This window comes from Pedobacter hartonius (assembly GCF_900107535.1).
Taxonomy (GTDB): domain Bacteria; phylum Bacteroidota; class Bacteroidia; order Sphingobacteriales; family Sphingobacteriaceae; genus Pedobacter; species Pedobacter hartonius.
This window is the reverse complement of the sequence record NZ_FNRA01000005.1, coordinates 230,687-288,357: the sequence shown is the minus strand read 5'-3', so window position 1 is coordinate 288,357 and position 57,671 is coordinate 230,687. Positions and strand designations below refer to the sequence as shown.

Below are 57,671 nucleotides of genomic sequence, written 5' to 3'. Positions count from 1 at the left end.
CTTCATCAAACATTCTGGCAGGAAAGTCCAAACCCAAGGGAATGCAGCTTAAATATATCCTGGCTCTGTTTTTTGGACTCATCCATGGCCTTGGTTTTTCCAATTACCTGAATAGCCTCTTAGGCAGAAGCACTAATATTGTGGCAGAACTATTCGCCTTCAATGTGGGGCTGGAATTTGGGCAAATCATCATTGTGATCAGCATCCTGATCTTTTCCTTTATCCTGATCAATATATTCAAGGTCAAAAGATGGGACTGGAATTTTTTCCTGTCTTCTGCGATCTTCGGGATCTCATTTGTCATGGCAGCGGAGCGATGGCCTAACTTGTTCAGTTAGAACAAACCCAACTGCCCTGTATCATCAATATCCACATCATCAGGATTGGTGATCTCCAGTTTAATATCTTTTTTTGGTTTCGCTTCCTTCGTCACTTTACTTTTGGCATCCTCAGATTTCTTTTGTTTAGCAGCCGGTTTTACAACAGGAGCTTCAGGTGCGGGAACAACTTCTTCGGCAGGGACCTCTTCAATAGTATCCTCTGCAGGCTCAGCTTTTTCAATTGCCCTTTCTACAATAATTCCGTCTGCAACCAAAGTCTCGGTTGACATACTGTCTTCCGCAACGGTATCCTCAGTTTCCGCTTCCGCTCCGGAAAAACGTGTTTCAGCAACATCAGCAGTATCTCCTGATTCGACCTCCCCGGTTGCTCTGTTTTCTGCATCACTATCCGCTGTGAAGTCCTCCTCATTCGCTATTTCTCTGTCTTCGGTCTCAGCCGGTTCAGCTCCTCCTCCGGAAACAGGTCCTTCCGTACTTTCATTCATCACCAGCTCTCCTGTATCTTCATCAGGTCCCTGTTCAATTTCTTCGTGGTTACTGATCCTGATCTCCTTTACATCGTGCTGGGTCAGGCGGTTGCCGTTAGCCCTGATGCCTTTCACATCGATGAATTCTGAAAGCACGATATCTATAGTTTCAGGGATCTGGGTTTTACCTTTTAGCACATCTGCCGTAAGCATGGCTGCGGGGTTACTAGTCAGGTAGATAAACTTCGATCCGGTCTCCTCACTGATCAGGCTCTGTTTCTTGCCGATCGCGATAGGTTCAAACACAAAACGCTTGATAAAGTAGTTTTTAGCTTTCCCTTCAAACTGAACAACAGCAAATGCTTTTTCCGGATCAAACTTCTGGATCAGCAGCAGATCGGCATCAAAGTGATTGCTCAGTTCAAAAGAACTCAGTTCGTACCATCCTTCTTTGTGAACCTGCAGGATCTTATCGTCACCGTCAAATTCGCCCAGGTATTTACCTCTGCCATCTACATTCAGTCTCCTCAGCAGGTCATCATACCATATCTTTAGTCCTGATAAGGTAGAAACACCTTTGCTTTTCAGCAGGATCCTTTTCACCGGGTATTTGGAAACAATATTTCCCTGCGATGCCCTGCCCTTAATGGCGATCTCTGCAAAGTCTGCATCAAACTGCAATTTCTTCAGTTTAGTATGCGGTTTGAGCATCACCGTAATGATTTCAGCCTCCCCATTAGGGTTAGGTGTAAAGTATAATATTCTGGAGCCCTTGCTGCCTTTTGTTAAATCATATTCTTTGTCACGGGTAACCCCCATCACAGCAAAACGCTTGATATAGGAAACACCGCTGGCACCGTCTTTATAGATCAGGTTGTAGATGGTGCGTTCGTCGTTCTTTTTAAATACATGCGCATAAATGATTCCCTTCCCGACAAATGTTTTATCGGCAACCTTTGTGATGATACATTTACCATCTTCCCTGAAGACGATGATCTCATCCAGGTCAGAACAATCAGCAACAAATTCGTCCTTTTTGAGTCCAGTTCCGATAAAACCGTCCTCGCGGTTCAGGTAGAGTTTCACATTCGCCAGGGCAACCTTTGAAGCCTCTACCCTGTCGAACAGCCTGATCTCAGTTTTACGTTCCCTGCCTTTTCCGTATTTGTCTTTCAAACGCTGGTACCAGGCAATGGCATAATCGGTAAGGTGTTTCAGGTGGTTTTTTACCACTTTGATCTCATCCGCCAGAGCCTTCATCTGGTCATCCGCTTTTTTAACATCAAAACGGGTGATGCTGCTCATTGGTTTGTCGATCAGTTTCTTGAAATCCTCAGGCAGGATCTCCCGGTACAGTTGTTCCTTGAAAGGAGTGAATAACCTGTTCAGTACGCTCACTACCATCTCAAAATTATTCGAGTTCTCGTAGTCGGCATTTTTATACATCCCCTCCTGGATAAAGATCTTCAGTAAGGAACTAAAGAATATTTTTTCCTGGAGTTCATGCAGTTTTATTTCCAGTTCCTGTTTAAGCAGGTCCTTCGTGTTTTGCGTATTCTCTATGAGAATAGCGTTCACACTTAAAAACTGGGGCTTATCATCTTTAATGATACAGGTATTCGGAGAGATCGATACCTCGCAGGATGTAAATGCATACAGCGCGTCAATGGTCACATCAGGCGAAATCCCTGGTGCCAGCTGAATCACGATCTCTACGTTCGCTGCGGTATTGTCTTCAATTTTTTTGATTTTGATCTTGCCCTTATCATTGGCAGACAAGATGCTGTCTATGACAGACCCGGTAGTTGTACTGTAGGGTATTTCTGTGATGACCAGGGTCTTCTTGTCCTTTTCCGTAATCTTGGCGCGTACACGGACTTTACCCCCGCGCATCCCTTCATTATATGCAGAAAAATCTGCCATACCGCCGGTAAAGAAATCGGGAAGGATATTGGGACGGCTGCCCTGCAGGATCTCAATGGAGGCATCCAGCAGTTCAATAAAATTATGCGGCATCACCTTGGTGGCCAGGCCTACGGCAATACCTTCAGCACCCTGGGCAAGCAGCAGTGGAAACTTCACAGGTAAGGTAAGGGGTTCATTGTTACGGCCGTCATAACTCAGCTGCCAGATCGTGGTATCTGAATTGAAGACCACTTCATTTGCAAACTTTGACAAACGGGCCTCGATATAACGTGGCGCCGCAGCACTGTCACCTGTAACCGGATCTCCCCAGTTACCCTGACAGTCGATGAGCAGGTCTTTTTGTCCAATCTGTACCATGGCATCCCCAATTGAAGCATCACCATGCGGGTGGTACTTCATGGTATTACCGATGACGTTGGCGGCCTTATTAAAACGTCCGTCATCCATCTCTTTCAGCGAGTGCATAATTCTGCGCTGAACAGGTTTAAGGCCGTCGTTAATATGGGGTACTGCCCGGTCTAAAATTACATAAGAGGCATAATCGAGGAACCAGTTTTCGTAAAGCCCGTTGATGGGGATTACGGTATGTTTTGTCTCTTCGTTTATGTTATTATCTAATTCGTCGCTCATTAAGAAAGGATTTGTGTGGTGTAAATATAAGTCATCCCGTTATATTTTCAGAGCACAATTTCCTAACAGTTGTCAATTAGCCTTAATTCGGCAGTTAATCAGGAATCCAACCTCAGGCGGTCTTCTGCAAACACAAATGGCAGGAGGTTTTTTATGCCTTTAACTTTTAATATCTTGCCATCGATGCAATAGAATAAAACTTCAATTTCTTTATCCTGTTTACGTTCAAATTCTGCCATTACCTGCAAACATGAGCCGCAGCAGGTAACCGGCTGTTCGATTTTAAAATGATCTGTATGCGCCGTAACCACCATACTTTCAATCACCGCGTCCGGATAGGCCGCGCCAACAGTAAACAATGCAACGCGCTCTGCACACAGGCCGGAAGGTTAAGCAACATTTTCCTGGTTGCTGCCTGTAACTACCGTACCATTGGCAAGCCTCACTGCTGTAGCTACTGCGAAAGTGGAATAGGGCGAATAGGATGTACTTAGTGCTGCTTCCGCCTTTGTACAGAGCAGCTGATCTGCCTCAGTCAGGTCTGCAAACTGATCGTAAGCTTCATAGGAGACAGAGAAATTTAAGGTCTTTATCATTTATTCTGATTGATGCTTTTGTCTGCAAACACAGCCTTGTGTCCGCATAGGCTCTTTCCACTCATACCTGTTGCTTTTCCAGTCTGAAGACAGGCCTGGATGCCTGCAAAAAGTATAGCGGGGAGACAAAGTTACGGTGTTAATTTATATTATTTTATAAAAGGCGATTTATGTTTCAAATGAGCAGGTAAGATTATCAGTCCCCCCTTATAAACATAGACTTCTGGCTTCACGAAAGTATGTAAGTCCAGGGTGAATCCGATGCAGGTCTGAGGTAAATCCGAGTTTTGGGCCGTAAACACGAACCTAGCTCAGACCTGAATTAGATTTACTTCGGAGTTAGATACCAGCATGAATAACTTGTCAGCTGATTTAACTGTCGTGCCAGAAATATCAGCTTGCCAGGCTTAAGGATGGTTCATAAGCTATAATATCAAACATCTTACAACTTTTTAGAGTATTTAACAAATTTTTAATTTCATTAAACAAAATCCTCCAAATCTTGTAATATACATAGGAAATAGCCGGTGGCATGGTTTTGGTTATTGTCTTAAAAGTGTAAATTTCCCAAAAATCACAACCATTGAATAAATACGTACGCAAAAGTCTAAAGGTCATTTTATGGATAGTTGCCAGCATCATTATGCTGGTTATACTGGTTGCTGTGGCTTTAAATATCCCGGCGGTCCAAAACTTTGTCAAGGACAAAGCGATTAGTTATCTCAAAAATAAAACCCATACCGAAGTCAGCCTTGAAAGTGTAAAGATCGCCCTCCCCAAAGATGTGGTGCTGAATAAATTTTACATGGAGGATAAAAAAGGAGACACGTTATTGTACGCTCAGAAACTATCCGTTGATATCAGTCTGATGAAGCTGCTCAGCAACAAGATAGAAATCAACAACATAGAACTCGAAAAGATCAGGGCGAATGTCACCAGGATTGATCCTGACACGACTTACAACTTCTCGTTCCTGGTAGACGCCTTCATGTCTGAACAGAAAAAACCAGATGAGGAAGTGGATAAAGACAGTACTTCTACCATGAAGTTTTCGATCAGCAAGATCAGCCTGAAAGATATCGGAATTGTGTACCGTGACGATGTGGCAGGAAATGATGTAAGTGTAAAACTGGGAGAATTCCAGACAAACATCAAAGATTTCGACATGGACAATCAGCATTATGTGATTAACAACCTGTCCTTAAAAAACACCACCTTAAAATATTTGCAGCAGAAACCGCTTACCCAACTGACAGCACAGCTGCAAAAAAGTTTAGACACGACAAAAACAGCTTCAGGAAAACTGCCATTAGTGGAAGTACAGGATGTGGCATTGGATAATGTAAAGATCAATTATGATGACATGTTATCTGATACCCGTGCAGATCTGAAGATTACCGGACTTACGTTAACTAAACTGTTTGCCGATCTTACAAAAAGTGATTTTAAACTCGATGATGCCACGCTGAATAAGTCAGATATTCTATTCGCATTTAAACCCGCCGCACCAGTTAAAGGAGCTGCAGCAGATACAGCGGCAGCACCCTCCGCAATGGCGGTTTTAGTCAGCAAGCTGAACCTTGCAGACAACAACATCCAGTTTGATAACCTTGCGGAAAAACCCCTGGCCAAAGGCATGGACTTCAACCACCTGAAGATCAAAGGGCTTGGTTTAGGTGCAGAAAACCTCTCCTATAGCGCCGCGGGCATCAAAGTGAATGTTAAAAACGGAAGTCTGAAAGAAAAAAGCGGCTTTGAGCTCAGCAAATTACAGGGCGACGTGGTCTACAATGACAAGATGGTGAAGCTGAGCAACCTGGTCTTCAAAACCCCTAACACCAATATCGAGAACAATACCCAGCTGAACTACACTTCCCTGGAAGATCTTACAAAACATCCGGAACGTGTAAAGATGTCCCTCCAGGTGAAGAATACTACCCTTGGCCTGAAAGACGCAACCTATTTCAGTAATGCCGTTCCGGCCAGTTACCGGAATGAGAAAATCAAAGTTACAGCCCGCGTAAGCGGTTACCTGAATAACCTTTCTATTCCACAATTGCAGATAAGCGGATTGAAAAGTACCCGTATCGATGTAAGCGGAACAGTGAAAGGCCTGCCGGATGCCAACAAGGCTTATCTTGACCTGAATATTAAACGTTTCTCCATGACGAAGAACGACGTGCTGGTGATTATTCCTAAAAAATCCCTGCCTGCAAACATCACTTTGCCCAACACCATCGCCGCCAATGGCAGGTTTAAAGGCTCCATGACAAACTTTAATACCGGATTCAACATCAATACCGACATGGGCTCAGCAAAATTGCTGGCTACCCTAAAGGGCCCTAAAGGAAAAGAAAGTTATACGGCAGATATTACCCTGAATAATTTTAATGTAGGCCGGTTGATTAAAATGCAGCCACAGCTGGGCAAGATCACGGTTAAAGCAAATGTAAGCGGTACAGGCCTTGACGCCAAAACCGCTGCAGCAAAAGTAAACGGAAAGCTGATCAGTGCTTACTATAATAAATATACTTACCGCAACTTATTGCTTAGCGGAACATATTCTGGTCAGAAACTGAATATCAAAAGCAGCATGGCCGATAGCAATGCCAATTTTAATTTGACGGCCCTGGTAAATATGGCAGGAAAATATCCTTCCGTAAAAGCAGATTTGAACCTGAAACAGGTAGACCTAAAGAACCTTAATTTCAGCCCTACCGAATTCCGGATGGCAGGAGTGGTAAAAGCTGATATTAAAACTGCTGACGCCGACTACCTGAACGGGGATGTAAGCATCCGCGGCCTGCAGCTGGTGAAAGACGGACAGAAGATCAATGTGGATACCATAGACATCCATTCAGAAGCTACAGCTGAACGTAACCTGCTTACCTTAAAATCGGAGTTACTCAGCGCACGTGTTGATGGTAAATACCAGCTGACCAACCTGGCAAGTGCCATGACCAACCAGATCAACAAATACTATAAGTTTGGCGTAGTGACCAAGGTTCCCGATCAGCGGTTCCGCTTCAGCGTAAAGATTTATAATCCAAAATTCATTAAAGATTTCGTCCCTGAACTGACTACCTTCTCCCCTTCCTATATGAACGGGCTGATAGATACGCAGAAGGACAGCTTAAAGATCAATGCCTGGTTCCCGCAGGTGGTTTATGGTGACTATAAAGTAGACAGCACAAGATTAACCGTAGATAATTCAGACAACCGCCTTTTCTACAAACTGCTGGTTGGGCACATCCAAAGCCCCTCTATCGCCTTATACGGCACGGAGCTTAGCGGTATAGTTTCAAATAACCTGTTAAATATCGACCTTATCCTTCGTGACAGAAAACTAAATGACAGATACGTCCTGGGTGGTACATTCAAATCGCTGGGCGAGGATTTCCAGTTCAAGTTTGATCCTAAAAGGATCCTGCTGGATTATGAAAGATGGTCGGTTTCACAGGACAACTATATACAGTTTGGCAAGTCGGGACTCCTGGCAAACCAGTTTAACCTGAGCCAGGGAACACAATTATTAAGTATAAACAGCGTAAATGCCACACCAAATTCTCCGTTAAAAGTAGAGTTTAAGGACTTCAGAATAGAAACCCTGACAAAATTCGCCGAGCAGGACAGTGCACTCGTTGGAGGACTGATCAATGGTACGGTAGATGTGAGCGACCTGATGGCCAGCCCTAAATTTACGGCCAACATGACCATTGACAGGCTGCGTTATCAGAAAGACCAGCTGGGTACGTTGCGCGTGGCAGTAAATAACAATACCCCAAATGCCTACGAAACCAATATCGCATTAACAGGTGTCCATGAATTGAGGATGAATGGTTTTTATTATACCAATAACCCTGAGAACGCACTGGACCTGACGCTGAATATTGACAAAATAGACCTCAAATCTCTCGAAAGTGTATCCATGGGCCAGATCAAAAACGGCTCCGGTACCATCACAGGGGCACTGACAGTAAAAGGTGCGATTGCTGCTCCAAAAGTTTTAGGAGATGTGAAGTTTAACCAGGCAGCCTTTACTGCTACCTATGTGAATTCCTACTTCAGAATGCCAAACGAAACGATCAGTTTTACCCCACAGGGCCTGAACTTCAATAACTTTACCATTATCGATTCGCTGAACAAAAAAGCCACCATCAATGGCGGCATCCTGACGACAGATTACACCAACTTCAAGTTCAATATGGACATCAAAACGGAAACCTTCCGGGTGATGAACTCTACTGCGCTTGACAATGATATGATCTATGGAACGGTCTTTTTAACCAGTAATATCAGGGTTAGAGGAGATTTAAACCAGCCTGATGTGAATATGAACATCAAAGTAGAGAAAGGTACGAAGTTCTTCTTCGCATTACCGGCAGATGATCCTTCGGTGATCGACCAGGAAGGGATCGTGCAGTTTATCGATGCAGATGCCCCTCCGTTTAACGGGCAGAAAGCACTCCATGCTGACAGCATCAGCAAAGCCCCGGTGAAAGGAATCAACCTGACGGCCAAACTGGAGGTAGACCCCGAAGCAGAGTTAAACGTAGTAGTTGACCCTGCAAATGGAGATGCGCTGAAAGTGAAAGGCGATGCCGACCTGACGGCGACGATGGACCCAAGCGGAAAGATCAGCCTGACCGGGCGCTACGAGATCAAAGACGGATCTTATAATCTATCTGTCGGCCCTTTAGGCAAAAAAGAATTTAAACTGGTTGCGGGAAGTACGATCATATGGACCGGCGACCCGATGTCTGCAAATGTGAATTTAACCGCATTATATGAAGTGAATGCAGCACCTATTGACCTGATCAATGAGCCGGATAATATCCCTGCCAAGACTAAATTGCCATTCCAGGTTTACCTGATGATGAAAGGCGAGTTGTTAAAACCTATTATTTCGTTTAAACTCGACCTGCCGGAAAATGAACGCGGAGCTTTAAGCGGTGCAGTTTATACCAAATTGCAAAACGTAAACAGGAATGAGAGTGAACTGAACAAACAGGTATTTGCCCTGCTGGCCTTAGGCAGGTTTATCGCCAACAATCCTTTTGAAAGCCTTGCCGGTGGTGGTGGCGGTGTTTCTACGCTTGCCAGATCAAGTGTAAGCAAATTACTGACAGAACAGCTGAACAATCTTGCATCTGATCTCATCAAGGGCGTGGATATCAACTTCGGTGTCAATTCATCTGAAGATTATTCTACCGGATCATTGCAGCAAAAAACTGACCTTGAAGTAGGAGTGTCAAAAAAACTGCTTAGCGACAGGTTAACGGTAACCGTTGGCAGCAGTTTCGGACTGGAAGGGCCACAGGCCCCCGGACAAAGCTCTACAAATATTGCAGGGAATGTCAATGTGGAATATATGCTTTCTAAAGACGGCAAATATCGCCTGAGAGCTTACCGCCGTAACCAGAATGAGGGAGTCATCGAAGGCCAGATTATCGAAACAGGATTGGGATTTGCCCTGGTAGTGGATTATAATAAGTTTAGGGAGATCTTCCATAAAAGATCAAGAAGAATCAGAGAAAATCAAGAACAGAAGCCTACAAATGAAAAAACTAATTAAACCCAGCTTACTTATCTTCGTATGTTTAGTATGGGCTGCCTGCAGCAATACTAAATATCTGAAACCCGGTCAGAAATTGTACACCGGCGCTGAGGTTGTGATCAATCCTGATTCATCAGCAAAGATTGAAAATCAAAAGGATGTAAAGAGTGACCTTGAGGCTAAAACAAGACCACGGCCTAATAAATCAATTTTGGGTTTAAAGCCAAAATTATATATCTATAACGTTGCAGGTGAGCCCAAAAAACCAAAAGGTTTTAAACACTGGCTGAGAACCAAAGTTGGCGAACCACCGGTATTGCTAACCGAGGTAAAACTTAAAACCAATGATGCGGTAATGACGAGTTTCCTGATCAGTCAGGGTTATCTACAGAATGTAGTTACCGGTGATACCGTAACCAAAGAGAAAACAGGTAAAGCAGTCTATACAGTAAATACTGGAATACGCTATAAAATCAAGAGTATAACTTTTCCCAAAGACACCGGCAACCTGACAAAGGTGATCAATGACAATAAAGCAAACTCAGTGCTCAAAGTTGGCAATTACTATGATCTTGATGCATTCAAAAATGAACGCATCCGGATAGATAACGACCTGAAAGAACAAGGGTACTTCTATTTTAGTCCCGATTACCTGATCCTTCAGGTGGACAGTACGATAGGAAAGAGCCTGGTAGACATTACGATTAAGGTAAAAGATATCGCTCCGGATGCAGGATTGAAACCTTATACCATCAAAAACATCAATATCTATCCAAGTTACTCTCTGCGGAGAGATAGCGTACTGCGGAAACTGACACCAATGGAATATCATGATTTCAACATTTATGATAACCGGAATACGTTTAAACCGAGGATATTTGACCGTCTCGTATTTTTCAAAAAAGATGAGCTGTATAACAGGACAGACCATAACCAGTCGCTCAACAGGATGGTAAATATCAATGCCTTTCAGGACGTGAGAGCAGAGTTTTTACCACTCGACAGTTTCAAAAATGACCAGCTGGACCTGAATATCTATCTTACCCCTTTAAAAAAGAATTCCCTGACCTTTGGTGTAACAGGAACAAGTAAATCCAATAATTTTGTAGGATCAGAAGTTAAAGTTACTCAAACTACCAGAAACTTATTCAGGGGTGCAGAGCAACTGGATGTGAGTGTGAGCGGCGGCTTCGAAACGCAGGTGAGCGGACAACAGACACAGAACCTGAATTCCTACTCCTTCACTGCCGAAGGAAAACTGACATTCCCGCAGTTTATCGTACCTTTTTACAAACCAAGAAGTACAAACGCCTTTATCCCTAAAACCATTGCCTCCGTTTCCTATCAATTGCTGAGCCGCGGTTCATTGTATAAACTCAACTCATTTAAAACAGAATTTGGATACAACTGGAAAGAAAATAAATACAAGGAACATACTTTCAATCCGATTTCTGTCAATTATGTACAGCCAAACCTTCCTGCTGATTCGAATAAACAGAAACGCCTGTTCGACTCTATTCCCGGCCTGCGCTATACCCTGGAAAAACAGTTCATTATTGGAAGTAACTACAGTTTCACCTATACCAACCAGATGGAGGAGAACAGAAGAAATAATATCTATTTCAATGGTAGCATAGAAACCGGTGGAAATGTCTGGGGCGCATTTGTTCCAAAAAATAATACAGGAAGTAAATCTATTTTTAACGTTCCGCTTACACAGTTTGTAAGGCTCGAGACAGATCTCAGGAACTATTACAAGATCAACCGGAATGTTACCTGGGCCAACCGCCTCAATCTGGGATATGGTTATGCTTACGGAAACAGCAGTTCATTGCCTTTCGTCCGTCAGTTTTTTGCAGGAGGAAGTAATGATATCCGCGCATTCCCGGCCAGGGCATTAGGCCCCGGAACATACAAAGTTAATCCCGACCAGTCCTTTGCCGATCAGGGAGGGGATATCAAAGCCATGCTGAATACTGAACTGAGATTTAAACTGGTGAGTATCCTGTACGGTGCTGCTTTTGTTGACGCCGGAAATATCTGGCTGCGCAAAGAGGATATGGGCACACCTGCAACTGCCACTGATGCTGCAATACCCGGAAGACCTGGTTCAGGATTTAAACTGAGGAACGCACTGAGTGAGATGGCGGTTGGAACCGGAGCAGGTCTGCGTGTAGATGCTACCATTTTTGTGATCCGCCTGGACGTTGCCTTCCCGATCAGGAAACCTTACCTTCCTGAAGGAGAACGCTGGGTAATTGATCAGGTAGCCTTCGGGAGCAGCCAATGGAGAAAAGACAATTTAGTTTACAATATCGGGATCGGATATCCCTTCTAATACACAACATGAAAGTAGCACATAAAATAAAGCATTTCTTTATTGCACTGTACCATCTTTTTGTTGCAGCCGGAAAAGGATTCACAGAGGACCGCATTACAAAACTCAGTGCAGCCCTCGCCTATTATACGATATTTTCACTTACGCCACTGATCATTATTATCATTGCCGCAGCCAGTATCTTCTTTAGCAACAAGTTAAATCCGGGCACAGAACTATTCGCCCAGATCAGTGAAATGGTGGGAAAGGACGCCGCAAAACAATTGCAGGGTTTTGTGGAGAATGCCAATCTTACGGGCAAAAGCACCATGGGACTGATTATCGGTGTAGTGACCCTTATTGTGGGTTCAACAGCGATATTCATTGAAATACAGGACAGCATTAACCTGATATGGAAAGTGAAGGCCATCCCAAAGAAAGGATGGAAAAAGATGATCACCAACCGCCTGCTTTCTTTTTCGCTGATCATTTCCATGGGTTTCCTGCTGCTGGTATCCCTTGTGATCAACAGTATTGTAATCGGTATGGGCTCAAAACTGGGCTATTTTCTTACCAACAGTAAATTCGGCCACGCCATACCCCTGGCCAGTGATACTACTACCCTGCTGATCTATATCCTGAATAACGCGATTACGCTTGCTGCTGTAACCGCTGTGTTTATGATCATCTTTAAGGTATTGCCGGATGTAGACCTGAGATGGAAATCTGCAATGATCGGTGCGCTGTTTACGGCACTGCTGTTTAGTCTGGGCAAATATGTGATCGGCATCTATATTGAAAAAGGAAACCCTGGTTCGGCTTTCGGTGCTGCCAGTTCCATTATTGTGATCCTGTTATGGATTTATTACACCTCTATCATTTTATACTTTGGTGCCGAGTTTACGCAGGCTTATGCGGAGAAATATGACGGTGGCATCAGGCCAAGCAAGTATGCCGTACATACCCAGATCACTATTGTGGAAGAGAAAGTAGATGTCCTGCCTCCGCAACACCCTGAAGAAACCAAGGCAGAACCAGCCTAAGCTGATTCTGCAATTTCTACGATATCTTCTGAAACTGCGGCAGTGGCAGCTTCCTGATCGGCAGAAACAAGTTCCTCGATGGTATCTTTTTCTATTCTCAGGTTTCTGATGATATGCTGCTGCCTGTCGGGCGTATTTTTGCCCATATAATATTCCAGCAGGTTTTTTATCGTCTGATCTTTTAATATCACAGGATCCAGACGGATGTCCTTTCCGATAAACAGTCCAAATTCATCAGGTGAGATCTCTCCCAAACCTTTAAACCTTGTGATCTCTGGTTTACTGCCTAATTTGGTGATTGCATTCCGGCGCTCTTCGTCACTGTAACAATAGATGGTTTCCTTTTTATTGCGCACCCTGAAAAGTGGTGTCTGCAGGATGTATACATGTCCTGCCCTTACCAGGTCAGGGAAGAATTGCAGGAAGAAGGTCATCATGAGAAGCCTGATGTGCATTCCGTCAACATCGGCATCGGTAGCGATCACGATATTGTTATAGTGCAGGCCATCCAGTCCGTCTTCAATGTTCAGTGCGTGCTGCAAAAGGTTAAACTCCTCATTCTCATACACCACCTTTTTTGTCAGTTCATAACAGTTCAGCGGCTTACCCTTCAAACTGAATACGGCCTGGCAATCCACATCTCTTGATTTGGTGATGGAGCCGGATGCAGAATCCCCTTCTGTAATAAACAGTGTGGTTTCGTAACGCTTGTCATGCGTGGTATTGAAATGGACCTTGCAGTCCCTCAGTTTCTTGTTGTGCAGTGATGCCTTTTTAGCACGGTCGTTAGCCAGCTTTTTGATACCGGCGATATCTTTACGTTCACGCTCAGACTGCAGGATACGTTTCAGTAGTGCGTCTGCAACATCCGTATGTTTGTGCAGGTAATCATCCAGTTCTTTTTTTACAAAATCATTGATGAAGGTACGGACGGATGGACCCTCAGGCCCCATGTTCTGGGAACCCAGCTTGGTTTTTGTCTGTGACTCAAATACAGGCTCCTGCACACGTACAGAAATTGCGGCGATGATAGAGGCCCTGATATCCGATGCCTCATATTCCTTTTTGTAGAATTCACGGATGGTTTTCACCACCGCTTCCCTGAATGCCGCCTGGTGTGTTCCACCCTGGGTGGTATGCTGTCCGTTCACGAATGAATGGTAATCCTCACCGTACTGCTGTCCGTGTGTCATCGCAATCTCGATATCGTTCCCCTTCAGGTGAATGATCGGATAACGGATATTCTCCACGTCAGCCACTTTATGCAGCAGGTCATAGAGTCCACGTTCAGAGAAATACTTCTGATTGTTGAAATTCACCGTCAGGCCCGTGTTCAGGAACACGTAGTTCCAGATCATGCTTTCTACAAAATCAGGGATATAGTGATAATTTCTAAAGATACTTTCATCAGGATAAAAGGTAATGGCTGTACCATTCCGCTGCGTGGTATCAATAATAGGATGGTCAATGACGATCTCTCCTCTTGAAAATTCTACTTTTTTGGTTTTGCCGTCACGGTATGACTGTACCACAAAGTTGGTAGACAGTGCGTTCACTGCTTTGGTACCCACGCCATTCAGTCCTACAGATTTCTGAAAGGCGTTGCTGTCATACTTACCACCGGTATTGATTTTCGACACACAGTCGATTACTTTTCCCAGGGGAATTCCCCGTCCGTAATCGCGTACATTTACCTTCGAATCAGAAACCGTAATATCGATCGTCCGCCCGGAGCCCATGACAAACTCATCGATAGAGTTATCCATGATCTCCTTCAGCAGCACGTAGATACCGTCATCCTGTGCAGATCCGTCACCTAACTTTCCGATATACATCCCGGGCCGTAACCTGATGTGTTCCTTCCAGTCGAGCGACCGTATACTGTCATCGTTATAAATAGGTTCTGCCATAAAATTTGTATTATCCCCAAATCTACTGAAATATGCGTGTTTACAGATATACAGTTTTCAACAAATACACAATTCAGACAGTAAAAAAGATTTACCATATCAATCATAACCTATTTATTTTATATAATTTAAACATTTAATTCATATCAATGTCAAAACCGATCATAACCGGCCTCCTGTCTTACGGAATGTCCGGAAGAATATTCCACGCACCCTTTTTAGCAACAAATCCGGGTTTCCTCTTCAAAGCTGTTGCAGAGCGCCATGAGAAAAAAGCAGGACTCAAATACCCGGGTCTGAAAAGCTACGGCACTATTGATGAATTATTGAACGATGAGGAAATTGAGCTGGTTGTGGTAAATACCCCCAACTACACTCACTTTGATTTCGCTATGCAGGCCCTTCGGGCAGGAAAACACGTGCTGATTGAAAAACCCGCAGCCGTGACAGCTGCTGAAGCCAATTCTCTGTTTGAGCTTGGCCGTTCGTCTGGTTTAAAGGTGATGGTTTACCATAACCGCAGGTATAACAGCGATTTTCTTTCTGTAAAACAGGTGATAGAGAGCGGCCGGCTGGGGAAGTTAATTGAAATCCATTTCAGGATAGACCGGTACCGTATGGCTATCGGAAATAAACAATTTAAAGAGAGTGCAGCAGTGCCGGGCAATGGATTGATGTATGACCTCGGCTCTCATCTGATTGACGGCGCCATCAGCATTTTAGGCAAGCCGCTGAGTTATGAAAAAACAACTGCAATACACCGGACAGGCTCTGAGGTAGATGACTATTTTCATTTTCACCTGAAATATCCCGATCAGCTGAACGTATACTTAACCTCCGGCCTGCTCATTGCAGAACCGGAATATGGATTTGTGGTGCATGGTACATCGGGCAGCTTTTTAAAGATGCGTACTGATGTGCAGGAAGCCCAGTTGGCGGAAGATATGCTGCCTGTGCATAACGGATTTGGCGCAGAAGCCGAAGGCGGTGAAGGCAAACTGGTACTCATGGATATGGACGGTCAGAAAAGCACAGCATTATTGGCAGCACCCAAAGGCGCCTACAATGAATTGTTCAATGCCGTGTATCAGACGGTGCGTAATGATGTGCAATTTCCGGTTACTGAAGAACAGGTCATCTGGCAGCTGGAAATGCTTGGAAATTGATCCCCTTAATTGTATTTAACATCAAACTTCCCTTCAGCATGTTTTGCCCTGAAAGTAACATGATATTTTTCACCTTTGCTATTATCTAATTTTATTGAGTCAGCAACGCTTCCGTTCACGTCCCGCTGGACAATTGTTGCTGAACCCTTTTTTATTTCAATTGATAATTTTCCTTTTTTCAGCTCTGCGGAGTATACAAGGGAAAAATCACCCTTAGCATTTCTCTGCACCTTAAAATCCTGTTTGCCGTTAAAATCTTCAAAAGAGGCAAAGGTATGGCCGGGTCTGTCTCCCCCGTTCCAGTGTTTTGTATAATTAGGAAACTGGAAAAATGTTAAAAGCACATACAGGTAACTTTGAACAATAATGGTAAGGAGTAAGTTCATGACATGTATTTAAAATCCGGACAGGAACGTCCCGTCTGCTTTGCGAGAGCTAATCACATACCAATTTTAAAAACACGAACAAAACACTGTAAATCAAATATTTAATTTAATAATACGACTGCTGTGCGTTCAAAAATGAACAGTATTTGTTCGCAAATGAACAATTAACCGGAATCTAATTTCCCGGTTGCAGATTGCCCCTCCAAACCGCATCATCATCAAATCCGATGATTCAGCTTAATTTAGACAGCAGGATTGATCATCGAAACGCAATTTGATGTACCTTTCAGCATTATTTAACGCTATATGCAATCAAAAAAACTACTCACCCTTTTTGATCTGTCCATGATCGTGATCAGTTTCGTGATCGGCATGGGCATTTTCCGTACCCCGGTTAGTGTTGCTGCCAATGCACAGATTCCCGAACTGTTCTATCTGGCATGGATCATCGGAGGGATATTCTCCTATTTCGGTGCCCTGATTTATGCTGAGATCGGCTCGAGATTCCCGGTAACGGGTGCTTATTATAAAATATTTTCCACCAGTTATCACCCATCTTTTGCGTTTGCAATCAACTGTATCGTGATAATGACCATTGCCGCATCTATAGCTGGTGTTACGCTGATTGGCTCGGAGTACCTGGCCAATGTAGTGCTGCCAGCGGAAATGCGTACCGATCAGAACAAGCTGATCATTGCTATCACAGGAATACTGGTTCTTTTTGGGGTCAACCTCCTGGGACTAAGAACAAGTTCCAAGGTACAGAACATCATCACATTGATAAAGATTGCACTTGTACTTACACTGATCTGTGCGGTATTTACCGGCGGACAGGTCCAAAGTATTCCCGCTGTTTTTAAAACAGCATCCGGTACTCCACCTGGATGGTGGGATTATGCGAAAACACTGGGTGTTTGTATGATTGCGATTAATTTCTCCTTTACGGGATATTCCCAAACGATCAACCTAGGCGGAGAAGTGAAAGATGCAAAAAAAACGCTGCCAAAAGGGGTTATCCTCGGACTCATCCTCATCATCACACTCTATCTGCTGATCAATTATGCTTATGTAAAAGTGATTGGCTTTGAACAATTGAAAACTGCACAGAGCATTGCCTCGATACTGGCCGGTAAGATCTTTGGCCCGGCAGGTTATACAATCTTATCTGTCATCATCTTCATTTCTGTACTGGGCTTTGTGAACGTCAATCTGCTGAGCATTCCGCGGTCTATGTTTGCGATGGCCGAAGAAAAGGTGATCCCCGGTGTTTTCTCCCGGAAAAACAGCAAAACAGATGTCATGTCGGTCAGCCTGGCCACCTTTGTGGCACTGATCATCGCAACGCTGTTTTTTGCCGAGACATTTGATAAGATCCTGAACTATTCCATCATCCTGGAGTGTATCGGCACGGCAAGCTCTGCAGCAACATTATTCTTCTTAAGGAAGAAAACCGCTGATCTTGATACCAAAAATATTTACACCATAAAATGGTTTCCTTTGATCCCTGTTTTATTCATTTCCTTTACTATTTTTGTAGGTATAAGCATTTACCTGGCCGATCCCGTCACAGCGATAAGCGGCTTGCTGATCCTCGCCGGGTTTATGGTCATATATTTCATTTCCAAACTGTTCAACAAAAAACCATCTACCCTGAATGCCGATTAAAGAGTTGCCGTTAAGAAAGGAATTTGCCTATGCAGCGGGGATGATGGGATGGGGCACGATGACGAATATCATTATAGTCATGCTCCCTTATTTCTACCTGCCGCCTACCAATTCGGGCTTAACACCTCTTGTTCCGCAGCTGCTTGTTTTCGGGGCTTTTAATATCCTTTCCCTTATTGCGGCTTCGGGCAGGTTATTTGACGCTTTTTATGACCCTTTCATTGCATCAATAAGTGACGGGAGCGAAAATCCGGATGGAAGAAGGATACCGATCATGCGTTACGCAATCCTTCCGGCAGTGATTTTCTGCGGGCTGATCTTCCACCCGCTGCAAAAAGCAGAAACAACCGCCAATGCATGGTGGCTTACACTGATGCTGATCTGCTTTTTTATGTCGGTCACCACCTATATCATTCCATATAATGCATTGCTTGCCGAAATGGCACATACCACGGAGAAAAAAGTTAAGCTCTCCACCTTTCAGCAGGTAGGTTTTGTAATGGGTATGATCATGTCTGCCCTGACCAATAACTTTGCTGATCTGATCCAGGAAATTTTTCATGTTCAGGAAAGGATGGAAGCCCTGCAGTATACCATTTATGGGCTGAGTATCTTTTCAGGGATCGCCATGGCCCTGCCTGTTCTTTTTATCAAAGAAAAAAATTACAGCGAAGGCAGGCCAACCCATATTGCGCTGCTCCCGGCAATTAAAAGTACTTTCAGAAACACGAACTTCAAATATTACCTGATCTCCGACTTTTCCTATTACACTGCATTGAGTATCATTTCAAGCGGATTGCTCTATTTTGTGACCGTACTGTTAAAACTTCCGGAATCTAATGGGGGGATGTTCATGGGCATCATGGTAATGCTTTCTCTGCTCTTCTACCCTTTTATCAATTATGGCGCGAAGCGATTCGGACGCAAGGCTCTGGTGATGAGCGCCTTTGGTGTGCTCAGCCTAATCTTCGTGACGATCTATTCTCTCGGCCACCTTCCCTTTCAGCCAAGGGTGCAGATGTTCATCCTGGTTACTTTTGCTTCATTTCCGCTGGCCGCACTGGGTATATTACCAAATGCAATACTGGCCGATATTGCTCAAAAAGATACCGAAGAAACAGGTGAAAACCACGAAGGAATGTTCTTCGCGGTTAAATATCTGTTCGTTAAACTGGGTCAAACGCTGGGAATTGCGATATTTGCCATGCTCACTATTTATGGAAAAGACCCCGGAAATGACTTCGGGCTCCGTTTAAACGGTGTTGTAGGCTTTGTGCTGTGTATCTTCGCCCTGTTGTTTTTCAGCCGTTTTAAAGAAGAGCAATAGTTACAGAACTTATCCGTATCTTTGTATCAAATAAATTAAAATTCATACACATTGTTATTCGAAGATTTAAACCTGATTGAGCCTATTTTAAAAGCGCTGCAAACAGAGGGTTATACTAATCCAACCCCCATACAAGAACAATCTATTCCTACTATATTAACCAGCAGAGACTTATTAGGTTGCGCACAAACCGGAACCGGTAAAACGGCCGCTTTTGCTATTCCTATGCTGCAGCTGCTGAATAAAGAGCATGCAAATACCAAAGGCCCTAAACCAATCAGGGCACTGGTACTCACACCAACACGTGAACTTGCCATTCAGATTGAAGAAAGTTTCAAAGCTTATGGAAAGAACCTGCCCCTGCGTCATCTGGTGATCTTTGGTGGTGTTGGTCAGAAATCACAAACTGATGCTTTACACCGTGGTGTAGATATTTTGATCGCAACTCCGGGCAGATTGCTCGACCTCATGAACCAGGGTTTCATTAACCTCAAGGATGTGGAAATTTTTGTACTGGATGAAGCCGACAGAATGCTGGACATGGGCTTTATCCATGATGTAAAGAAAACGATAGCTAAACTGCCTTCAAAAAGACAGACGCTGTTTTTCTCTGCCACCATGCCGCCTGAAATTCAGAAACTGGCCAATACAATTTTAACTGACCCGCTGAAAGTTGAAGTAACGCCGGTATCATCTACTGCTGAAAAAATTGAGCAATCGATCTATTATGTTGATAAGAATGATAAGAAAAACCTGCTGATCCATATCTTAAAAGATCATACGATCACTACGGCACTGGTTTTCACCCGTACCAAACATGGTGCTGACCGTATTGTAAAAGATCTGATCAAAGTAGGTGTAAAAGCTGAAGCCATACACGGAAATAAATCACAGAATGCGCGCCAGAGGGCTTTAACTAATTTTAAAGCTAAAACTACGCGTATCCTGGTAGCTACTGATATCGCCGCAAGGGGAATTGATGTGGATGAGCTTACACACGTGATCAACTATGAATTACCGAACGTTCCTGAAACGTATGTACACAGGATTGGCCGTACAGGCCGCGCAGGTAACAGCGGGATCTCTTTCTCTTTCTGTGACGGAGAGGAAAAAGAATACCTGGACGATATTGAAAAACTGATTGCAATTAAGATTCCTGTTCAGGAAGATCATCCTTATGCGATGAGCTGGCAAAACCTGCTTTCAGGTGCTGCAGCGGCGAAAGCAAAAGGTAAAGCCAAGCCTGCAAGAGGTGGCCGTCCTGAAAGAACTGAGCATAAACCAAACCTGAGCGGTGCAAGAAAACCAGCCGGTAACGGTGGTGGCGGGAACCGAAGGTTTAACAATTCAAGACCAAAAGCGAAAACAGATTAGCATATCTTTTTAAGCTATAATCCTTTTCAAAGCCCCGGTATTAGACGCCGGGGCTTTTTGTTTTAAGATTATCTGTAGCATAGTGGCTTAAGATACGGTCATTTTTACCACCTTTAGCTTCGGCCCTTCCTGCCGCTGCTACCCGCCGCCGGGAAAGTTTTGCAGTCTCCAGTTCAGGGTGAACAGGAAATACCTGGTCACCTGGTTACTTCGGCTCTCCGTAATGGAGTTATCCGAAATGGTCCTGTTCATATTATTTCCCTGGTTGAGCAGGTCGTTGCCCTGAACTTTAAAACTGCCCTTCCGCCGGAAGAATGTTTTTTCTATATAACCGCCAATGAGCAGCGGATTTCTTCCCGGGATGGCGAATCCCTGATTGATGGTTTTTGAGGTCGTTACACCAGCATTCAGACTGGGCAGGATGAACGTTCTGGCATCTCCGTTGATTACCCAGGTTTGGATGATATTGGAATTGGCCGAGGCCAGTGAATAGACGTTACTGCTGTAATTGTAAGAAGCATCGGCGGTCAGCATCAGCCATTTCTGGTTTATGCGCATTGATAATGCCTGGGTTAAATTGATGCCTTTACCAAAATTCTTAACGTTATCAGCATAAGATACCCGGTGGTTGTAGTTCAGCCCGCCTTTGATCTCAATATTGTATTTTCTCTTTGCAATCGGGAGCGACCAATAGTAATTACTGCCGAAGCTATAGTTTCCGCCCGTGTTCAGGTAACGGGTTTCCTGTTTCAGGCTGTTCAGCGTATCCCGGATCAGAACGGTATTGCTCACCACCTGATCCTGCACTGCTGTAGCCCGCAGCACCAGTTGCAGGGTACTTCCATTACCGGGGCTCACCGAGCGGTAACTTAGATTCACGGTATGGTTAAAGGACGCCTTCAGATCGGGGTTCCCGATGATCACATTCTGGAGATTGCGTGTGTCTGCCACCGGCTGCAATTGGTTAAAGTCGGGCGCGTTGCTGTTTCCGCTATACAACAGGCTGTAGATGGTTTTTGGAGAAGGAATAAAATCAAAACGCGCCACGGGCGAGAGGTTAAAACCTGTCCTGTTAATCTTATCGGCCCTGCCTTCGTATGCCCCTGTCAGCGTGTTGGGCTGCGCTGTGATACCGGCGCTGTAGTTGAGTCTTTTGGCCGTATAACGATAGTTTAACCCTATGGTATGCGTACTGAAGGAAGAGGTATACCTGTTGCTCAGGGAATCTACCTTTTTTAGCCCGGATTCATCATTTAAGCTGGTGACGAGGTCATTGCCTGTATGGGTAAATGAATACAGATAGCTAAAGTCCAGGCTTCTTTTTACCAGTGAGTCTGCCGGGTTACCCAGTGGCTCACTAACCGTGAAGGTGGCGTTCACATTGCGCACGCGGTTCCGCGTATCTACGATTTGGTTTCTGACGGAATCTTTTACCAGCAGGTCGGTTTCAGGATCATAGTAGCCGATCCTGTTATCCTGGTCCTGGATGGATTTACTGACGTTGTTACCGGCGTTAACACCCAGTGATACGGTTCTGCCCGGTTTTTTAAAATGGCGGGCCATCGCAAAATCGGCATTAAAATTCGGGCTGTGCTGCTTGGAGTTATTCCCGTTCAGCAGGTCCTGATGGATTACCCCGGTCTGCTTTGAAAATGTTAATCCATCACTTACCGAATTATTCAGGGCACCGCGGATACTGCCCTGTACAAAATCCCGGCCATTTACAGACTGCAGCCCAAGGTCAAAGTTGTGGTTCGCCCCCTTTGTCTGGCTTTGCGTGGCCGATTCATTATACACCGTACCCAGTGAATTGACGGTCTGGATATAACTCTGCTGGCTCAGTTCCGTCTTGTTGTGCATATAAATATAGTTAGCGCTCAGCGTTAGGTTCTTCCCCACTTTATCACGAAAGTTGAAACCCAATTGATTGGTGTTATTGATCCCTGCTCCGTTATTGGTATTGCTGGTGGTTCCGTTCAGCCCGATCTGCCGGGCTTCGCGCCAGAGGTTAGCGTTTAAGTTCGCAGCATAACGGTCGTTTGTTCCTGCACTCACACCTGCGTTACCAAAAGTTCCCCTGTTGCGTTTGTCTTTCAATACCAGGTTCAGCATTTTGCGGGGCTCCCCGGTCTTCAGTCCGGTAAAATTTGCTTTATCGCCATAGTCATCAATCACCTGCAGCTTATCTACAATACCTGCAGGCAGCTGCGATATAAAATCTTTCACATTGTTTGTAAAGAAGTCCTTCCCGTTTACGCGGAGCTTGGTCATCTCCTTCCCTTCACTTGTTACGTTACCGTCCTTACCGATCTCCACGCCGGGCAATTGCCTGAGCAGATCGTCTACATTATCGCCCTCCCTGACGGTATAGGCGCCGGCATTAAACTCTACAGTATCTTTCGCGAGACGCATGGGGATAACTTTGGCCTTGATCACTACTTCGGCCAGCTGGTTTGATGCATCTTTTAAGGTGAAGGCAGGCAGCACCTGTTCTTTTCCGGCAGCCGGAGGGGCAAAATCTTTACTGGTGGAAAGATAACCCAGGCCACGCACCAGCAGGGAGAGCGGGACTGGTTTTTTCAGATTAAAACTATATCTGCCAAGAGAATCTGTGCTGGTATTGAGGGTATCTTTACCGGCTATCAGCCTTACATTTGCCCCAGGAATGCCCATCTTCAGCGTATCCTGAACTACTCCCCGAAGCCTCAGGCTGGTCTGGGCCCAGGCAACTTCAGTACAAAATAAGCTGAGCAATATGCAGAAAAATAAACGCGTTCCTATGTTCAAAATTTATCGTTAATAGGCAGCAAATATGGTTAAACTTATTTTATTATACAGTTGCATAAAATACAATTGTCTCCTAAGATAGAGAAGATTCTTTTTTCGGGAATGAAAATTATGCCGCATGCGCTGTCCTAAAACAGAGAAAGCCCCCTAACGGGAGCCCTCTCATCTATTATTGGTGTGTATTCTTAACTGTTGGCGTTTATACTTTTCTGATTCTTATAATATGCAGCCAGTGCATCACCTTCATCAGGGGATAGGTAGGATCAAATTCGAACCATTTGGAAGCAAAGTTCGGACTGTTTGGCTTTTTATGGTGGTTGTTCTGAAACAGCTCTCCCATCATCAGGAAATCCAATGGCAGCGAATTTTTGCTGTGGTCATTGTTGTCATGGTTTGAATAGCCGTATTTATGCCCACACCAGTTTACAATGGCACCATGTAAGGGGCCCATCAGAAAATGAACAGGCAGCAGCAGGAACATCCACCATGCGGTAGCAAAGGTTACATAGAACCAGATGTAAAAGCTGATGAATACCAATCTGGTTACCCATGAATCTCCAATCCTGTCGATAATAGGCCATGAAGGATATTTATCACGGAACTGTTCCTCAGGCTCCTCATTATATTTGGCATAGTTGAGGTAGATATTTTTAGTCTGGATCATCATTCCCCATACATCTTTTACAAAATGCGGAGAGTGCGGATCTTTTTCTGTATCAGAAAACGCATGGTGCATCCGGTGAAGGATGGCATATGCCCTGGGGTTGAGGAAGGAAGATCCCTGTGACAAAAAGGTGATGGTATAAAAGAACTTCTCCCAAAATCCATTCATTTTAAACATCTTATGCGAGGCATAACGGTGTAAAAAAAAGGTTTGTGAAAAAAGGGAAAGAAACCAGTGTAAAACAAAAAAGAGGAGAATAATCATAGGTTAAATGTACTAACGAAAAAAAGCACCCGTTCAGATGTTTGATTTGAGGATTAAAGAAACAGGACATGAAACCCTGTGCTTCCGCCGGGAGAGCAGAAATAAAAAAAAAGCATGTGCGCGTTGAAGACACACACATGCAGGATTATATATTATCTTCCGAAATCGTCCGATACACGAACGATGTCTGACTCGTCAGATGGGTTGGAAGGATCAGTGTGCTGCCAGATTTCGGAAACAATTCCCCAATCATCTAATCCTACTAAACGGTGTCTTTCACCTTGTTTTAACTTGATGGTAGTACCCGGAGTTAACTGCTGTACATCGCCCTGTTCATCAGTTTCGCTGGTGATCACGCCTGTTGTACCGCTTACCACACGCCATATTTCCGCACGGCGGTGATGATATTGCCACGAAAGACGTGTGTTCGGCGCTACGATCAGGATCTTAGGACTTAATTTTCCTGAAATCTTCAGCTCCTCCACATTTAATCCGTCAAAGTAAACATTTGCAAATTGTTGCGCCTGCTCTTCATCAATTACAAAAAAACCTCCCCATGGACGGGTCTCATCACGGTTAACTACATTAAAACCTTCAATCTTTAGTCGCTGTGCAACACTGTCGAATATTTCTTTTTTCTGATCTGACATTATATTTAATATTTTGATCTTCAAATATAATCATATCAGCTTAAATACCTTCACCTTAAAGAAATCTATGAAAAAATATCACTCAGGTTACACTAACACTGGAAACAATTAATCTAATTGCCCCTGAATATTTGTATTTTCGCACCCGAACCGGATGGGCCATGTTTAAATATTACCTGGATTATACCATTTGGTATTAAATATAATCTTACTTTTGCAGCTGAAATATCAGGCTGGGAACAGGATTGATCAATTAATTATATAAAAGCATATGTTAAAAAGAGTTGTTATCACAGGGATCGGGGCTTTAACCCCTTTAGGAAATGATGTAAATACATTCTGGGCAAATACCGTAGCTGGTAAAAGCGGAGCTGCGAAGATCACCCGGTTTGATGCATCACTTTTCCGCACACAATTCGCCTGTGAGCTCAAAGATTTTGATGTTACTAAATATCTGGACAGGTCTGACGTGAAAAGGACGGACCGCTTCACTCAATATGCCCTTGTTGCTTCGGATGAGGCCATAAAAGATTCAGGTTTTGAGTTTGACAAAATGGATCCCTTTGATGTTGGCGTCATCTGGGGATCAGGCCAGGGTGGAATGGATACGTTTGAGGAGCAGTCCTCTGAATATGCGCTGGGTAACGGTACTCCCCGTTTCAGCCCTTTCTTTGTTCCGAAACTGATCGCCAATATGGCCTCGGGAATGATTTCTATCCGCAATGGCTACATGGGAATCAACTATACAACCGTGTCTGCCTGTGCTACTTCGAATACGGCAATTATGGACGCCTTTAATTATATCCGTCTGGGAAAAGCCAAGGTGATCATTACGGGTGGTTCGGAAGCACCTATATCAGCCTCTTCAGTAGGTGGATTCTGTGCCATGAAAGCGATGTCATCGCAAAACAATACTCCGGAAACCGCATCGAAACCTTTTGATGTGAACCGCGATGGTTTTGTCATGGGCGAAGGTGCCGGTGCACTGGTTCTGGAAGAATATGAACATGCCGTAAAACGTGGTGCACATATTTATGGTGAAGTTGGCGGTGCAGCAATGACAGCTGATGCTTACCATATGACAGCAACACACCCTGAAGGAAAAGGTGCTTCACATGCAATGAAACTTGCACTTGAAGAAGCTGGCGTAACCATCCATGACGTAAACTATCTGAATACCCACGCTACTTCTACTCCTGTTGGTGACCTTTCTGAAACCAATGCGGTAATCAGCCTGCTGGGAACGGGTAAAAATGACCTGCTGATCAGTGCAACAAAATCTATGACCGGCCACCTTTTGGGTGCTGCAGGTGCTATAGAAGCGATTATCTGTTTGCTCTCTATGAGGGACAGCGTAATTGCACCAACAATTAATACAACTGAACTTGACCCTGCAATACCGGGTAACCTGAATATTATTATCAAAGAAGCCGTTTCTGCAAAGATAAAGGTTGCCATGAGTAATACTTTTGGCTTTGGCGGACATAACGGGATCGTGGTTTTTAAGGCGATCTAAGCGGGTTTATCTGGCAAGGTGGCCAGGCCGAGGTGGTTAGGCAAGGCGGCCAGGCATGGCGGTTTGGCAAGGCGCCGGATCATCTGGCTTCGCTGAAAAAAATGCACCCCTCTTTCGATGCTGTATGCTGCTGAAGCGCAGCAGAAGGCATCGAAAGAGGGGTGCATTTTTTTTAAAGGTTATCCTGTAGCATGGTGGCATGCATAGCGGCCAGGCATGGTGACCATGTATAGCGGCCGGGCATGATGACCATACGATACGATTTCTTGCTATTGCCGGATGTCTGGTACGGTGGCCTGATACGCTTGTTTAGATGATCCTATTGAAAATCTTAAAAAAATTATGGTATACTATATGACGGCCTCAGCGTTCTTTTGCGCAGCAAATTAATGCAGCCGGAATATAGTATACATAATTTTCAAATTAGAATATCCTTAGATAACATTAGAATTAGATAACATTAGAATGTAATTGGTCAAGATCCGGCCTTTACGCTTTCAACTGCACGATCAGCATCTCAACAGTTTTTAATATCGTCTCCAGGTTTGCAGGGCTGTCCGTAACCTTGGCGATCATGATCCCTCCTTCAATGAGCGCAATGATAGAATACGCCAGCTGGCTGCTTTCCATTCCTGCTTTAAACTCCCCCGCCTTTACGCCTTCTTTCACAAGACTGACAATGTCATCCCTCCAACGGTAAATTGCCGCTGCTGCTTTTGCTTTTAAGAGCAGATGGGTATCATCCGCTTCGATGGCAGTATTCAGGATCGGGCATCCTCCTTTTGGAAAGGACTCTCCCATAAATTTATTGTAGATAACAGCGTAGACCATCAGTTTCTCCTGGTAGGTCACAGATTTTTTAACCTGTTGGTCAACTGCCTGTTTTACAAGGATTAAATTATATTCAAAGGCAGCAAGCGCCACTTCTTCCTTATTTTCGAAGTTACCGTATATGCTGCCCTTGGTCAGCTTTGTGGCATCAGTAAGATCAGCCACTGAGGTACCGGCATAGCCCTTTGTATTGAATATCCATGCTGTAGATTCAATAATAAATTGCCGGGTACGGTCTGCCTTTGATAAAACGTTATCCATGACCAAATGTACCGAATGGTATTTAAAAAATACTAATTTTATAAGGATTAATCGTTTTTAGAGTACCGTCCGCCTCATGTTTAAGAGTGGTCACCTTGAGGTTTCTTAAATGGGTTTTGGCGCATGACAATTCGGTATCATGGTAAAAGATCAGCCATTTATCTTTAAATTCTACAATGGAATGATGGGTTGTACCGCCTATCCATGATCTGTAACCGCTGCACCAACACTATCAACTGAGAAAATATGATAATCGTCCACTGCAAAATAGTCACCGTTATCATTCTCCGGTATTCCGGCATCAATATTATGTGAAGGATAAATATAAAGCTTTCTCTCAAAGACATGTACAGAGGGATCGGCGGTATACATCTTGGTAAGGAGAGGTTTGGAGATAGCTCCAGTAAAGGCACTGCTATCGGTTTTCCCCTAAGCTTTCTTTTGTTCATTACATGCGGTCAGCACCAGTAAGGCAGGCTCAGCAGCAGCAGTTCTTTGTTCATCAGTTTACGCATCCTATTTGATTTCGATTAATTATGTTTTTCAGACCGCTTTTTTAAAGGACCTGCTTATTCCCAATTCCAGCCCCCTGAGTTCTGCCAGCCGCTTCAGCCGGCCAGTGGCAGAGTAACCGGGGTATGTCTTTTTATGGAGGTCATCCAGCATCTGATGCCCATGGTAGTCCTTTTCAGTTGCGTCCATCCTATCAAATTTAGCTTTTGCAATAGCCGTTTCGGTGCGGTATAGGCAAAATAGGTGTTATTATATCCTGCTGGTTGATTTGCGAACGATGAGTTTGGGTTTAATGCTCACTACCTTAGTTTCCACATTGAAGTCAAATTCTTCCATATCCTGGAAATAAAGATTGGCAATCGTTTTACCCATGCTGATACTGTACTGATCGATGGTAGTGATGGAGGGACTTGTGATTTCTGTAAAAGGTTCATTTGAATACCCGCAGATTCCCAGTGCCTCCGGTACGGCAATCCCTTTGTCTGTCGCTACCTCCAGTACGCCCAGCGCGGAGAAGTCGGACGTGGATGCAAAGATCGCATCCGGCGGTTCGGGTGAGTTCAGTAACTGGGCGGTAGCCTCTGCACCCAGTTCTTTGGTCCAGGCATTTTCACACATTAGTTCCTCCAAAATGGGGAATCCTGATTTCCGCAGTGCATTGAGGTATCCTTCTTTTCGCTGGCGGAAAATGTCAATGTCCTGCGGCCCTTCCAGTAACGCAATTCTTTTGTAACCCTGTGCTACGAGGTGCAGAACTGCTTCATAAGAAGCCTGCTCATTGTCGTTAATCACTTTAAAAGTATCCAGTTCATCCACCACACGGTCGAACTGGATCAGACGGATACGGTGGTCCAGGACCTGCTGAAGATGCTGGTGAGGCCCCATCTCGGCAGCAATGGAAATGATGATACAGCTGACATGCTGGTTGATGAGCGCGTTCACACAATCCACTTCACGGGCATGGAGTTCGTTCGACTGGCAAATGATCAGGTTATAGCCTTTTTTATAGGTTACCTCTTCCAGTCCGGCAATAATATTTGAAAAGAAATTCTGGTTGATCATGGGAACAACTACACCAATTGTAGGGTTATTGCCCTTCCTCAGGTTGGATGCCATCGCATTTTGCTGATAATTCATTTCCGCAGCAGTTTTAAGTACTAAGGCCTTAGTCGCGGCGTTTACTTTAGTGCTGTTGCTCAATGCCCGCGAAACGGAAGAAGCCGCTATACTCAGCTTCTGCGCGATGTCATATATAGTTGTTCTTTTCTGGCTTTTCATTATAAACACAAAAATGTAAAAAATAATCGGGCAATCGATTGCACAATAAAAATATTAACCTAAATTCGTTTTCCGTAACCGGGTATAAACTTAACAATTGCAATAACAAAAAATATATGTTATTACTGGGAATAGATATTGGAACGTCTTCTATAAAAGTAGCTGTTGTAGACGCAGCAACACAACAGGTAGTTACTTCAGCACAATATCCTGAGGAAGAAAGCCTCATCACTGCCATCCAGCCCGGTTGGGCAGAACAGTCGCCGGAAATGTGGTGGGATCATGTACAACAGGCTTTTGCCATTTGTAAAGCCCCGGGAAAATTCAATCCGCATGACATTACATCGATTGGCATCGCTTACCAGATGCACGGTCTGGTGCTGGCAGACAAAGAGCAGAAGCTGCTCAGGGACAGTATCATCTGGTGCGACAGCCGCGCGGTAGACCTTGGAAATGATGCTTTCGATGCATTGGGACATGACTTTTCATTGTCCCATCTGCTTAATTCACCGGGTAACTTCACAGCCTCAAAACTGGCCTGGGTAAAACAAAATGAACCGGAACTGTATGCAAAGATTGATAAGATCATGCTCCCGGGCGACTTTATCGCGATGAAGTTAACCTCGCAGATCACCACCAGTATATCGGCTCTGTCAGAAGGCATCTTCTGGGATTTCCAGACCAACAGCCTTTCTGCCGAACTGATGAAATATTATGGGTTTAGTGATTCGCTGATCCCGGAGATCAGGCCTGTATTTGCAGAACATGGACGCGTATCTGCAGCTATTGCACAATTAACAGGCCTTAAAGAAGGGACACCGGTAACCTATAAAGCAGGCGACCAGCCCAATAACGCACTGTCATTAAATGTACTGGAACCCGGAGAAGTTGCCGCTACGGCGGGCACCTCAGGGGTGATCTATGGTGTAAGCGATCAGCTGACCCATGACGACCAGTCCCGCGTAAATACTTTCGCCCACGTGAACTATACCGAAGAAGAAAAACGCCTCGGCGTGCTCCTCTGTATCAACGGAACGGGAAGTCTGAACCGCTGGACAAAAAACTTATTCGGTTCGTCTATGAGTTATACCACTATGAATGCTGAAGCGAAAAAAATAAAGGTTGGTGCTGAGGGTTTACGGGTGCTTCCTTTTGGTAACGGGGCCGAACGTATGCTGAACAACAGGCTCGTGGGCGTACATTTCCAGGATATAGACCTGAACCTGCATTCGCAGGCACATCTCTTTCGCGGTGTACAGGAAGGTATAGCTTTTGCCTTTCGCTACGGGGTCGACATTATGCGTGCAAATGGCATGAGCCCGAGTGTGATCCGCGCCGGAAAAGCCAACCTGTTTTTAAGTGAGCTTTTCCTGGAAGCTTTTGTGAACAGTACCGGCGTTCCTGTGGAACTTTATGAAAATGATGGGAGCGTGGGGGCTGCCCTGGGATCAGGGATCGGTGCTAAAACCTTTTCTTCAGCTGCCGAAGCCTTTAGTAACATCAGGCCGCTTCAGCTGGTTGAACCTACCGTAACAGACACGTACGAGCCTGTATACCAGGACTGGCTCAGACTTTTAAACAAACAAGATTAACATTAAATATAAACGAGTTCATATGACAAATGTAATTACGGGAGACAAAGAATTCTTCAAAGGAATCGGACAGGTAAAGTTCGAAGGCGCAGATTCAGATAACCCACTGGCTTTCCGCTGGTACGATGAAAATAGAATTGTTGCAGGAAAAACCCTGAAAGACCACCTGCGCTTTGCCGGTGCCTACTGGCATTCTTTTGCGGCTACCGGGGGAGACCCTTTTGGAGAGGCGACGATCATTCACCCATGGAACGAAAAAACAGATGCGGTAGAAAGGGCAAAAGACAAAATGGACGCCGCTTTTGAGTTCCTGACCAAAATGAATCTTCCCTTCTATTGTTTCCACGATGTGGATGTGGTAGATTATACCAATGATGTAAAAGACAATGAACGCCGCCTGCAGGCTTTAGTGGAATATGCTAAACAAAAACAGGCAGCAAGCGGTGTAAAACTATTATGGGGAACTGCCAACCTCTTCTCGCACCGCAGGTATATGAACGGTGCATCTACCAACCCGAATTTCCATGTACTGGCACATGGCGCCGCACAGGTGAAATTTGCAATGGATGCTACCATCGCCCTTGGCGGAGAAAATTATGTATTCTGGGGTGGCCGTGAAGGGTATATGACCCTGCTGAACACCAATATGAAACGCGAACAGGAACACCTGGCTAAATTCTTACATACTTCGAAAGATTATGCACGCAAACAAGGATTCAAAGGTACTTTCTTAGTGGAGCCTAAACCATGTGAGCCTACCAAACACCAGTATGACTATGATGCAGCTACTGTCATCAGTTTCCTTCGTCAGTATGACCTGATGGAGGATTTCAAACTCAATCTTGAAGTGAACCACGCCACGCTTGCCGGCCATACTTTCCAGCATGAGGTTCAGGTAGCTGCCGATGCAGGCCTGCTGGGCTCTATGGATGCCAACAGGGGTGATTATCAGAATGGATGGGATACGGATCAGTTCCCGAATGATATCAATGAGCTGACAGAAACTATGCTCATATTCCTGGAAGCCGGTGGCTTAAAAGGTGGTGGTGTGAACTTTGACGCCAAGATCAGAAGAAATTCTACCGACGCGGCCGACCTGTTCTATGCCCACATCGGTGGAATGGATACTTTTGCAAGGGCACTCATCACTGCTGACAATATCCTTCAGAAATCTGACTATAAAAAGATAAGAACGGAGAGATATGCTTCATTTGACAGCGGCGCAGGTAAAGATTTTGAGAGCGGAAAACTCACGCTGGAAGACCTTTCAGCCTATGCTTTGGAGAAAGGCGAGCCTGAAACACTGAGCGGAAAACAAGAGTTGCTGGAGAACATTGTAAATAGGTATATTTAACCCAAAATATAATCCAAATATAACCCCATTAATCTATGCATTCATTAGGCACATACGACTACGTCGTTTTCCTGGTTTACTTCCTTGTTGTAGCGCTGTACGGCTGGACAGTTTACCGTAAAAAGCAGGCGCAGGCAGAAAACTCAAAAGATTTCTTCCTGGCAAAAGACTCTTTAACCTGGTGGGCCATCGGCGCCTCCCTTATTGCTTCCAATATCTCTGCAGAGCAGTTTATCGGAATGAGCGGTTCAGGCTTTACCATGGGCCTGGCCATCGCAACCTATGAATGGATGGCTGCGGCTACGCTGATCATCGTAGCTACGTTCTTCATCCCTGTATATATCAAGAACAAGATCTATACAATGCCACAATTTCTCGGACAACGTTATAACAGTACCGTAGCCATGATCATGGCCATCTTCTGGCTGTTGTTATATGTAGTCGTCAACCTGACCTCTATCCTGTATCTGGGTGCACTGGCCATTAACAGTATCTCAGGAATCAATACCACAGCCTGTATGTACATCCTGTCGGTATTTGCGGTGATCATTACCCTGGGGGGAATGAAGGTGATCGGCTACACGGATGTGATCCAGGTATTCTTTTTAATTCTCGGAGGACTCGCAACAACGTACCTGGCTTTACAGCTGGTATCTGCCCATTTCGGCACCACAGGTGTACTTAACGGACTGGGACTGATCAAGGAAAAGGCTGTAGACCACTTCCAGATGATCTTCCATAAGGAGAACCCGCACTATATGGATCTGCCGGGATTATCGGTATTGATCGGTGGGATGTGGATCGTGAACCTGAACTACTGGGGCTGTAACCAATACATCACGCAAAGAGCACTGGGTGCAGATTTAAAAACCGCAAGGGGCGGACTGTTATTTGCTGCTGCCTTGAAATTACTGATGCCTGTGATCGTGGTTTTACCCGGGATTGCGGCATATGTATTGTACAAAGAAGGCGCCGGATCATTCCAGACGGATATGCTGAAGGATGGTTCCCTCAATGCAGATTCGGCTTATCCCGTACTGCTGAACTTACTTCCCGCTGGTCTTAAAGGTTTGTCTTTTGCTGCATTGACGGCTGCTATTGTGGCTTCACTGGCAGGAAAGGCAAATAGTATTGCAACGATTTTTACGCTTGATGTTTACAAAAAAGTAATCAACAAAGATGCGGATGAGAATAAACAGGTGATCATCGGAAGGATCACAGTGATCGTAGCCATGATCCTTGCCATCATCATTGCCCCTCAGCTGGGCATCGATAAAAAAGGAGGTTTCCAGTTTATACAGGAGTACACAGGTTTTGTATCGCCGGGTATCTTTGCGATGTTCATCCTGGGCTTCTTCTGGAAAAGGACGACTTCAAATGCTGCATTATTTGCAACGATAGGAGGCTTCCTGATGTCTGTAGGATTTAAAATACTTCCATCGTTTGCAAACCTTCAGTGTTTAAACCCGATAGGTTTCTCCAAACTGGTTGAACAAAAAGATGGCAGCATGTTATATGAAATCCCTTTCCTTGACAGGATGGGTTTTGTATTCGCGATCTGTATCGTTGCAATGTATATCATCAGTCTGTTTGAGAACAGAAATGGTGTGAACCCGAAAGGTCTGGAGATCGACAGGGGCATGTTCAAAACAACACCAGGTTTTACGGTTGGTGCTGTACTGATCATAGGTGTGATCGTTGCGCTTTACACGATTTTCTGGTAAGATATACTGTTTAAACAGTATTATACGTAAAAAATCCTCTTGTGTAAAACAAGGGGATTTTTACGTAAAAGCTCACCTGAAAATGTGAAGGGCTTTACTAATCTGACCTGGAACCGCTTCCACCGAAGCCTTAGACTACCCGATTCAAAACGTTACCTGGGACCGCCGGAAAGCCCCTCATCAGGTAACCCTGTAAAAAACAACGCCCCTCAGTCCTTAGACCGGGGGGCTATTGCGTCCATTTGTGTGTGTAACGGAATTATTTAACTCATTTTATTCAAAATCATTCATACAACGTAAATATGCAGGCTAAATTCCAGCCTTCCTAAACACCACATTATAGAAGGCAATAACAAAACACACCAAAGAAATATAGCAGCTACTTCATCGCATGTAATGATTTTGAACCCTAACCTGATCATAAAACGCAGTCAATAATCGAAACGCTACATCAACATATAAATATTTTAATCTTTTAATACTGCTGCCTTTGTATATTCCCAGTTCATCCGCGCAATGTTCAGCACTGATATCCCCTGCGGGCACTTTACTTCGCAGGCTTCCGTGTTACTGCAATGCCCAAAGCCCTCGGCATCCATCCTGGTTACCATCTTTAACACCCGCTTTGCAGTTTCCTTTTCGCCCTGCGGAAGTTTGGCCAAATGGGAGATCTTCGCCGAGGTGAACAATGCCGCGCTTGAATTCTTACAGGTAGCCACACAGGCACCGCAGCCGATGCAGGCGGCAGAGTCAAACGCAGATTCAGCCTCTTCATGTGTGACCAGCAGCGTATTTGCCTCCGCAGGCTGCCCGGTATTGGCAGAGATGAAACCGCCAGACTGTATAATACGGTCAAATGCAGAGCGGTCAATTTTCAGATCCCGCTTTACAGGGAAGGCAAGTGCCCTGAATGGTTCCACATAAATTGTTTCTCCGTCTTTAAATTCCCGCATGTGCAATTGGCAGGCTGTTAACCCCGCAACCGGGCCGTGTGCCTGCCCGTTAATCATCATGCCGCAGGCCCCGCAGATCCCTTCCCTGCAGTCATGGTCAAATTCAACGGGTATTTCTCCCTTTAAGATCAGCTGTTCATTAAGTGTATCCATCATTTCGAGGAAAGACATATGCACGTCTACCTTATCCAGGTCATAGTCAACCATTTTTCCTTCAGCAGCGGCGTTTTTCTGACGCCATATTTTGAGATGTATCTTCATGATTCTAAGTATAACTTCTAACTGATAATTTGATAAATTCAAACACTAAGGGCTCAGGATGCAAAACAGGAGCAGCATCCGTACCTGTCCATTCCCAGGCAGATACATAGCAGAACTTTTCGTCATTTCTTAAAGCTTCTCCATCGGCCGTCTGGTATTCTTCCCTGAAATGAGCCCCGCAGGATTCTTCACGGCTCAGTGCATCATGGCACATCAACTCGGCTATCTCCAGGTAATCGGCTACCCTGCCCGCTTTTTCCAGTTCAGCATTGATCTCTCCGGCAGTACCGGGAACGATCAGCTGCGTATAAAACTCATGATGCAGTTTCTGTATACCCAGGATAGCCTCATTCAGACCAGCTGCAGAACGTGACAAGCCGCATTTGTCGTACAACAGCTTCCCGAGTTCCTTATGGAACTGATCGGCCGTTTTTGTCCCTTTAATGGCCATCAGCCTTTCCAGCTGTTCAGTAACTTCCCTTTCGGCCACTTCAAATTGCGGATGTTTAACGCTAACCTTTTCAGCTTTTAATTCTCCTGCCAGATAGTTGGCAATGGTATAAGGAAGAATAAAATAGCCGTCCACACATGCCTGAAGCAAAGAATTTGCACCGAGCCTGTTAGCTCCGTGATCAGCAAAATTAGCCTCACCTACCGCAAAAAGGCCTGGGATGGTAGTCATCAGCTCATAGTCTACCCAGAGACCACCCATAGAAAAATGGGCTGCCGGCGAGATCTTCATCGGTGCTTCATAGGCATCATCGGCGGTGATCTTCTTGTACATGGAAAAAAGGTTCCCATATTTTTCTTTCACCTTATCCAATCCCTGCTCTTTGATTGCTTTTGAAAAATCAAGGTACACTGCATTGTGCTGTGTGCCCACGCCAAAGCCGGCATCAATTCTCTCTTTAGCGGCCCTCGAAGAGATATCCCTGGGTGCCAGGTTTCCGAAAGAAGGGTAACGTCTCTCCAGGTAATAATCCCTTTCTTCTTCGGGAATATCATTCGCCGCCCGTTTTTCATCTGTCAGTTTTGGCACCCAGATACGCCCGTCATTACGCAGGGATTCGGACATCAGTGTTAACTTAGACTGGTAATCCCCGGCCTGTGGTAAACAGGTAGGATGGATCTGCGTCCAGCTTGGGCAGGCCATCAATGCTCCCCGTTTATGTGCCCTCCATATGGCAGAGCCATTGCAGCCCATAGCGAGGGTAGATAAATAGTAGATCTTTCCGAACCCGCCCGTGGCAATCACCACGGCCTCGGCAGCATAACGTTCAATTGCCCCGGTATCCAGGTTGCGGGCGATGATCCCTTTAGCCTTCCCATCGATGACCACCAGGTCCAGCATTTCATGCCGGCTGTATAACTTAACTTTTCCCAGTTCCACCTGCCGCATCAGCGACTGATAGGCGCCCAGCAGCAATTGCTGCCCGGTTTGTCCCCTGGCATAAAATGTACGGCTTACCTGCACCCCGCCAAATGATCGGTTGCTTAAATAACCTCCATACTCCCTTGCAAAGGGAACGCCCTGGGCAACTGCCTGGTCAATCAGGCTGAGTGAACATTCTGCCAAACGGTAAACATTTGCTTCCCTCGCCCTGAAGTCGCCCCCTTTCAGCGTATCATAAAACATGCGGTAAACCGAGTCTCCGTCATTCTGATAATTCTTTGCCGCATTTACTCCTCCCTGTGCAGCCACAGAATGTGCCCTTCGGGCAGAATCCTGGAAACAGAATGACTGTACCGAATACCCCTGTTCAGCCAGAGAGGCCGCTGCCGAAGCGCCGGAGAGCCCTGTACCTACAATGATAACAGGTAATTTTTTACGGTTCGCCGGGTTTACCAGCCTGGCATGCGCCTTATAAAAACTCCATTTATCTTCCAGTGGCCCTTCCGGGATCTTAGCATCTAATTCCATAATCCATATTGAGTAAGGTGAACGTAAACGGGAATAACCGAAAACCCTATGGTGATCGCGTAACTATAAATCACTCCAAAGATTTGCACATATGAGGCATAACGCGGATGGTACAAGCCCAGGGTCCTGACTGCGCTTTTAAAACCATGCAGCAAATGGTAACCAAGGGCCAGCATTGCACATACATATAACAACACATACCACCAGGACTTAAAAGCATATAACACCACCACATAAAGGTTTTTATATCCTTCCTTGTCAACCGGGACAGCCCCGAACTTATACAGGTACCAGAAATCTTTGAAATGCAGCACCAGGAAGATCAGCAGTATTGTTCCCAGTATTCCCATATTCCTGGAATACCATTTGCTCACCTGCTTACGGTCGTCATAAACATATTTAGCCGCTACTTTTTTATTTTTAAGCGTAATCACCAGTGCATCCACCGCATGCGCGATCAGCGAAAAGTACAGCACATAGGAGATCATCATGATAAAGATATTGCCCGACAGCAGGTCTGAGTAATAATTAAAACTTCCTTCCGCACGCTCCGCCGGCAGCAGCAATTGCAGGTTCCCCAGCAAATGGATCACGAGGAAAAAACAAAGGAACAGTCCCGTGAGGGCCATCAGGTTTTTTCGTGACAAGGTGCTTTTTAAAATGGCTACTTTCATATATAATCTATTTAATATCATTTAATATACACCGGTAACTTTCCACCAGATTCCGCCTACTCCCATCCAGATCACCAATAAAGCAATCCCGATCACCAGACCTATCGTCCACCAGCGTTTAACATCCACATAACCGCTTCCAAAAAATACAGGGGCCGGTCCGTGCGCATAATGCGTCAGCGTTCCATATAGTGATCCGGTAAATCCAAGCATGAGTGCCAGTAATAACGGAGGCACACCCATAGCCACACCTACAGCTAAAAGAGCAGCGTACATTGCAGCAACATGGGCTGTTGCACTGGCAAATAAATAGTGACTGAGAAAATATACCACAACGATGATCGGAAAAGCGACCGACCAGGAAAGGCCAAGCAGCTGTGTCTGGATCAGGTGCCCGAACCAAGGAATAAAGCCCAGTTCATTGAGTGATCCCGCCATCATAACCAGTGTAGCAAACCACACGATTGTATCCCAGGCGCCTTTTTCTGCTTTGACATCTTCCCATGTCAATACCTGGGTAAGTAACAAAATAGACAGTCCGATAAAAGCAGTAGTAGTGGCGTCAATCTTAAAAAAGTCGCCCGTTACCCATAGTACCAGTAAAATCACAAAGGCCAGCAGCATCAGCCATTCATTTTTTGTGATCGCCCCCATTTCGTTCAGTTTTGCGGTTGCCATTGCCGGCGCCTCAGGAGTTTTTTTCAGCTCAGGGGGAAAGATTTTATAGAGGAGGAAAGGAATGATGATCATTGAGGCCATGCCGGGTACGATAGCTGCCCAGAACCACGACATCCAGCTGAAATGGATTCCCATATCAGCGGCAAATTTCTGGCACATCGGGTTACTTGCTGTTCCGGTAAGGAATATCGCGGAGGTGATCAGGTTCATGTAGTAACTGTTCAGCGTCAGGTATGAACCCACCTTACGGTGTGTTTCGGGTTCATTTGGCATTGAGCCTAAACTCATCGACATAGATTTCATGATCGGGTAGATGATTCCTCCACCCCTTGCGGTGTTGCTCGGTATGGCAGGCGCCAGCATCAAATCTGCAGCGCCCAGGCTGTAGGCTAAACCCAAGGGGCTTTTACCGAACAGCTTGATAAAAATGTACGCGATCCTGCTGCCCAGGCCCGTTTTGATAAAACCACGGGCAATGAAAAAACTGATCCCGATCAGCCAGATGACTTTGTCGCCAAAACTGCGCAGGGCCAGTGTGATGGATTTTGCCGGGTTTCCGGGAGCAAGGACACCTGTAACGGCCACCAGTGCAATAGCGATCATACATAAGGTACCCATACTGGCAGCTTTCAAGATGATCCCGATGATCGTAGCCAGAAAAATAGCTAATAAATGCCATGCGTCGGGCTTAACGCCTTCCGGAGGAGGGATAAACCAAATAGTAAGCCCTATGGCGACTGTAATAATTAAAGGCAGCAGCTGAATTTCTTTGGCTGGAGCTGGCCCGGCTGTAACCGGTGCAGTGGGGTTGGCTTTCATGAGAATCCGTTTAATTATTTTATAATCTTGATTGTACTTGCAGGATAAAGAGCTGATTGTCGTATTGGGTAGTTCCCGCGATATTCTTTTTGTAGTGATCTATGTTCACCCCAAACTGGATGCGTGCGTTATAACTCTTCAGGAATTCTGCACTGACCATAGGTGTATAGGTTTGCCTCGGGTTACTGGCATGCCTGAAATCCCTGTCGAAATATTCATACCTGCAGGAAAACTCCAGTGAGCTTAAGCGATGGTAATTGATCGCATAGCGAAGGTTCGGCAGAAAGTACACGCCGCGCATCTGGTACTGGCTTACGCTGCCGATGCGTTTTGCCGAATCCAGTCCGTAATACAATACATGGTTGTTGCCCTGTTTAAATTCGGTTTCAATTTCGAGCGACCATTTTTTGCAGACCGGTATCACACCGGAAAGGTCTATGCCTGATGCGTATACATTGCTGTTCTGAACAGTGGCCAAACCTCCGTTCAGGCCAAGTTTTATTTTCAGGCTTTTTTGAAGCCCCAGCTCCACACGTGAAGAAAAGTGCTTTCCGTTATCGCTATCGGCAGTCTGGTTTCTGCCATTGCCATTTACAATAGAGAATTCATACTTCACAGGCACCTCTCCGCTAACCGCCCCGTAAATGCTGGCACCAATTTGGAAACTCTGCCAGCCATTATTGCCAAAAGCGGTGTACTGATTAGAATAATCCAGGGATTTGATTACATCTACGGCATACATATCTTCAAGACCAAAAGCGGGTCTGAACTGCCCCATTTTCAAATTGATATAATGGTCAAGCCGGTAAGTGATATAGGCATTTTCCAGCACCTTATTTACCGGATCATTTTTAAAATCAGCCAGATTGAGCAGCAAGACCACATCTGTACGATCAGATATTTTTGAAGTGAACTGAAGTCTGACGCGTTTAAGGTCAAAATCGTTATAGACTGCCTTTCCATTAGTATGATGTAACCCGTTCAGGTCTACATCCTTATTACCACTAAATAAATACCGGGCCTGGAACAGCCCTTTCATGGTAATTTTAGCCTTGGTTGAATCAGCTTTGGGAGCTTCCTGGCCATTGACACGCAAAATGCCGAGAAAAACAGGTAGCAAAAGGATTAGGAGTCTATTCATGTGATGAGCGGTTTAATAATTATGAACTAACCCAGTCCACATTCTTACTGCTCAAAGATGGATGATTTACAACCTCCGATTAATGTTTTACATCATCAGCAACAATGACCGTCATCACATAAAGAACATTTCCCATAAATTAACATCTATAAATGACAATTCCTAATTGTTGTAACGAGTAAATTGAACTTAATTCATTAATTATGAACAAGTTTCTCTGCATCTATCCGTAAAAACCGGAACAGAAGAACGCCGATCAGGATGGTAATCACACCCTGTGCCATCACCGTATCCGGTGTGCCGATCCATTTGGAAAGGAAACCGATGAGCAAACCACCAAGTGGCTGCATCCCAAAGAACGCCATGGCGTAGAAGCTGATCACCCTTCCGCGCATTGCCGGATCTACCGTTGTTTGGATGAGCGTGTTGCTGATGGTAATCTGCGACATCATGCCAAAACCCGTGATCGTGGCAAATACCAGTGCAAGCGGGTACCAGGTGGTATGGGAGAACATGACCAATCCTGCACCAAATATAATCGTATTCGTTGCCAGTATGCGTTTGAGATTTCTGCCCGGCTTAAGTGAAGCCAGAAAAATAGCCCCGCAGAATGCACCGAGCCCAATTACACTGTCAATTATACCAAACGTAGAAGCGGTTCCTTTAAAGATATCTTTTGCGTATACCGGAATCAGGGTACTATATGGCAGAACCAGAAGACTGACGGCAGACAGTGTGATGAGCACAAATTTGATGGAAGGCGTGTGCCTGATGTATTCAAATCCTTCCTTTAATTCTCCCAGAACGTTCTTAGTGATGGGTTTTTCAATATATTTAGGCAGCTTCATCATCAACAGAGACCCGATCACGGCAATAAAACTAACAGCGTTTAAACCGAAACAGACGTCCTGCCCAAATTTCTCCAGGGCCAGCCCGGCCAGTCCCGGGCCAATCAGCCGCGATAAATTGACCATAGAAGAGTTTAAAGCAAGTGCATTGGGCAGATCTGCTTTATTTTCTACCATTTCATAAACCAGTGACTGCCTTGCTGGAATATCAAAAGCATTGATAAGGCCAAGTAATGCACTCAGCCCGATGATCTCCCATGCATTGTAATGTTTGAAAAAGATGATGGCCGTGAGGAGAATAGCCTGCACCATCGAGGCCATTTGTGTGGCCAGCAGGAGTTTAAAACGGTCGTAACGGTCTGACGCAATCCCGCCCAGGAAAGAAAAAACAAAAGACGGAAACATACTCGCAAAGAGGGTCAGGCCCAGCATAAATTTCGAGTGTGTTTCCGAATAAATGACCCAGCTTACTGCGGTCTTTTGCATCCAGGTACCGATTAGTGAGATCGACTGACCACTAAAATATAACCTGTAATTGCGACTTTTGAAGGCATTAAATGTACTAATGTTCATTGTTGGGTATCCAGACTGTAATTAGCTTCTGTCTGGTTTTCCCGGTGCAATTCCTTTATCAACATTTAAGGTAAAAGATGATTCTGATGCTTTATCTGCCTGAGACAAATTATCAATGTCAGACGCTGCAACGTCTTCTTCAGACGGCGGAACAGCATCTATTCCGTCAGACTGTACATCCTGCTGGCTGAATTGTTCATCTGCTTCTTCTTCGTTAAATGAGGCGTTATCTTCTGGAGTAATCATAGTTATAAGTTTGATGTAAATATAAACTAAACGCAGTTCTTTGATCCTTGTTTCAAATAATTATAACAACAATCTGATAGAAGAAAAAAGCCGTCTCCTTTTTGATCAGGCAGACGGCTCTTTTTTAGGCATTTATTAAATTTTGGCGCTTAAGCTAAAAGCATATTCGCCGAAGCTTTTTCCCTGAACACGTCGTAATGTACTCCTCTAAACGTTCCGGATTGTTCAGACTTCAGTGTAACCAAAGCAAAGTATCTGCCTGCTTTTGGCGCATGAAAGGATACATTTCCATTTTCGTCTGTTTTAAGTTTCTGTTCCGGCATTTCGGGATGACGCATTAGAAGCGTTGCATTGGGAACAGGTTTTACTGCATGGAAAACCTGGATAGTGACATCAGAACCAGCTTTATTTCCGGTATGCTGAACAAGTGGTAAATCTGATAATGCAGCTGGGGCTATAGTCTCGCTATCGCCCAACTTAACGGTAGTCCTTCCATAATAATGCTGCTTGGCTACAGCTTTGCTCTGTACTATACCTGATAAAAGCACCAGGAAAATTAATGTAATACGTTTCATAGTAACCGGCTTTAAATTAGAATTTCAATGCTATGCTGCCAAGGAACCTTGCCGGTGCCTGTGGTGTTAACCTTACCGACCAGGTCTTTTCGCTGGTCAGGTTATCTACCTTCAAACCGATGCGGTATCTTGGCTGATCATAAAATACAGTGGCATCAAACATTGCATAAGATGGAATGATGATCTGCGTAACGGTTGTATTGGTATGGTATTGCCAGCTGGCGATGTTACCGCCAAAACCAGCACCCAGTCCTTTCAGCTCACCTTGAGGAATGCGGTAACTTACCCAGAAGTTATAAGAACGCGGCGGGCCTGATAAACCCGGGCGTCTTCCTGTGGTAGTAGCAGATGCTTTTGTGAGTTTACTGTCGTTATAAGCATATCCTGCAACTATATTTAACCCTGCAATAGGGTTGGCCGTTATATCGATCTCTACACCTTTACTTAACTGGGTTCCATCCTGGATCTGATAACCATTAAGACTGGCAGGATCATCACGTAAAACATTTTCCACCTGAATATCATAATAACTGACCGTACCTGATAACTTATGGTCCAGCAGGTCTGCCTTTACACCAAACTCAAGCTGATTGGCATGTTCAGGTTTGACGGCACTACCATCAGAAGTTTGCCCGCTTTTGTTAAAAAATCCATTCATATAGTTACCGAACAGTGATACGTGGTCTTTCGCTATTTCATAGACTGCACCCAGTTTCTGCGACAAAGAGTTTTGATTGTAAGGACCGGTCTGTGTACCGCCAACACCTAAACCACCAGCGGTAACACCGGTAACGATGTTATACACACCTCCGTATTTATAACGGTTCCCACGCAAACTCAGCATCACGTTCAGTCTGTCGGTCAGGTTGATCACATCAGAGAAATAGGCCGAATAGGTATTGTCCCTGTTGGTTTCCTTACGAAGCGTTCCGCCCCTGCTGGCCAGTGAATCCACTTTAAAAGCACTGATACGACCTGTAGAACCCTTCAGGAAATTAATATCCGGTGAAGCAGCAGTACCGGCAGTAGTGTTGACAGTCACCCTGTCGAAATCATTATAGTTATTATAGAAATCCAATCCAACTACCAGGCGGTTGCGCAGACCGGCAACTTTAAAATCACCTGTAAAGTTCTGCTGAATGTTCGTCGCGATAAACTGGGTATAACCAGTGATCACCTGTGGACGGATCGTAGAATCGGTACGTCCTGTCAGGGCTGTGATGTATCCGCTGATAGAAGAGCGCGCACGTGATACAATCGTTTGAGAGGTCCAGCTATCTGAGATCTTATAATTTGCCTGTGCAAAGATATTCAGCATCTGGGTGGTATAAGGAAGGTCATTGCTCAGGAATGTTTTGTTGTATGGAAATCCCATATCTGCAATTGATTTCCTTGAAGGCACTGTAGTACTTACAAAAGGATTGAAACGTACTACCGAAGTTCCTTTGGCCTGACCAAATTCTACATCAAATAACAATGAAAGACGATCGTTAACCTGATAAGAGAAACTTGGAGCCAGACTCAGGCTATTTGTATAACCCTGATCCTGAAAACTTTTCTCAAAGGTGGTTGCACCATTCAGGCGGAATAAAGCTGTTTTATCGGCATTGATCGGAGAGTTTACATCAAATGTCAGACGGTTAAAGTTCCAGCTTCCACCATAATAAGCTACTTCGCCACCAACATCATTGTAGGGCTTTTTGGTTACACGGTTATACAAACCACCGTAACTGCTGGAAATGCTGTTACCAAACAGCGTTGCCGAAGGGCCTTTGATCACTTCCACCCGTTCAAGGTTTGCAGGGTCAATGGAAGAAAAAGCAGCACCGGCTACTCCGTTTCTTGCATTCGGCTCCGTATCAAAACCACGGGAACGGAAAGTAACCCTGCCCTGATTGGCTATCATCGGGATACCTGCTCCGGCAACATTTTTAGCGATGCTACCCAGATCAGTAGCCATTTGCTCCTGGATCAGTTCTTTTGGAATCGAAGCGTATACCTGAGGATTTTCGAGGTTTTTAATCGGGAGCCTCGCAATATAGACACTCTCCTTCCTGGAGAATTTATTGGTTTGATTACCACCTACAATTACTTCCTGCAATGCCTGCACGTTTTCTTTAGGGAGCTGGTAATTGGCTGTAACAGTTTCTCCGGCCGTTACTTTAACTTTTAAATCTTTTTGTGCAGCACCCAACACCTGGATTCTCACAGTGTAGGAGCCTTCAGGTATATTGTTAAATGAGTAATTACCTTCTTCAGTGGTAAGCGTAGTCTGCTTGGTTTCAATCAGGGAAACTGAGGCCGAGCCAAAGGGCTGACCATCCACCAACGTGATTTTCCCGGATATCTTCCCGGAAGATTGTGCGAAAGAGCTGAGGGAGCCTGCCAAAATACAGGCGATAAGAACCAGAAGTAGAGATTTCATCAATACAAATATTTATTAGTGTAAGTTTTACACCAGCAAATATATCATTATTGTTTATAATCGATCTAATTAAACACGAAGTTAGTTAATTCCAGGAAATGTATTTATAATTATTTAATTTCTTATGGGATCCTGTTATCCGCATATTTATATCTGTCTGGCGACTTCTGCCCTGGCCGAACAGCTAAATCTATTTATTTAAAATAGGTTGTTTAATTAATTTTTTTTCTTTGTAAATCTGAAATTTCTACTTTATTTTGGCCTACAACTAAATAGAATATTTAACCAAAATAAAGCAAAAACTTATCATTCAACGCCTATGTTCTACGTTCTGATAATAGCCACTATTACGTTTTTTATTGCTCATGTGATCTTATTGCTCACGGCTTTTCGTCAATCTAAACTTGCCCGTATCCGTTATTTTTATTCACACCTGACTTTATGGATCACAGGAATATTCGTTTTTTCACTTGCCTTACTTTATAGCGGATCAGGCCGTTCTTCTTTTCTAGATTATTTCGACAGCACTAGTAAAAAAGCAATGATTCTGGTTTTTACGCTGTCACTTTCATTAGTTGCGCATTGCATTGTCACACTGGCGGTAGTTCCGTTATTGCGCAATAAGTGATTAGTATTATTATTTCAAATTAATTTGAGAAGACATTAGAATTTATATTCCCATTAGCTATATTATAGTTTTCAATAATGAGTATTCTCCATGATGGAAGGCCAAAAATCCCCTTGCTTATCAATGGTAATACTGAATATTAACAAGAAATGTTTTCTTTCTGAAGAACACCGTAATCATTGATTATAAAAATAAACTTTTTGGAGTATTGTAGTTTGAGTTACTGCGGCTCAATAACTTAATAGACCACAGGGATGCCAATCAGATGCCTGTAGTCTATTAAATGTCAGGGGTATAACCGAATAGTCATCCCTGGCATTGTTGTTATGGGATAAGCTTCATTGCACGCAATTCATCGAATAACTCGTAAAATGTTTCCTCTGTATCCTGAAACACAGTGAAGCCCATTTTTCTGCTTTTTGACATATCAGTCATTACTTCAATTGGCCGCCCAAGATCAAGGTCAGTATGCCATGCGGTTGATAACCTGCTCAGAACTTCTTCTTTTAACTCGTATTTTTGGGCAATCTGCTTCCAGGTATCAGCGTCTCCGGCCATTTCTTTTTCCAATGATTGAATTGAGGTTCCATACCCCACCGGTTCCACGCCAAAGTAAGCTGCCAGCTTATTCCATAAACGGCTCCATCTAAAAACATCCCCGTTAACCACATTGAACGCCTGATTGCGTGCAACTTCTGTAGTGGAAGCCCATATGAGGTGTGCAGCCAGTACCCTTGCATCAGTAACATCAGACAAACCATTCCATTGCGCGGCTGATCCGGGCCATATGAAAGGGCGTCCGGTTTCTTTACAGATCGTTGCGTAAACGGCGAGGGTGGTTCCCATGTTCATCGCATTGCCTACTGTCTTACCAATAACAGTGTGAGGCCTGTGGATGCTCCAGGTAAAACCGTCACGTGCAGCTGCAGCATAAACTTCATCCTCCTGTGCGTAATAAAAGTTCTCAAGGTCTACTCTCGGATGTTCCTCCCTTAGTGGGGTTTCGGGTAGAAACCCTTCCTTTGCATAGGCTTCAAAGGGGCCCAGATAATGTTTTAAACCTGTTACCAGTGCAACATGTTCAACTGATCCTTTTCCTGACAACGCGTCTAAAATATTTCTGACCATTAACCCATTTACCCTGATATTTTCGGCCTCAGTATCATTACGCATCCAGGTGGTAATAAATACATGACTGGGTTTAATATCAGCCAAAGCCAGTTCTAAACTTTCAGGATTTAAAAGGTCTGCCGCAACAGGCTTAAGATCTTTAATTTCCTCCTTCGGTGTACGTGCCAAACCATATGTTTCCCATCCTTCTGAAATCAATTTTTCAGCCAGGTTACTGCCGGTAATACCGCTGGCGCCAACTACTAATGCTATTTTGATCATCATTATATACTTTTAGTTCTTTCTAAATAATCGTTCGTACAAAATTACCATAAGCCGGTAGGTTGGCGGTTGACTTGCATCAGGTAATTTTGGTGATCTGGATCAAGAGCTTTTCTGCCATGGCATAGGGTAAATTCTATTGATGAAAAGGTTATCTTTGTTTTAAAATGCTATTCAAGTTATGATCGATGTACTTTTCAGGCACATAGAGGAAAAAGTTACTCTTACTGATAGGGATAAGGATGTGATAAAAACCTTTTTCGTTCAAAAGAAATTGAGAAAACGGCAATATCTTTTACAGGAGGGTGATGTTTGCAAAAACATTGCCTTTGTATGCAAAGGCATGTTAAGGTCTTACAACGTTGATGAAAAGGGTGAGGAACATATGAGTGTTTTCGGCTGGGAAGGATGGTGGTTGTCTGACTTCAATAGTTTTCTCACTGGTGAGCCATCGATGTTTAATATTGACGCCATAGAAGATTCAGAGGTATTGCTGATTTCACATGCGGAATACGAAAGATTGACATTGACCGTCCCCATTATGGATCGCTATTTCCGCATACTTTATCAAAAAAGTATTGTGACTAAAGAACGCAGGCTGATGAGTTCCGTCACGCACACTGCTGAAGAAAAGTATTTACTTTTAATTGAATCAAACCCTGAAATTATTGAACGTATTCCTCAAAACCTGATTGCCTCCTACCTGGGGCTGGCACCGGAAACATTAAGTCGCATCAGGAAGAACCTGGCCTTTAGAAGATAAAGATTTTTTTATTTATCAGCTCTTCATACAGGCCTATGGCCTTTGCATGAATCAGCATTGTGCATTTTTGTTATGTCTGAGATCAAAGTGATATAGCATATCCGTTTGAAAATAATCTGGCTGTCTTAGACATTTGAATCTGTTAAACAATAGATTGATTTTCGCAAACTTAAAGACACGGCTGTGGCTAACTTTGAATCAGAAATACAAACAATTATGTTCATCAGAATGATCAGCGGTTCTCTTATTCTTTTCTCGGCTATCATGGGTACCAAACATGGCTGGAGCTTGTTAAATATAAAACCTGGCCACGCGGGTCCGGTTGCAGATCTTCTGCTAACATTGAATTTAAGCCAGCCCACTTTAAAGCTCTTTTCTATCCTAACTATTTTAGGCGGATTTTTATTACTTCCACCTCAAACATTCTTAGCTGGAAACCTTTTGAATATATGCTTGTTCTTATTTTTAATCATCCGTTTCCTGATAGCCGGAGACATTAAACACGCTTTGTCAGAAATTTCATTTTTACTGGTTCCGGTAGTATTGATCTTTCTTAAACATCCGCTTGCAGGATGATAATTGTTACCACCCTAACGCTGCATGAATCTGGTTCTCAGATTTTAAACAGCAACTGAAAATATAATGAACTTATCAAACAACAAAATTCTAATTGCAGGCGGTGCAAGTGGCATTGGCTTAGGTCTTACAGAAAGGTTTATTCAGGATAACAATACCGTAATTATTTGCGGAAGACGCGAGGATGGTCTTAATGCAGTTGCCGCGAAATTCCCTTCAGTGATTACAAAAGTATGTGATCTGTCTGCCGAGGCAGAAAGAACTACAATCGCTCTTTTCAAAAGCTTAACATGTAATGGACCGACGCTGAGTTATTATTTACTTATTAAAAACGTGGTAAACCAAAATACAGCCCACTATCATAGATCCTAAACCGGCAATTCCATTTATCCATTTAAACACAACCATGTTTTTTTTCAGGTATCTGCTCATGGTAGAGATCAGCACATAACTATAAATACTCATTGTTATAATTATCCCGGCCGATTCAATAACCAGTACCATAATTGAGGCCTGGATTGTAGATGCACTAATTACCAGGGCAGTAGTTAGTGCCCCACCGGTTCCGGCTAATCCGTGTATCATGCCTACCCAGAAAGAACGGGTTAAGGGTTTAATTTCAATTACTTCTCCATTTTTACCATGCAAATGAATTGAACTGGAAGGTGAATGATGGTGCACATCCAGTTTCTCGTTATTCCGCACCATTTCATCCATTTTGTAATTACTTCTTATCGCTTTGATCCCTAATAAAATCATGATAGGCCCAACAGCAATCTCTGCAAATTCAGAAATATTTGTTACATAGAGATGCAGGGATGCTTTAAAAGCAAGGGCGATGCCACCAAAAACAAGCAAAGTAACGGAATGCCCCAATGCCCATTGTGAGGCCCTGAAAATCACTCCCCATGAGATTCTCTTTTTCCTTATCGCCTGTTCTGACGCCAAAACAGATACTGCCGTGATATGATCCGGCTCAAAGGAATGTAAGATACCTGCCAGCAAAGGGCGTGTTATATTTAAAAAACTCATGTTATAAATTCGGTTTAAGATGTAGGTTCAGGTTCATTTATGGACAGACTATTTATTTGAAAAAGTAACTTAAGTGCAGGATTGAAGCAAACTTGGTTCCTGGTGTAAAGGCAATTCCGTTAACAGGAGCCTGTCCTTTTAACCGCGTCTCCGTTGCAAATTGTGTTTCCTTCCATTTTACACCAAAAATATTGCTGACGGTTAAGCCAATTTCATATCTGGATTTGGTATAATTGACCACCAGATCATTGATAAAATAACCTTCAGCTTTAAGGCTGTAATCTTCATTCGCTGCCCGGCTACCTAAATAGCGATAACGCAAGCTACCATTGAATCCATTTTTCAGTATATAGGTTACCCCGCCGGTGCTGCTCCATACTGGCGCCAGTGGAATATAATTCTCTCCTTCAGGCTCATCCAGCACCCGTCCGTGCGCATAGTTCAGATCAGCATCAAAATATAAAGATTTAAGCGGCTGATAGCGGGCAGAAAAGTCAATACCAATACGCTGCGTACGGCCGCTAAAATCTACTGTACCCCCATCGCCCGCATACACAAATTCATTTTGCAGGTAGCTATACCACACAGCTGCATTGATCAACAAGTTTTTAGCAGTTTTAAAAACAGTCCCTAAATCAGCGCTATAAACTGCAGGTAGCGTTTGCACTCCTTTTTCGGTCACAACTACCCTTGCATCATTAGAGTGGAAGCCCTTACCAAATAATAAATAGAACTGCGTTTGATCTGTTGCCTGGTAATAAAAGTTGAGCTTAGGACTGATCATATTGTTATGTGCGGTATAAATGCCTACGCCATTTAATGTGCTGTCACTGGCAAGCTTGTTATTGTAACGGTAATAGAACTGGTCGAACCTTAATCCTGCATTCATCGTAAATTGATCACTAAACCTGAAAGTCTCATTCAGATAGGCACCGGCACTGAATTCTGTAACGTCACCCAGTTTTATCGGGTCAATTAAAGTAAAGCGGTCAATTGTATGTGAAAGTTCGCTGTTTGTTGTTGCATCAAACCTTGCATCGATTCCTATGTTGGTAGTTATTTTAGTACTTCCGATATAACTGTCATGATGATAACTGCCTTTATAACCAAACAGGTTTCGGGATTCCCGCTGTCTGATCTCATCTCCATTAAGGGTATCTGCCAGGAAAAATGTAAAATTGGTATGCAGATCAAATTTGTATCTTGAATAATACAGCTGGTTCTTTAGGATATCATGGTTATCCATTGATGTCAGCAATTGTATGTTCACATTGGTTCTGGATGTCACACCACCTTCAAAGGGATCAACCGCTCCATAAAATGGAATAATTCCTGCATTTACTGCATCCTCCGGAATTTGTCCGGAAGCATTCCAGGAGCTATATAACGTAGAAGCCGAAACTGTCAGCCAACTTTTTTCAGCCACCTGCCCGTGATATTTTGTGAAAAAGTTGAAACGCTTAAAATGCTGCGGGTGATCAAAAAAGCTATCGCTGTACCTGTATTCAGAAGCAGCGTACCAGGATTGATTTTTCGCCTTTGCTTTTTCGTTCAGCAGGTTCAGCATACCCAATACCCGATAAGTATTGAACTGCCCGCCTTCAACTCTCAATATATTATTACTGATTGAATTTGCAGTATGAAAATCAACAAATCCGGTAGTGGCAAAATCTCCTTTTTCAGCATCATAGGGGCCTTTTTTATAAGTAGTACCTCCAATGGTTTCAGGAATAATGAAATGGCTGTCCGCATAGCCATGCCCGTGTGCGTGTGAAACCATGTTGATAGGCATACCATCCACATTCAAGCTGATGTCTGTACCATGATCATTATCAAAACCTCTAAAGAAAATCTGTTCGGCTTTACCGCCTCCCTGATGCTGACCAATAAACAACCCGGGAACCATACGCAGCACTTCCTGCGAATTGGATATATCTCTCATTTTAATATCAGATTCACTGATCGTTTTGTAAGGGTTAGTCAAATTGCCGGAGATCACTACATCAGCCAATTGGGTTTGCTGTGGATTCAGCGTCAAACTTTGCCCGTTTTTATAATCACTGAAAGCAATCTCTTTCGTTGCATAACCGACCCCTGATACGGATATCGCCTGAACCGGTACTGTGATATTTTTAATGTAAAAATGACCGCTTTCATCCGTAATATCGGTTCTCTTTCCGGGATATATGGAAACGGTAATACCATTTAAGGGCAATCGGGTACCGTTATCAATTATTTTACCCTGCACATATTTTTGTTGCGCATGCAATGTGTTAAGACAGAGTATCAGAACTAATAAGAGTAGAGTTTTCTTCATAAAGGAAGTGTAGCTGCTATAGATGTAATGTGGTTCAAATGAATTTGTCCATTCATAAATCTTGCAATACGAAAGAAAAGCAGAGGGGAAAGTATAAGGATATCAAACAGCACCAACCCAACAGGAGTTGTTCCATTTGTTTTAACCTTGATCCTTGCTTCAAACCGCGAAAGCATTGTCAATTCAGTAAAAGGCAGGTCTCCTGACTTGTAACATTTTATCATCCTTCCCATTTTAAAAACAGTGGATATTTTTGATAAAACTTTAGTTACTTACAGTTGCGCGACAGTCCATGATTCTCACATGGTTCCCTATTATTCTGCGGTTAAGCAGAACCCTCACTTGTTGATGTAAATTTAAGAAAGAACTATTCGAATCAGTGACAGCTAGCTCTCACTAATTCGAGGCGAATGTACTATTAAATTCCAGATTATATAAATAAATCAGCCAATAGTATATTTGGTAGAACAGCAGGAAGCATTATTAGAATATTTCATTGCGCTTAACATACGGCATTAACTCTAAAACGTTCCGTTAAATGCTATTCCAGCAGCTTTTTGCTGATATGTTGGCACCATTGAATAGTGCATACTCTGCTTGCCAATCACCAGTTTCCTCAGATGGGGATATATCAGGTAAGCGAGCTTGGTGGAAGCGATACCAATTCCTGCTCCTGCTACCACATCACTGAGCCAGTGCTTGTTATTATATAGCCTTAATGCACCGGTCGCCGTAGCTACGGTATATCCCGCATAACCTATCCATGGCGAAACATCACGGTACTCCTGATTTAAAAACTCTGCCGCCGCAAATGCATTAGCCGTATGTCCGGAAGGAAAAGAATAGTTGTTGGAACCATCAGGACGCGGCCTATCGGCTAAGTGCTTAATGGCTGTTGTAGAAACGCCCATGATACCAAATGATAAGATATATAAAGCAGTCTGGTCAATGATGCCGTGCTTGCCCTTTATGCCTGCCAGGTTTAACCCGTAAACAGCTACCATTGGGGCGTACTGCGTAAAATTATCGAGGTGATGCGCAAACAAAGGATGGTCTTCCTGAATTTCTGCTTTGGTACTAAAGTCCAGCGTCCGGATAGCGTTATTGCCTAAAGATAACAATCCATAAGATACCAGAACAGCCGGAACAATAAAGGACTTGATGGTTGGCGGATTTTGTCCGCGCATCTTCATTACTGAAGTTTGCCTGGTATAAACCGAATCCGGTTTTTCAGGTTGCATAACCTGAGCGGAAACGAGTCCTGGTAAACATGTTGCCAGGACAATAGTGTAACTTTTAATTGAATGGAATAACTTCATGATGCTCTTTATAAACCCGCGTGCAGCGATGCAGATAAAGTAACAGTACAAAACTGGAGAAACTTTGTATTTCAGCCACCTGTAATATTAAATATTAAGATCTTCATACTCCTCATCAGGATGCTGCTCTTTCAGCTGTGCTATTAAATGGTCCTGCTGCCTGATTGTCTTTTTAAGTGTAAGCAAGAGTTTGTCCTGTGTGGCAACCATCTCATTCAACGAAGAGATGGTATGGGTATTTTTGTCCCCGCGCAGTAGTGTAATCAGCTCATCAGCCTCATAAAATTGAAAGAAATTTGTCTTTAATACCGCAGAGATCTGGATGAGTGAGTTAACATCAATAGTCTCCATGTTAAAGAAGTTTTTCAGAAAAACATTTTTATCACGTAATATCTTGACAAAACTTGCATGAGAAAACCCCTGACTTTTCATTTCCTTCCAGATCAGCATTCCAATTTGTACTTTCATATGAATTAATATCTATTTTCGGGATTTATTATTGGTGCATACCGCCGTTTTTAAACAGGTCATAGGCAGTTTGATAGTTAGCAATCGCTTTCTCAACCACAGCTGCTGACAGATGCGCAGGTATCTGTTCATTCTTCTCTTTATTATAGATGAAAGTTTCCGTCTTCTGCTGAGGGCCCAAAATAACAAGGCTATCCTGGCGCAGGTAGGCAAGCTTTTGATAAGTACCCAGTACCGCCCTGGGCTGATAAGCAGTATCCAAAACATTTTTTCCATAGAGGTTACTTTCATAGGTCCAGCCCAGCAAACCAAACAACGTCGGATAAAGATCTATCTGGGAGCACATTTTTGTGATCGCCTGCTTACGCTCCCGCGGAAGATTAAGAATGATACACGGGATATGATACTTGCTGATATCAATTTCGTTCTTTCCCGCACTGGATGCACAATGATCAGCAACGATAATCACAACAGTATTCCTGAACCAGGGCTTTAGCTTCAGGTGTTCAATAAATTTCCCGATAGCATAATCTGTATAACGTACAGCACCTTCCCGGCCGCTACCCGAAGCCTGATTGATCTCTCCTGATGGATAAGTGAAGGGGCGATGGTTCGATGTGGTCATCACAAAATCGTAAAAAGGTTTGCCCTCTTTATATTGCAAATCAGAACCCCGCAGCACGGCATCATACAGGTCCTCATCACTTATTCCCCATGCATTTTCAAAATGTACCTGCCTGTCTTCGATTATAGTCCTTTTGGTAAGGTAACTATCTCCCATTTTAATGTTTCTTCCCCGGTCGGTAATGTCAAAACCATTACTTCCGAAGTATTCGTTCATATTATCAAAATAGCCGTCCCCGCCATAATAAAACGTACGGTGGTAGCCCTGCTGCCCGAAAATATATCCCACGGTATTCAGATTTTCATTTCCTTTTCTTCTTACAATACTGTTTCCTGGCGTTGGCGGGGTAGACAAGGTTAAAGCCTCCATACCGCGTACTGTTCTGGTACCTGTAGCATACATATTTGTAAACAGCAGGTTGCTATCTGCCAAAGCATCAAGCACCGGCGTCAATTGCTGTGTATTCCCAAAGTGCTTCATAAAATCCGCACTCAGGCTCTCCACCGTGATCATGATCACATTGGGCTTATAAACCGGTCCGGGATTGGAGATTTCCCTTTTTATGGAATTACCATTTCTGAGGAAGCGGCTGTTCCCCTCATGAAGCTCGGATCTGATGATGCGATAAGCAATGTCCTTTTTGAGTACAGGATAAAAATCATAAAAGTTCAGTTCGTTCTCTTTAAAAGCAGCGAAAAAGGAATAGATACCCGCTTTTGAGAGTTCATTCTGGTACCTGTTGCTTCCTGTTTCAGCAAAAGAGTTACTCAATACCACCGGAAAGACAATCGTAAGTAACAGTAAACTTCCTGAGATCACTGCCCTTTTGCGAAAATGCATATTGCCCCCGAATGCGGCAACAAATACTCCCCTTCTGGAAAACAGCCAGATCACCAACGCCACCATAGCCATCACACCGCCTATCAATAAAGGTAAAGGGTATGATTCACTGATATTATTGATTACTTCATATGTGTAAATAAGATAATCTACAGCGATAAAATTGAAGCGGCTTTCAAATTCCTGCCAGAAGGTGAGCTCCGCAAAAAAGGAGAAAAAAGAGATCAGAAGTAACAGGAACAACAGGGTATATGTAATAATTTTATGCCCTTTTGTGTTTGTCCATGTTGACGGAAGCAGCAAAAGATAAATATTTAAAAGGGCCACCATGAATAGTGCTACAGCAAAATCATATATAAATCCAAGAACATACAATTCAAAAATGGCCGTAATGCCAAAGTGTATTTTCGGTAACGAAGCAATTAATAAACCTGTTCTGACTAAAAAGGAACAAACAATAAAAATTGCAAAGAACGAAAACAGTACACTATACCTACCCTTAAAGATCATTTTAACACATTAAAATTGATTAAGCAGGAAAGGTATTATGCAATTCTGTACAAATTCTGAATTTTGATGCGATATGAATCTTTACCTCAAAAATCTTTTTCTCCGAAGATCAGTAAATTCTGCCGCAGGTAAATTTAGCGCTGTCTTTGCTGATCTATAATGATGGAATCTCCGGATCTTTCGCAGGCTCCTCTTTGTGATCAAACTTCAGGTTGCCAAACTTATAGCTAAAGGTAATTCCAAATGAACGGTAGGGCACCCGTCTTAAGCTATACTGCCTGTTACCAGCCTGAATAATAGTGGCGTTCTGATTAATATATTTATTAAACGGATCTGTCGCACTCAGCCCGATGCTCGCTTTTTTATTCAGGAACTGTTTACGTAACGCCATCGTATAGTAGATAAAAGAAGCGTTGGTACCCTGAATACCCACCTTTGGCGAATTGTAATTTCCAAAAACCTCTGCAGATAAATCTTTGGGAAACTGGTAAGCCACATTCAGGTTCATCCGGTATTCCATCCCATCGGTATTCTGGTCCAGCCCCTTATAATTAAAGATGATCGCCTTATGAGAAATGAGCATGTTTGACCGTAGTGTAAGGTTGCTGCTCAGGGGTATACTTGCATATAAATTAGTGCCATACCTGTTCTCTCCGCCAGTATTGATCCTGCTGGTATAAGAGACATTGGTATAGGTGATCTCCCCTTCCGGATAGGTAGGATAGAAATCTGTAAACGTCTTGATATCGTCACCATTATGCCTGTAAAAAGCAGTAACATTTACCGAAGCGCCGTTTTGAAAAGATTTGCTGTAGCCTATTTCAAAGTTATTCCCGATCTCTGCCTTAAGGGCCGGATTACCCGAAGATATATTATAAGGGTCACTACGATTCACAAAGGGGTTGAGCTCGTCATAATCAGCACGTTCGAGGCGGCGGCTGTAACTGGCTTTGACGAGTTGTGTTTCATCAATCTGATGAGAGATCACCACTGACGGATTTAGGGATCCAAAATTTGGAATGACCGTATTGGCAAAGTCTGTATGGTTGACTGTATATTCATACCTTGCCCCTGCTTTCACATCCAGTGCATTAAAAACTTTGAAGGAAGCCGACAGATAATAAGCGAAAATATTCCGGTTATATTTAAAGTTATAGGATTGCAGCGGATCAGGAACATAGGATTGTGCCCCTGCATTATACAGCTGTGCATCCACAACACTGCTGATTGTTCTAAGAAATGCCTTTCCGCCGGTCTCTATCATGAAATTTTCCGATAACGGCTGTGTATAATTCAACTCAAAACCAGTTTCCCTTACTTTACCGGGGCTATTGCTGCTGGCACCGGTTGCCGGAGATACAGGGTTGATATCATCCTGCATCTGGCTGAAACCGGAATGATTGGTATTTACGTCCGACTGGTATAGAAAACTAAACTCCTGGCTTTCTTTCGCAAATTTTTTCTTGTAGTTCAGGCTCCATTGAAGGGTATTTCCGTTGACATCAGTACTTGCATTACGGTTGGAGTTTACATATAAAGGTAAACCATCACTTCCAAATGAAGTTTGTATCTGGCTTGCCGCATCCACACTGTTATTGCTTGTCCTGTTATATCCTACCGAAGCCCTTAGGTTATCTTTAGCAGTCACATTCCAGTCAACTCCAATACCTGTCTGATAACCGTTCCTTTTTACCCTGCTGTAGCCGTTCTGCTGAAGCAAGTCAACTTGATCACTGTTCGTGAGGCGCTTATCGTTTAATGAAGTGGTACTGTGTTGTACATTGCCACTGAAAAAAGTATTTACGCCAAAGCTGTTCTTTCTGGCATTCAGATTAAAGGAACCATTGCTGAGCCTGGTTCCTGCAGAAAGGTTCACTGTTCCGTTTACCCCGCTTACCTTATTATCTTTCAATACAATATTGATTACACCACCCGTACCCTGTGCATC

The 57,671-nt window shown here is 43.9% G+C and carries 43 protein-coding genes, 1 pseudogene and 1 riboswitch (2 of these 45 running past the window's edge); of the genes and pseudogenes, 16 read left to right on the top strand and 28 right to left on the bottom strand.

The window, feature by feature from the left end:
* Positions 1–338, top strand: partial view of a HupE/UreJ family protein gene (locus BLW16_RS11570; RefSeq protein WP_090556739.1) — the 3' portion only. It extends 250 nt beyond the left edge of the window; the window shows 338 of its 588 coding nt (coding positions 251–588); its start codon lies beyond the left edge, outside the window; its stop codon occupies positions 336–338.
* Here BLW16_RS11570 and BLW16_RS11565 read toward each other — a convergent pair.
* From BLW16_RS11565 to BLW16_RS23700, 3 genes are all read right to left on the bottom strand, one after another.
* Positions 335–3,364 carry a DNA gyrase/topoisomerase IV subunit A gene (locus BLW16_RS11565; RefSeq protein WP_090556738.1) on the bottom strand — a complete coding sequence of 1,010 codons (3,030 nt, stop codon included), beginning with the start codon at positions 3,362–3,364 and terminating at the stop codon, positions 335–337. The two genes, BLW16_RS11570 and BLW16_RS11565, sit on opposite strands and share 4 nt — an antisense overlap.
* A gap of 98 nt (positions 3,365–3,462) precedes the next feature.
* Positions 3,463–3,723 carry a hypothetical protein gene (locus tag BLW16_RS23705; protein WP_245735238.1) on the bottom strand — a complete coding sequence of 87 codons (261 nt, stop codon included), beginning with the start codon at positions 3,721–3,723 and terminating at the stop codon, positions 3,463–3,465.
* A gap of 30 nt (positions 3,724–3,753) precedes the next feature.
* Positions 3,754–3,960: a cytidine/deoxycytidylate deaminase family protein gene (locus tag BLW16_RS23700; RefSeq protein WP_245735236.1), complete on the bottom strand. Its 207-nt coding sequence runs from the start codon at positions 3,958–3,960 to the stop codon at positions 3,754–3,756.
* 583 nt (positions 3,961–4,543) lie between these two features.
* Between BLW16_RS23700 and BLW16_RS11555 the strand changes: the two genes are divergently transcribed.
* From BLW16_RS11555 to BLW16_RS11545, 3 genes are read left to right on the top strand one after another with little or no spacing between them, the layout of a single operon-like run.
* Entirely contained in the window at positions 4,544–9,535 is a 4,992-nt protein-coding gene (locus tag BLW16_RS11555) for a translocation/assembly module TamB domain-containing protein (RefSeq protein WP_090556737.1), read from the top strand.
* A complete protein-coding gene (tamL, locus tag BLW16_RS11550; protein WP_090556736.1) occupies positions 9,519–11,855 on the top strand; it encodes a translocation and assembly module lipoprotein TamL in 2,337 nt (778 codons plus the stop codon). The genes BLW16_RS11555 and tamL overlap by 17 nt, the downstream gene beginning before the upstream one ends.
* Positions 11,856–11,863: 8 nt before the next feature.
* Positions 11,864–12,877 (top strand): YihY/virulence factor BrkB family protein, encoded by a 1,014-nt coding sequence (locus BLW16_RS11545; protein ID WP_090556735.1) that lies wholly within the window; start codon positions 11,864–11,866, stop codon positions 12,875–12,877.
* Here the strand turns inward: BLW16_RS11545 and BLW16_RS11540 are convergent.
* On the bottom strand, positions 12,874–14,787 hold the full coding sequence (locus BLW16_RS11540; RefSeq protein WP_090556734.1) for a DNA topoisomerase IV subunit B: 1,914 nt from the start codon (positions 14,785–14,787) through the stop codon (positions 12,874–12,876). The genes BLW16_RS11545 and BLW16_RS11540 overlap by 4 nt on opposite strands.
* Positions 14,788–14,936: 149 nt before the next feature.
* Here BLW16_RS11540 and BLW16_RS11535 point away from each other — a divergent pair, with 149 nt between their 5' ends.
* Positions 14,937–15,953, top strand: a complete 1,017-nt coding sequence (locus BLW16_RS11535; RefSeq protein ID WP_090556733.1) for a Gfo/Idh/MocA family oxidoreductase — start codon at positions 14,937–14,939, stop codon at positions 15,951–15,953.
* 5 nt (positions 15,954–15,958) lie between these two features.
* Here BLW16_RS11535 and BLW16_RS11530 read toward each other — a convergent pair whose 3' ends face one another.
* A complete protein-coding gene (locus tag BLW16_RS11530) occupies positions 15,959–16,339 on the bottom strand; it encodes a hypothetical protein (protein ID WP_090556732.1) in 381 nt (126 codons plus the stop codon).
* A gap of 306 nt (positions 16,340–16,645) precedes the next feature.
* Between BLW16_RS11530 and BLW16_RS11525 the strand changes: the two genes are divergently transcribed.
* Genes BLW16_RS11525 through BLW16_RS11515 form a run of 3 tightly spaced genes read left to right on the top strand, consistent with a single transcriptional unit; the run spans position 16,646 to position 20,705 of the window.
* On the top strand, positions 16,646–18,004 hold the full coding sequence (locus BLW16_RS11525; RefSeq protein ID WP_090556731.1) for an APC family permease: 1,359 nt from the start codon (positions 16,646–16,648) through the stop codon (positions 18,002–18,004).
* Entirely contained in the window at positions 17,994–19,331 is a 1,338-nt protein-coding gene (locus BLW16_RS11520) for an MFS transporter (protein ID WP_090556730.1), read from the top strand. Before BLW16_RS11525 ends, BLW16_RS11520 begins: the two co-directional genes overlap by 11 nt.
* Before the next feature lie 51 nt (positions 19,332–19,382).
* Positions 19,383–20,705 (top strand): DEAD/DEAH box helicase, encoded by a 1,323-nt coding sequence (locus tag BLW16_RS11515; protein WP_090556729.1) that lies wholly within the window; start codon positions 19,383–19,385, stop codon positions 20,703–20,705.
* A 138-nt stretch (positions 20,706–20,843) separates the two neighbouring features.
* On the opposite strand, the gene BLW16_RS11510 is transcribed toward BLW16_RS11515, so the two are convergent.
* The 3 genes from BLW16_RS11510 to BLW16_RS11500 all read right to left on the bottom strand — a co-directional run bounded on the left by BLW16_RS11510 (position 20,844) and on the right by BLW16_RS11500 (position 25,070).
* Positions 20,844–23,492, bottom strand: a complete 2,649-nt coding sequence (locus BLW16_RS11510) for an outer membrane beta-barrel protein (RefSeq protein WP_139298312.1) — start codon at positions 23,490–23,492, stop codon at positions 20,844–20,846.
* 199 nt (positions 23,493–23,691) lie between these two features.
* Entirely contained in the window at positions 23,692–24,420 is a 729-nt protein-coding gene (locus BLW16_RS11505; RefSeq protein WP_090556727.1) for an acyl-CoA desaturase, read from the bottom strand.
* 152 nt (positions 24,421–24,572) lie between these two features.
* A complete protein-coding gene (locus BLW16_RS11500; RefSeq protein ID WP_090556726.1) occupies positions 24,573–25,070 on the bottom strand; it encodes a cupin domain-containing protein in 498 nt (165 codons plus the stop codon).
* Between the two features lie 271 nt (positions 25,071–25,341).
* Here BLW16_RS11500 and fabF point away from each other — a divergent pair, with 271 nt between their 5' ends.
* Complete coding sequence (gene fabF / locus BLW16_RS11495; protein WP_090556725.1) at positions 25,342–26,586, top strand: beta-ketoacyl-ACP synthase II; 1,245 nt, start codon at positions 25,342–25,344, stop codon at positions 26,584–26,586.
* A 489-nt stretch (positions 26,587–27,075) separates the two neighbouring features.
* Here fabF and BLW16_RS11490 read toward each other — a convergent pair whose 3' ends face one another.
* The 4 genes and pseudogenes from BLW16_RS11490 to BLW16_RS11480 all read right to left on the bottom strand — a co-directional run bounded on the left by BLW16_RS11490 (position 27,076) and on the right by BLW16_RS11480 (position 29,469).
* On the bottom strand, positions 27,076–27,678 hold the full coding sequence (locus BLW16_RS11490) for a TetR/AcrR family transcriptional regulator (protein WP_090556724.1): 603 nt from the start codon (positions 27,676–27,678) through the stop codon (positions 27,076–27,078).
* Positions 27,679–27,876: 198 nt separating this feature from the next.
* On the bottom strand, positions 27,877–28,050 hold the full coding sequence (locus BLW16_RS23695) for a hypothetical protein (protein WP_245735234.1): 174 nt from the start codon (positions 28,048–28,050) through the stop codon (positions 27,877–27,879).
* A gap of 171 nt (positions 28,051–28,221) precedes the next feature.
* A pseudogene (locus tag BLW16_RS23005) lies at positions 28,222–28,356 on the bottom strand (mannonate dehydratase); the annotation flags it as partial.
* Between the two features lie 84 nt (positions 28,357–28,440).
* Positions 28,441–29,469 carry a LacI family DNA-binding transcriptional regulator gene (locus tag BLW16_RS11480; RefSeq protein ID WP_090556723.1) on the bottom strand — a complete coding sequence of 343 codons (1,029 nt, stop codon included), beginning with the start codon at positions 29,467–29,469 and terminating at the stop codon, positions 28,441–28,443.
* Positions 29,470–29,585: 116 nt separating this feature from the next.
* On the opposite strand from BLW16_RS11480, the gene BLW16_RS11475 reads away from it, so the two are divergent.
* The 3 genes from BLW16_RS11475 to BLW16_RS11465 are packed head-to-tail and all read left to right on the top strand — an operon-like array spanning position 29,586 to position 34,139.
* Complete coding sequence (locus tag BLW16_RS11475) at positions 29,586–31,061, top strand: xylulokinase (protein WP_090556722.1); 1,476 nt, start codon at positions 29,586–29,588, stop codon at positions 31,059–31,061.
* A gap of 22 nt (positions 31,062–31,083) precedes the next feature.
* Complete coding sequence (xylA, locus tag BLW16_RS11470) at positions 31,084–32,415, top strand: xylose isomerase (RefSeq protein WP_090556721.1); 1,332 nt, start codon at positions 31,084–31,086, stop codon at positions 32,413–32,415.
* A 35-nt stretch (positions 32,416–32,450) separates the two neighbouring features.
* The gene (locus BLW16_RS11465) at positions 32,451–34,139 is read left to right on the top strand and encodes a sodium/sugar symporter (protein WP_090556720.1); all 1,689 of its coding nucleotides are present in this window, start codon (positions 32,451–32,453) and stop codon (positions 34,137–34,139) included.
* Positions 34,140–34,606: 467 nt separating this feature from the next.
* Here BLW16_RS11465 and BLW16_RS11460 read toward each other — a convergent pair whose 3' ends face one another.
* The 9 genes from BLW16_RS11460 to BLW16_RS11420 all read right to left on the bottom strand — a co-directional run bounded on the left by BLW16_RS11460 (position 34,607) and on the right by BLW16_RS11420 (position 45,253).
* Positions 34,607–35,353 carry a succinate dehydrogenase/fumarate reductase iron-sulfur subunit gene (locus BLW16_RS11460; RefSeq protein ID WP_090556719.1) on the bottom strand — a complete coding sequence of 249 codons (747 nt, stop codon included), beginning with the start codon at positions 35,351–35,353 and terminating at the stop codon, positions 34,607–34,609.
* A 4-nt stretch (positions 35,354–35,357) separates the two neighbouring features.
* Entirely contained in the window at positions 35,358–37,274 is a 1,917-nt protein-coding gene (locus BLW16_RS11455; protein WP_090556718.1) for a fumarate reductase/succinate dehydrogenase flavoprotein subunit, read from the bottom strand.
* Positions 37,265–37,948 (bottom strand): succinate dehydrogenase cytochrome b subunit, encoded by a 684-nt coding sequence (locus BLW16_RS11450; RefSeq protein ID WP_090556717.1) that lies wholly within the window; start codon positions 37,946–37,948, stop codon positions 37,265–37,267. Before BLW16_RS11450 ends, BLW16_RS11455 begins: the two co-directional genes overlap by 10 nt.
* 21 nt (positions 37,949–37,969) lie before the next feature.
* Complete coding sequence (locus tag BLW16_RS11445) at positions 37,970–39,445, bottom strand: anion permease (protein WP_090556716.1); 1,476 nt, start codon at positions 39,443–39,445, stop codon at positions 37,970–37,972.
* Positions 39,446–39,464: 19 nt separating this feature from the next.
* Positions 39,465–40,586, bottom strand: coding sequence for a porin (locus BLW16_RS11440; protein ID WP_090556715.1), 1,122 nt, complete (start codon positions 40,584–40,586; stop codon positions 39,465–39,467).
* Between the two features lie 197 nt (positions 40,587–40,783).
* Complete coding sequence (locus BLW16_RS11435; protein ID WP_090556714.1) at positions 40,784–42,007, bottom strand: MFS transporter; 1,224 nt, start codon at positions 42,005–42,007, stop codon at positions 40,784–40,786.
* A 21-nt stretch (positions 42,008–42,028) separates the two neighbouring features.
* Positions 42,029–42,253 (bottom strand): hypothetical protein, encoded by a 225-nt coding sequence (locus tag BLW16_RS11430; protein WP_090556713.1) that lies wholly within the window; start codon positions 42,251–42,253, stop codon positions 42,029–42,031.
* Between the two features lie 149 nt (positions 42,254–42,402).
* Positions 42,403–42,828, bottom strand: a complete 426-nt coding sequence (locus BLW16_RS11425; protein WP_090556712.1) for a DUF4198 domain-containing protein — start codon at positions 42,826–42,828, stop codon at positions 42,403–42,405.
* Between the two features lie 16 nt (positions 42,829–42,844).
* Entirely contained in the window at positions 42,845–45,253 is a 2,409-nt protein-coding gene (locus BLW16_RS11420) for a TonB-dependent receptor (protein ID WP_090556711.1), read from the bottom strand.
* A gap of 319 nt (positions 45,254–45,572) precedes the next feature.
* Here BLW16_RS11420 and BLW16_RS11415 point away from each other — a divergent pair, with 319 nt between their 5' ends.
* On the top strand, positions 45,573–45,881 hold the full coding sequence (locus BLW16_RS11415) for a hypothetical protein (RefSeq protein WP_090556710.1): 309 nt from the start codon (positions 45,573–45,575) through the stop codon (positions 45,879–45,881).
* Between the two features lie 324 nt (positions 45,882–46,205).
* Here the strand turns inward: BLW16_RS11415 and BLW16_RS11410 are convergent, their stop codons facing one another.
* The gene (locus BLW16_RS11410; RefSeq protein WP_245735233.1) at positions 46,206–47,276 is read right to left on the bottom strand and encodes an SDR family oxidoreductase; all 1,071 of its coding nucleotides are present in this window, start codon (positions 47,274–47,276) and stop codon (positions 46,206–46,208) included.
* 178 nt (positions 47,277–47,454) lie between these two features.
* On the opposite strand from BLW16_RS11410, the gene BLW16_RS11405 reads away from it, so the two are divergent.
* The 3 genes from BLW16_RS11405 (at position 47,455) to BLW16_RS11395 (ending at position 48,984) form a co-directional block, all read left to right on the top strand.
* The gene (locus tag BLW16_RS11405; protein ID WP_090556709.1) at positions 47,455–48,036 is read left to right on the top strand and encodes a Crp/Fnr family transcriptional regulator; all 582 of its coding nucleotides are present in this window, start codon (positions 47,455–47,457) and stop codon (positions 48,034–48,036) included.
* Between the two features lie 183 nt (positions 48,037–48,219).
* Positions 48,220–48,612 carry a hypothetical protein gene (locus tag BLW16_RS11400; RefSeq protein WP_139298311.1) on the top strand — a complete coding sequence of 131 codons (393 nt, stop codon included), beginning with the start codon at positions 48,220–48,222 and terminating at the stop codon, positions 48,610–48,612.
* A 66-nt stretch (positions 48,613–48,678) separates the two neighbouring features.
* Complete coding sequence (locus BLW16_RS11395) at positions 48,679–48,984, top strand: SDR family NAD(P)-dependent oxidoreductase (protein ID WP_217631558.1); 306 nt, start codon at positions 48,679–48,681, stop codon at positions 48,982–48,984.
* Here the strand turns inward: BLW16_RS11395 and BLW16_RS11390 are convergent.
* From BLW16_RS11390 to BLW16_RS11365, 6 genes are all read right to left on the bottom strand, one after another.
* The gene (locus BLW16_RS11390; RefSeq protein ID WP_090556707.1) at positions 48,931–49,644 is read right to left on the bottom strand and encodes a hypothetical protein; all 714 of its coding nucleotides are present in this window, start codon (positions 49,642–49,644) and stop codon (positions 48,931–48,933) included. The two genes, BLW16_RS11395 and BLW16_RS11390, sit on opposite strands and share 54 nt — an antisense overlap.
* Positions 49,645–49,696: 52 nt before the next feature.
* Positions 49,697–51,961: a TonB-dependent receptor gene (locus BLW16_RS11385; protein ID WP_090556706.1), complete on the bottom strand. Its 2,265-nt coding sequence runs from the start codon at positions 51,959–51,961 to the stop codon at positions 49,697–49,699.
* A 175-nt stretch (positions 51,962–52,136) separates the two neighbouring features.
* Positions 52,137–52,316, bottom strand: a riboswitch (cobalamin riboswitch).
* 166 nt (positions 52,317–52,482) lie between these two features.
* On the bottom strand, positions 52,483–53,280 hold the full coding sequence (locus BLW16_RS11380; protein ID WP_245735231.1) for a phosphatase PAP2 family protein: 798 nt from the start codon (positions 53,278–53,280) through the stop codon (positions 52,483–52,485).
* Positions 53,281–53,367: 87 nt separating this feature from the next.
* Entirely contained in the window at positions 53,368–53,748 is a 381-nt protein-coding gene (locus tag BLW16_RS11375) for a hypothetical protein (protein WP_090556704.1), read from the bottom strand.
* A gap of 28 nt (positions 53,749–53,776) precedes the next feature.
* Positions 53,777–55,723 (bottom strand): LTA synthase family protein, encoded by a 1,947-nt coding sequence (locus BLW16_RS11370; protein WP_090556703.1) that lies wholly within the window; start codon positions 55,721–55,723, stop codon positions 53,777–53,779.
* A gap of 154 nt (positions 55,724–55,877) precedes the next feature.
* On the bottom strand, positions 55,878–57,671 hold the 3' portion of the coding sequence (locus BLW16_RS11365; RefSeq protein WP_175470556.1) for a TonB-dependent receptor. It continues 606 nt past the right edge of the window; the window shows 1,794 of its 2,400 coding nt (coding positions 607–2,400); the start codon falls outside the window, past its right edge — the gene reads right to left on this strand; it ends in the stop codon at positions 55,878–55,880.

Coding starts and splice junctions, on each gene's coding strand:
- BLW16_RS11565 (WP_090556738.1), bottom strand. CDS start 3,364: ATGAGCGACGAATTAGATAATAACATAAACGAAGAGACAAAACATACC.
- BLW16_RS23700 (WP_245735236.1), bottom strand. CDS start 3,960: ATGATAAAGACCTTAAATTTCTCTGTCTCCTATGAAGCTTACGATCAG.
- tamL (WP_090556736.1), top strand. CDS start 9,519: ATGAAAAAACTAATTAAACCCAGCTTACTTATCTTCGTATGTTTAGTA.
- BLW16_RS11545 (WP_090556735.1), top strand. CDS start 11,864: ATGAAAGTAGCACATAAAATAAAGCATTTCTTTATTGCACTGTACCAT.
- BLW16_RS11540 (WP_090556734.1), bottom strand. CDS start 14,787: ATGGCAGAACCTATTTATAACGATGACAGTATACGGTCGCTCGACTGG.
- BLW16_RS11535 (WP_090556733.1), top strand. CDS start 14,937: ATGTCAAAACCGATCATAACCGGCCTCCTGTCTTACGGAATGTCCGGA.
- BLW16_RS11530 (WP_090556732.1), bottom strand. CDS start 16,339: ATGAACTTACTCCTTACCATTATTGTTCAAAGTTACCTGTATGTGCTT.
- BLW16_RS11525 (WP_090556731.1), top strand. CDS start 16,646: ATGCAATCAAAAAAACTACTCACCCTTTTTGATCTGTCCATGATCGTG.
- BLW16_RS11520 (WP_090556730.1), top strand. CDS start 17,994: ATGCCGATTAAAGAGTTGCCGTTAAGAAAGGAATTTGCCTATGCAGCG.
- BLW16_RS11505 (WP_090556727.1), bottom strand. CDS start 24,420: ATGATTATTCTCCTCTTTTTTGTTTTACACTGGTTTCTTTCCCTTTTT.
- BLW16_RS11500 (WP_090556726.1), bottom strand. CDS start 25,070: ATGTCAGATCAGAAAAAAGAAATATTCGACAGTGTTGCACAGCGACTA.
- fabF (WP_090556725.1), top strand. CDS start 25,342: ATGTTAAAAAGAGTTGTTATCACAGGGATCGGGGCTTTAACCCCTTTA.
- BLW16_RS11490 (WP_090556724.1), bottom strand. CDS start 27,678: ATGGATAACGTTTTATCAAAGGCAGACCGTACCCGGCAATTTATTATT.
- BLW16_RS23695 (WP_245735234.1), bottom strand. CDS start 28,050: ATGTATACCGCCGATCCCTCTGTACATGTCTTTGAGAGAAAGCTTTAT.
- BLW16_RS11480 (WP_090556723.1), bottom strand. CDS start 29,469: ATGAAAAGCCAGAAAAGAACAACTATATATGACATCGCGCAGAAGCTG.
- BLW16_RS11475 (WP_090556722.1), top strand. CDS start 29,586: ATGTTATTACTGGGAATAGATATTGGAACGTCTTCTATAAAAGTAGCT.
- xylA (WP_090556721.1), top strand. CDS start 31,084: ATGACAAATGTAATTACGGGAGACAAAGAATTCTTCAAAGGAATCGGA.
- BLW16_RS11465 (WP_090556720.1), top strand. CDS start 32,451: ATGCATTCATTAGGCACATACGACTACGTCGTTTTCCTGGTTTACTTC.
- BLW16_RS11460 (WP_090556719.1), bottom strand. CDS start 35,353: ATGAAGATACATCTCAAAATATGGCGTCAGAAAAACGCCGCTGCTGAA.
- BLW16_RS11455 (WP_090556718.1), bottom strand. CDS start 37,274: ATGGAATTAGATGCTAAGATCCCGGAAGGGCCACTGGAAGATAAATGG.
- BLW16_RS11450 (WP_090556717.1), bottom strand. CDS start 37,948: ATGAAAGTAGCCATTTTAAAAAGCACCTTGTCACGAAAAAACCTGATG.
- BLW16_RS11445 (WP_090556716.1), bottom strand. CDS start 39,445: ATGAAAGCCAACCCCACTGCACCGGTTACAGCCGGGCCAGCTCCAGCC.
- BLW16_RS11440 (WP_090556715.1), bottom strand. CDS start 40,586: ATGAATAGACTCCTAATCCTTTTGCTACCTGTTTTTCTCGGCATTTTG.
- BLW16_RS11435 (WP_090556714.1), bottom strand. CDS start 42,007: ATGAACATTAGTACATTTAATGCCTTCAAAAGTCGCAATTACAGGTTA.
- BLW16_RS11430 (WP_090556713.1), bottom strand. CDS start 42,253: ATGATTACTCCAGAAGATAACGCCTCATTTAACGAAGAAGAAGCAGAT.
- BLW16_RS11425 (WP_090556712.1), bottom strand. CDS start 42,828: ATGAAACGTATTACATTAATTTTCCTGGTGCTTTTATCAGGTATAGTA.
- BLW16_RS11420 (WP_090556711.1), bottom strand. CDS start 45,253: ATGAAATCTCTACTTCTGGTTCTTATCGCCTGTATTTTGGCAGGCTCC.
- BLW16_RS11415 (WP_090556710.1), top strand. CDS start 45,573: ATGTTCTACGTTCTGATAATAGCCACTATTACGTTTTTTATTGCTCAT.
- BLW16_RS11410 (WP_245735233.1), bottom strand. CDS start 47,276: ATGATGATCAAAATAGCATTAGTAGTTGGCGCCAGCGGTATTACCGGC.
- BLW16_RS11405 (WP_090556709.1), top strand. CDS start 47,455: ATGATCGATGTACTTTTCAGGCACATAGAGGAAAAAGTTACTCTTACT.
- BLW16_RS11395 (WP_217631558.1), top strand. CDS start 48,679: ATGAACTTATCAAACAACAAAATTCTAATTGCAGGCGGTGCAAGTGGC.
- BLW16_RS11390 (WP_090556707.1), bottom strand. CDS start 49,644: ATGAGTTTTTTAAATATAACACGCCCTTTGCTGGCAGGTATCTTACAT.
- BLW16_RS11385 (WP_090556706.1), bottom strand. CDS start 51,961: ATGAAGAAAACTCTACTCTTATTAGTTCTGATACTCTGTCTTAACACA.
- BLW16_RS11380 (WP_245735231.1), bottom strand. CDS start 53,280: ATGAAGTTATTCCATTCAATTAAAAGTTACACTATTGTCCTGGCAACA.
- BLW16_RS11375 (WP_090556704.1), bottom strand. CDS start 53,748: ATGAAAGTACAAATTGGAATGCTGATCTGGAAGGAAATGAAAAGTCAG.
- BLW16_RS11370 (WP_090556703.1), bottom strand. CDS start 55,723: ATGATCTTTAAGGGTAGGTATAGTGTACTGTTTTCGTTCTTTGCAATT.